The 57,671-nt window shown below is 40.0% G+C and carries 33 protein-coding genes (1 of these 33 running past the window's edge); 10 read left to right on the top strand and 23 right to left on the bottom strand.

Features of this window, described 5'->3' with window-relative positions; all coding sequences use genetic code 11:
- The 4 genes from N5O98_RS01555 to N5O98_RS01540 all read left to right on the top strand — a co-directional run.
- On the top strand, positions 1–212 hold the 3' portion of the coding sequence (locus tag N5O98_RS01555; protein WP_004308229.1) for a glycoside hydrolase family 88/105 protein. It extends 991 nt beyond the left edge of the window; 212 of the gene's 1,203 nt are visible here — the last part of the coding sequence; the start codon falls outside the window, past its left edge; the stop codon is at positions 210–212.
- A gap of 20 nt (positions 213–232) precedes the next feature.
- Positions 233–1,699, top strand: a complete 1,467-nt coding sequence (locus tag N5O98_RS01550; RefSeq protein WP_004308230.1) for a glycoside hydrolase family 140 protein — start codon at positions 233–235, stop codon at positions 1,697–1,699.
- A gap of 129 nt (positions 1,700–1,828) precedes the next feature.
- Positions 1,829–5,689, top strand: coding sequence for a family 78 glycoside hydrolase catalytic domain (locus N5O98_RS01545; RefSeq protein ID WP_004308231.1), 3,861 nt, complete (start codon positions 1,829–1,831; stop codon positions 5,687–5,689).
- A 113-nt stretch (positions 5,690–5,802) separates the two neighbouring features.
- The gene (locus tag N5O98_RS01540) at positions 5,803–6,690 is read left to right on the top strand and encodes an SDR family NAD(P)-dependent oxidoreductase (protein ID WP_004308232.1); all 888 of its coding nucleotides are present in this window, start codon (positions 5,803–5,805) and stop codon (positions 6,688–6,690) included.
- 26 nt (positions 6,691–6,716) lie between these two features.
- On the opposite strand, the gene N5O98_RS01535 is transcribed toward N5O98_RS01540, so the two are convergent.
- The 22 genes from N5O98_RS01535 to N5O98_RS01430 form a co-directional block, all read right to left on the bottom strand.
- The gene (locus N5O98_RS01535) at positions 6,717–7,508 is read right to left on the bottom strand and encodes a patatin-like phospholipase family protein (protein WP_004306221.1); all 792 of its coding nucleotides are present in this window, start codon (positions 7,506–7,508) and stop codon (positions 6,717–6,719) included.
- 201 nt (positions 7,509–7,709) lie between these two features.
- A complete protein-coding gene (locus N5O98_RS01530; RefSeq protein ID WP_032855793.1) occupies positions 7,710–9,674 on the bottom strand; it encodes a 6-O-methylesterase in 1,965 nt (654 codons plus the stop codon).
- Between the two features lie 96 nt (positions 9,675–9,770).
- Positions 9,771–11,123, bottom strand: a complete 1,353-nt coding sequence (locus tag N5O98_RS01525; protein WP_004306223.1) for a glycoside hydrolase family 28 protein — start codon at positions 11,121–11,123, stop codon at positions 9,771–9,773.
- 200 nt (positions 11,124–11,323) lie between these two features.
- Positions 11,324–14,158 (bottom strand): glycoside hydrolase family 78 protein, encoded by a 2,835-nt coding sequence (locus N5O98_RS01520; RefSeq protein WP_195664442.1) that lies wholly within the window; start codon positions 14,156–14,158, stop codon positions 11,324–11,326.
- Between the two features lie 291 nt (positions 14,159–14,449).
- On the bottom strand, positions 14,450–17,770 hold the full coding sequence (locus N5O98_RS01515; protein WP_118160968.1) for an MGH1-like glycoside hydrolase domain-containing protein: 3,321 nt from the start codon (positions 17,768–17,770) through the stop codon (positions 14,450–14,452).
- A 31-nt stretch (positions 17,771–17,801) separates the two neighbouring features.
- Positions 17,802–18,725 carry a glycoside hydrolase family 43 protein gene (locus N5O98_RS01510; RefSeq protein ID WP_004300482.1) on the bottom strand — a complete coding sequence of 308 codons (924 nt, stop codon included), beginning with the start codon at positions 18,723–18,725 and terminating at the stop codon, positions 17,802–17,804.
- A 205-nt stretch (positions 18,726–18,930) separates the two neighbouring features.
- Positions 18,931–19,599 carry a DUF3826 domain-containing protein gene (locus N5O98_RS01505; RefSeq protein ID WP_008640524.1) on the bottom strand — a complete coding sequence of 223 codons (669 nt, stop codon included), beginning with the start codon at positions 19,597–19,599 and terminating at the stop codon, positions 18,931–18,933.
- Between the two features lie 2 nt (positions 19,600–19,601).
- Positions 19,602–21,341: a thrombospondin type 3 repeat-containing protein gene (locus N5O98_RS01500; protein WP_008640526.1), complete on the bottom strand. Its 1,740-nt coding sequence runs from the start codon at positions 21,339–21,341 to the stop codon at positions 19,602–19,604.
- A gap of 326 nt (positions 21,342–21,667) precedes the next feature.
- Positions 21,668–22,522, bottom strand: coding sequence for a DUF6261 family protein (locus tag N5O98_RS01495; protein WP_004311799.1), 855 nt, complete (start codon positions 22,520–22,522; stop codon positions 21,668–21,670).
- Positions 22,523–22,969: 447 nt separating this feature from the next.
- Positions 22,970–25,162 (bottom strand): RagB/SusD family nutrient uptake outer membrane protein, encoded by a 2,193-nt coding sequence (locus N5O98_RS01490; RefSeq protein ID WP_008640534.1) that lies wholly within the window; start codon positions 25,160–25,162, stop codon positions 22,970–22,972.
- Positions 25,163–25,174: 12 nt separating this feature from the next.
- Positions 25,175–28,561, bottom strand: a complete 3,387-nt coding sequence (locus tag N5O98_RS01485) for a SusC/RagA family TonB-linked outer membrane protein (protein ID WP_004311797.1) — start codon at positions 28,559–28,561, stop codon at positions 25,175–25,177.
- 29 nt (positions 28,562–28,590) lie between these two features.
- Positions 28,591–30,027 carry a DUF4992 family lipoprotein gene (locus N5O98_RS01480; RefSeq protein ID WP_008640536.1) on the bottom strand — a complete coding sequence of 479 codons (1,437 nt, stop codon included), beginning with the start codon at positions 30,025–30,027 and terminating at the stop codon, positions 28,591–28,593.
- 171 nt (positions 30,028–30,198) lie between these two features.
- Positions 30,199–31,092, bottom strand: coding sequence for a sugar phosphate isomerase/epimerase family protein (locus N5O98_RS01475; protein ID WP_022199817.1), 894 nt, complete (start codon positions 31,090–31,092; stop codon positions 30,199–30,201).
- Between the two features lie 301 nt (positions 31,093–31,393).
- Complete coding sequence (locus N5O98_RS01470; RefSeq protein WP_004306231.1) at positions 31,394–33,667, bottom strand: GH92 family glycosyl hydrolase; 2,274 nt, start codon at positions 33,665–33,667, stop codon at positions 31,394–31,396.
- Positions 33,668–33,674: 7 nt separating this feature from the next.
- Entirely contained in the window at positions 33,675–34,643 is a 969-nt protein-coding gene (locus N5O98_RS01465; protein ID WP_004306232.1) for a 1,4-beta-mannosyl-N-acetylglucosamine phosphorylase, read from the bottom strand.
- Between the two features lie 16 nt (positions 34,644–34,659).
- Positions 34,660–35,988: an MFS transporter gene (locus N5O98_RS01460; RefSeq protein WP_004306233.1), complete on the bottom strand. Its 1,329-nt coding sequence runs from the start codon at positions 35,986–35,988 to the stop codon at positions 34,660–34,662.
- Positions 35,989–36,086: 98 nt separating this feature from the next.
- Entirely contained in the window at positions 36,087–38,288 is a 2,202-nt protein-coding gene (locus N5O98_RS01455; protein ID WP_022199818.1) for a DUF4838 domain-containing protein, read from the bottom strand.
- Positions 38,289–38,452: 164 nt separating this feature from the next.
- A complete protein-coding gene (locus N5O98_RS01450; protein ID WP_022199819.1) occupies positions 38,453–38,989 on the bottom strand; it encodes a discoidin domain-containing protein in 537 nt (178 codons plus the stop codon).
- Positions 38,990–39,039: 50 nt separating this feature from the next.
- A complete protein-coding gene (locus N5O98_RS01445) occupies positions 39,040–40,251 on the bottom strand; it encodes a DUF1735 and LamG domain-containing protein (protein WP_008640544.1) in 1,212 nt (403 codons plus the stop codon).
- A gap of 22 nt (positions 40,252–40,273) precedes the next feature.
- Positions 40,274–41,338 carry a glycoside hydrolase family 18 gene (locus N5O98_RS01440; protein ID WP_022199820.1) on the bottom strand — a complete coding sequence of 355 codons (1,065 nt, stop codon included), beginning with the start codon at positions 41,336–41,338 and terminating at the stop codon, positions 40,274–40,276.
- Between the two features lie 32 nt (positions 41,339–41,370).
- Complete coding sequence (locus tag N5O98_RS01435) at positions 41,371–42,948, bottom strand: SusD/RagB family nutrient-binding outer membrane lipoprotein (RefSeq protein WP_004310777.1); 1,578 nt, start codon at positions 42,946–42,948, stop codon at positions 41,371–41,373.
- An 18-nt stretch (positions 42,949–42,966) separates the two neighbouring features.
- Positions 42,967–46,293, bottom strand: coding sequence for a TonB-dependent receptor (locus N5O98_RS01430; RefSeq protein ID WP_022199822.1), 3,327 nt, complete (start codon positions 46,291–46,293; stop codon positions 42,967–42,969).
- 377 nt (positions 46,294–46,670) lie between these two features.
- On the opposite strand from N5O98_RS01430, the gene N5O98_RS01425 reads away from it, so the two are divergent.
- The 6 genes from N5O98_RS01425 (at position 46,671) to N5O98_RS01400 (ending at position 56,238) form a co-directional block, all read left to right on the top strand.
- Positions 46,671–47,906 (top strand): site-specific integrase, encoded by a 1,236-nt coding sequence (locus tag N5O98_RS01425; RefSeq protein WP_004310779.1) that lies wholly within the window; start codon positions 46,671–46,673, stop codon positions 47,904–47,906.
- Between the two features lie 625 nt (positions 47,907–48,531).
- Positions 48,532–51,336 carry a SusC/RagA family TonB-linked outer membrane protein gene (locus N5O98_RS01420; protein WP_118160969.1) on the top strand — a complete coding sequence of 935 codons (2,805 nt, stop codon included), beginning with the start codon at positions 48,532–48,534 and terminating at the stop codon, positions 51,334–51,336.
- A 17-nt stretch (positions 51,337–51,353) separates the two neighbouring features.
- Positions 51,354–52,904: a SusD/RagB family nutrient-binding outer membrane lipoprotein gene (locus tag N5O98_RS01415; protein ID WP_022199376.1), complete on the top strand. Its 1,551-nt coding sequence runs from the start codon at positions 51,354–51,356 to the stop codon at positions 52,902–52,904.
- A gap of 27 nt (positions 52,905–52,931) precedes the next feature.
- A complete protein-coding gene (locus N5O98_RS01410) occupies positions 52,932–54,065 on the top strand; it encodes a glycoside hydrolase family 18 (protein ID WP_004308163.1) in 1,134 nt (377 codons plus the stop codon).
- Between the two features lie 8 nt (positions 54,066–54,073).
- Positions 54,074–55,264, top strand: coding sequence for a DUF1735 and LamG domain-containing protein (locus tag N5O98_RS01405; protein WP_004308164.1), 1,191 nt, complete (start codon positions 54,074–54,076; stop codon positions 55,262–55,264).
- 23 nt (positions 55,265–55,287) lie between these two features.
- Entirely contained in the window at positions 55,288–56,238 is a 951-nt protein-coding gene (locus tag N5O98_RS01400; RefSeq protein WP_022199375.1) for a DUF4999 domain-containing protein, read from the top strand.
- A gap of 333 nt (positions 56,239–56,571) precedes the next feature.
- Here the strand turns inward: N5O98_RS01400 and N5O98_RS01395 are convergent, their stop codons facing one another.
- A complete protein-coding gene (locus N5O98_RS01395) occupies positions 56,572–57,564 on the bottom strand; it encodes a FecR family protein (RefSeq protein WP_004306246.1) in 993 nt (330 codons plus the stop codon).
- Positions 57,565–57,671: the final 107 nt, after the last annotated feature.

Genomic DNA, 57,671 nt, shown 5'->3' with positions numbered 1-57,671 from the left:
GAATGGTAAAGACATTTACCCGTTTGGAAGAAGATGGCAGCTATACAATTACCAATTGCTGTGCTGTTGCAGGATTGGGCGGAGATTCAAAAAGATATCGTGACGGCTCATTTGAGTATTATATCAGTGAACCGATCATAGAAAATGATCCGAAATCGGTAGGTTCATTCATCTTGGCTGCTATTGAGTATGAGAAAATGACTAAAAAATAAACTAAAAACGATAAAATACAATGAGAAAATTCAAGATTATTCCCCTTTTGTTGCTGCTATTGACAATGGCAACTTCGGCTGCAGCACAGAAGAAAACACAAAAGACGTATATCCCCTGGGACAACGGCAAACTCGTAGTTTCCGAAGAGGGACGTTACCTGAAACACGAAAACGGTGCTCCTTTCTTTTGGTTAGGAGAAACCGGTTGGCTATTGCCCGAACGCTTGAACCGGGATGAAGCCGAATATTACCTGGAACAATGCAAACGTCGCGGATACAACGTGATTCAGGTTCAAACGTTGAACAATGTTCCGTCTATGAATATCTACGGACAATATTCGATGATTGACGGATACAACTTCAAAAACATCAATCAAAAAGGCGTATACGGTTATTGGGATCACATGGATTACATCATCCGTACAGCAGCAAAGAAGGGACAATATATCGGCATGGTCTGCATTTGGGGAAGCCCGGTGAACCGGGGCGAGATGACTGTAGAACAGGCAAAAGCATACGGCAAGTTTTTGGCAGAGCGTTATAAGGACGAACCGAATATTATCTGGTTTATCGGTGGAGATATCCGTGGCGACGTGAAAACTGCTGAATGGGAAGCTTTGGCAACCTCTATCAAAGCTATCGACAAAAATCACCTGATGACATTCCATCCACGTGGAAGAACAACTTCCGCAACTTGGTTCAATAACGCTCCCTGGTTGGATTTCAACATGTTTCAAAGCGGACATCGTCGCTACGGGCAACGTTTCGGAGATGGTGACTACCCTATCGAAGAAAATACGGAAGAAGATAACTGGCGTTTTGTAGAACGCAGCCTGGCCATGAAACCCATGAAGCCTGTGATTGACGGTGAACCGATCTATGAAGAAATACCTCATGGTCTGCACGATGAAAACGAACTGTTGTGGAAGGATTATGACGTACGTCGTTATGCTTATTGGTCTGTATTTGCAGGTTCTTTCGGACATACTTACGGTCATAATTCCATCATGCAATTTATCAAACCGGGTGTAGGTGGTGCTTATGGTGCAAAGAAACCTTGGTATGATGCGTTGAATGATCCGGGCTACAATCAGATGAAGTATCTGAAAAACCTGATGTTGACTTTCCCGTTCTTCGAACGCATACCCGATCAGTCTATCATCACAGGACAGAATGGAGAACGTTATGACCGCGCTATCGCTACACGTGGAAATGATTATCTGATGGTATACAACTATACCGGACGTCCGATGGAAGTTGATTTCAGCAAGATTAGCGGCGCAAAAAAGAATGCCTGGTGGTACACCACGAAAGATGGTAAACTGGAATACATCGGAGAATTTGATAACGGAGTGCACAAATTCCAGCACGACAGTGGTTATTGCAGTGGAAACGATCATATTCTGATTGTAGTGGATAGTAGTAAGAACTATGTAGAGAAGGCCTGGACAGAATTACCAAATGCACAACAAAAATGGGCTAAATAATTTTGTATTATTAGGCACAGATTACACGGATTTCACGGCTTTCAGAATGACAGATAATTAAAACAACAGCGTTAATCCGTGCAATCCGTGCTTAAATTTATTATATAAACGAATTATGAAAACATACTTATGAATAAAAGAATAGTATCATTTTTCTTTCTTCTGCTCTTTACCGGGTCCATATACGCAGCCATAGGTATCACTGACCTGCGAACGGAGCAGTTGAAAAATCCGGCAGGTATCGATGTGCGCCAACCCCGATTGAGCTGGCGCATCGAATCGGATGAACAGAATGTGATACAAACTGCGTATCACATTCTTGTCGCATCTTCCCCGGAGCTATTGGAACAAGGAAAAGGAGATATTTGGGATTCAGGAAAGATTGAATCTGACGCTTCCCAATGGATCACTTATCAGGGAAAAACATTAAAATGTAATGCTCCCTACTATTGGAAAGTGAAAATAGACACCAACAAAGGTGCAACGAATTGGAGTGTTCCGGCTTTCTGGATCACCGGACTATTTAATGAAGCGGACTGGCAAGGACAATGGATCGGCTTGGACAGGGCCGCTCCCGGAGACAGCGAAACACGATGGAGCCGTTTGGCAGCCCGTTATCTCCGTAAAGAGTTTGCAGTAAAGAAAAGTGTGAAACGTGCCACAGTACATATCGCCGGAATGGGATTGTACGAGTTGTTTATCAACGGACAACGCATCGGCAATCAAGTACTGGCACCTGCTCCTACCGACTACCGGAAAACAATTCTGTACAACACATACGATGTTACTTCACTGCTTCAAACAGAAAATGCTATTGGAGTAACTCTCGGAAATGGTCGCTTCTATACGATGCGTCAGAACTATAAACCGTATAAGATACCGACTTTCGGTTATCCTAAACTCCGGTTGAATCTGATTGTGGAATATGCAGACGGCAGCAAAGAAACGATTGCTACAAACACTTCATGGAAATTGACTACTGAAGGTCCTATCCGTAGCAATAATGAATATGATGGCGAAGAATATGATGCCCGTAAAGAGCTAGGAGCCTGGACTCAAACCGGATATGATGACAAAAACTGGATGCCGGCCCAACGTGTCAGTATTCCTTCAGGAACATTGCGCGCACAAATGATGCCGGGCATGAAAGTTACAGAAACCCTGAAGCCCGTTTCTATTAAAAAGCTTGGTAACAAATATATCCTGGATATCGGTCAGAATATGGCGGGCTGGGTACGTTTCCGGATAAAAGGACAGGCTGGCGATAGCATCCGTCTCCGTTTTGCAGAAAGTCTGCAAGACAATGGCGAACTTTATACAAGAAACTTCAGGGATGCCCGTTCTACAGATGTATATGTTGTCAGCGGACGCGAAACAAAAGATGCTACCTGGGCACCTCGTTTTATTTATCATGGGTTCCGTTATGTAGAAGTCAGCGGTTATCCGAATGCGAAGGCAGAAGATTTCGTTGCCGAAGTAGTAGAAGATGAAATGGAGCATACTGGTACTTTCAACTGTTCTGACGAAACTCTGAATAAGATTATCCGTAATGCATTTTGGGGAATCCGGAGCAACTATAAAGGGATGCCGGTTGACTGTCCGCAACGGAATGAACGCCAACCATGGTTGGGTGACCGTACCATGGGCTGTTGGGGAGAAAGCATGCTTTTCGATAATTACGCCATGTATACCAAATGGACGCGTGACATCCGCGAAGCACAACGGGAAGACGGCTGTATTCCTGATGTAGCCCCGGCATACTGGAACTACTACTCGGACAATGTGACCTGGCCTGCCGCTTTACCAATGGCCTGCGACATGCTTTTCACAAACTTTGGAGATAAACGTCCGATCGAAGAGAATTATCCGGCTATCAAGAAGTGGGTATCTCATATCCGGGAATACTACATGACAGAAGATTTTATCATCACCAAAGATAAATATGGTGACTGGTGCGTTCCGCCCGAATCACTGGAGTTAATTCATAGTAAGGACCCTTCCCGCAAGACTGACGGAGCTTTGATCGCAACGGCTTATTATCTAAAGGTATTACAACTGATGCACCGCTTTGCAAGCCTGCAAGGGCTGAAAGCTGACGCAGAAGAATGGGAAGATTTGGAACATCGCATGAAAGACGCATTCAATGCCCGTTTTCTACACATAAAAGAAGGTACTTCTCCCGTACCGGGACATACCTTATATCCGGACAGTATTTTCTATGGTAACAACACAGTTACTGCCAATATCTTGCCACTTGCTTTTGGTCTAGTGCCAAAGAACTACATCAATGAAGTAGCTAAAAATGCCGTAACTTCCATTATTACAACCAACAAGGGACATATAAGTACCGGAGTAATCGGTGTACAATGGCTATTGCGTGAATTGAGCCGTCGCGGTCATGCCAATGTAGCTTATCTACTGGCTACCAATAAAACATATCCTTCCTGGGGATATATGGTTGAAAAAGGTGCTACCACTATTTGGGAGTTATGGAACGGTGATACGGCAAATCCTGAAATGAATAGCGGTAATCACGTGATGCTTTTAGGTGATTTATTGCCTTGGTGCTTCAATAACCTAGCAGGTATCCGTGCGGACCGCTGGAAGTCCGGTTACAAGCATATCGTCTTCCAGCCGGCTTTTGAAATTCAGGAGTTGAGTAACGTGGATGCATCGTACATGAGTATCTACGGAAAAATAACCAGCCGATGGACAAAGACTCCCACACATTTGGAATGGGATATCGAACTTCCCGCCAATACGACGGGGGAAGTACATCTTCCGGATGGACGGAAAGAAAAAATCGGTTCGGGAAAATATCATTTCAGTGTAGACATTCCCACCCGGAATACGGCTATTCTGACTGATGAATTTCTGTATGAAAACGCTTCTTTCCCCGAATGTCATGGAGCTACGATAGTAGAGCTGAAAAATGGTGATCTCGTAGCCTCTTTCTTCGGAGGAACCAAAGAGCGCAATCCGGATTGTTGCATCTGGGTATGTCGTAAACCTAAAGGCTCTAAAGAATGGACCGCCCCCAAACTTGCTGCCGACGGTGTGTTTTCACTCAAAGACCCACAAGCAGTATTGGCCGGAATCGATTCAACCTGTACCCCGGTGAAAGATGCAAAAGGAACACTTATTGCCCGCAGAAAAGCTTGCTGGAACCCGGTTCTTTTCCAGATTCCCGGAGGTGACCTGATTCTGTTTTATAAAATAGGTTTGAAAGTGAGCGACTGGACAGGATGGCTTGTCCGTTCACGCGACGGAGGAAAAACCTGGAGCAAACGCGAAGCGCTTCCGAAAGGTTTTCTTGGACCTATTAAGAATAAACCGGAATATATCAATGGGCGTATCATCTGCCCTTCCAGTACGGAAGGAAGTAACGGATGGCGTGTCCATTTCGAGATTTCCGATGATAAAGGCAAGACCTGGAAGATGGTCGGACCACTGGATGCCGAGTTATCTGTCCCCACCCAAAATCGTAAAAAGGGAGGTGTGAATGTGGATGACCAGGAAGGCGGAGAAGCGATCGAAGGAGAAGGAGCCAAACCTGTTTATGCAATACAACCCAGTATTTTGAAGCATAAGGATGGAAGATTACAGATACTCTGCCGTACACGTAACGCACAGGTAGCAACTGCGTGGAGCAGTGATAATGGTGACACATGGAGTAAAGTTACGTTGCTGGATGTCCCGAATAATAATTCCGGTACGGATGCCGTGACAATGAAAGACGGTAGACATATCCTTATCTACAATAATTTCTCTACATTGCCCGGAACTCCGAAAGGTCCGCGTACTCCGCTCTGTGTGGCCGTTTCAGAAGATGGTATCAATTGGCAGCCTGTTCTTACATTAGAAGATAGTCCGATCAGCCAATACTCTTACCCTAGCATTATTCAGGGGAAAGACGGGAAGCTGCATGCCATTTATACATGGCGTCGTCAACGAATTAAATATGCAGAGATAGATCCGACGAAGTTTTAAATATTGAACGATCATCTGAATGAAATCGACCGCTCCTTTGCCCGCAAAAGAGCGGTCGATTCTTGTATTTATCCATTTTATACTTTACATTTGCCAATAAATAAAAAATAACGATGGCAGATAATTACATAGAAAGACAACAGGAACAATACGAAGCCCGAAAAGCTGCTTGGAAACAAGCACAAAAATATGGTAAGAAGAAACTAACAGCAGTACGTCCGGCTGAATCGAAGTCTCACACTTCAACGGTTTCAAAACCGGAGGATTCAAAAAGAAGAGTATTTATAACAGGCGGAGCGGAAGGAATAGGCAAAGCAATAGTAGAAGCTTTTTGCCTAGCTGGAAATCAAGTTGCCTTTTGTGATATAAACGAAACATCGGGACAGGAGACTGCGAAGGCAACCGGGGCTATGTTCCATAAGGTCGACGTAAGTGATAAAAACGCACTTGAAAGTTGTATGCAAACCATTCTTGCCGAATGGAACGATATTGATATTATTGTCAACAACGTCGGTATCAGCAAATTTTCTTCTATCACAGAAACAAGTGTAGAGGATTTCGACAAAATTCTTTCTATTAACCTGCGTCCTGTATTCATCACTTCCCGGCTGCTTGCCATCCATCGTAAAAAGCAGCCCTCTCCCAACCCATACGGCCGAATTATAAATATCTGCTCTACACGTTATCTGATGAGTGAACCGGGAAGTGAAGGTTATGCAGCTTCGAAAGGTGGTATCTATTCTTTGACTCATGCATTGGCTTTGTCTTTATCCGAATGGAATATCACCGTAAATTCCATTGCTCCGGGATGGATACAGACCCATGATTATAATCAACTCCAACCGGAAGACCATTCACAGCATCCTTCACGCCGGGTAGGTAAACCGGAAGATATTGCCCGCATGTGTCTGTTTCTCTGCGAGGAAAACAATGATTTCATCAATGGAGAAAACATCACGATTGACGGGGGAATGACGAAAAAGATGATTTATATTGAATAAAAATCTATCACTTTAATGAATACTATTTATTGCATTAATATTCTTCGAGCAACTTCCACTCCAGTTTTCACTATCGAAGCAGCATGATGGAACTCCAACATATCATACGTATCGCCGGAAATTTGAATTAAGATATCCGGCTGACAACGTTCTATCTGATAACGGGTGATTTGCTGCATCATCATCCTGGAAGATTCTGTCAACAGATTATAAGGAGATACTTTCTTTTTCTTTCCGGTATCAATGGGGGCATTCACATCGACAGCTATCAGAATGTCTCCTTCAGTGCGTTGCACATGACTCAATGGAAGAGGATTCAGAATACCTCCATCAATCAATACCATACCGTCTTTTCTTAATGGGCGGAAAAGCATAGGGATAGAAATAGACGCACGAATAGCTTCATGTAAGCTCCCTCTGTCAAACCTGACTTCCTGATCGCGGACAATATCCGTAGCCATCGCTACATAAGGGACAGGCAGGTCTTCAATATTCATGTCCGGAATAATTTGTTTCAGTTCTTTAATAAAACGGTCACCTTTCACTAATCCATCCCGGCTTAAGGTAAGATCCGCCAATTCCCACATCTTGCGTTTGTCCCAACTATACAGCCATTCTTTACATTCTTCCATTTTTCCTGAAGCATACATTGCTCCCACCATTGCTCCCATGGAACTTCCTGCAATGGAAGTAATCTCAAAGTTGTGACGAAGTAATTCTTCAATTACTCCTATATGTGCTATTCCACGTGCTCCACCCATGGAAAGGACTAATGCTACTTTTTGCTTATCCATATCATATACATTTCTGTTAGCCATCTACAAAATAACACATTTTCTGCGAAAAAGATGTTTAGTAATCGTGAAGAAATAAATTATAGCAGTGTTTTAGGGGAACTAAAGCATAGCTTTAGATATGATAAAGCTATACTTTGTCAGTTGCAAAGCATAGCTCTATTATATTCTTCTATTATCCCGGAGATTTTCCGGTTATGTAGGAGGTTAAGGGTTTACCCTCATTTATTTCTTTCCTTGAGCCTTCTTTTCTGCGTTTCGCTTATTCACGTAATCTTTGAACATCTGCCGCCAGTTGCGACCATGCTCATTGAAATACTGTTCGCATTTGGTTTTATAAATTTCGAAGATAGCAGAAATCTGCTTCATATTCTTGTAGTCAATAGCCTGTTCGCGAGCCAGTTTCAACTGTTCCAGAACAAAAGTCGTTTCCTCCTCCGTCATATTGGGCACGATGGCCTGATAACCTTTCAAGGTAAAAGCAACTTTACCTACCGTGTATTTATCCAGGATTTGTTCAATCTGTTCTTCCGTCAATACTCTGTGTAAATCTTTCATTAGCCTTTCATGCACTTCTTTCGGCATAGCAGAATCTGCAATCATTTCACGGTCGAGCTTAGAAAGCGGTTTGCCTGTCAGGGGATTGATACCCTCGGGGATTGTTGTATAAGGGTGCTCATTGTGCCAGTCACGCACTTTACGAAGATGATTATAAATGGCAGTTACTGCAAAACCTGCTTTTTTATCATCGTTCAACTCTAAAGAAGCTACCCAGTCGATGGCTTTCTTTTCGAGAGAAGCATCTGATTTTAAATTAGCAAAAGCCTTCTTGTCAAAATAAGCAGCTACCTTGTCAAAAGAACGGATGGCGCCTTCAGGAAGCAAAGCTCCTTTTTCGCCAAAACTATACATAGCGGATTCCGGTTCAATGGTGACCTTGCTTTCATCCAACATCTTTTTATCCAATTTGAATACTTCTGCGAAGAAGTCATAAACAGCATTCCGCTTATTCGGGCCAAAGTCATGTTTCTCTTTGGGAAGATGTACATTCGTTACTTTATCTTTTGCCTGGTAGAATCCGTAGATTCGTTGCAGATAAGGAAATTCAAGAGTAGGAACACTGGCCGTCCAGTCGCCGCCATCCGATACGATCAGTTGTGGACGAGGAGCAAAAGTAGCGGCTAATTCCGCATTACAGGTTCCTCCTGCAGATAGTTGAATAGGCATTCCGCTTTCGCAGGGACAGCCACCGTCGAAGTGAGAAGCCAGGCTCACTACCGGAGCTGAAGCGGTGAAACGATCATCTAATACGCTCAACAATACAGTATGGGTACCTCCACCCGAACCGCCATTCGTACCGATACGGCTGGTATCAATGTCCTTACGGGAAGCAAGCATGTAGTCAAGAATCAGTAAGCCGTTCATTGCCTGAATAGTGTGCGCCGCGCTACTACGGTGTGCCGCACTGCCAACTTGCAAAGCCGACTCTCCCCATCCGAACAAATCATAGTCTACACAAACAGCTCCCATACGTGCTAAAGTTCCCATACGTTGTTGTTGGTCTTCCCGATAACGTCCGCCACCAAAATGTCCGTTAGGGCAGATTATCAACGCATGTTTTCCTTTCGATTGGGGCGTATAGATAGAACCGCAAATGTATAATCCGGGAAGTGTTTCAAGTGCGAAATTCTGCACGGTATAGCCATCAAACTTACGTATCTTTGAAAGAATAGGTTTGGTTTTGACACATTGAGCCAACAAAGTATCAATACCTAAACGCTGACGTACCTCTTTTTTCAGAGAATCGGCACGAAGTTGAAAGGACTGTTGGTCTGTATAGAGTGTATTCAGATAAGCCAGCATCTTCTCTCCGTCTGCATCTGTACGACGTGGATACTCGTATGCTTTCAGCTTATACATATTTCCTTTCTGCTTAACAAATTTATAATCGAAAGGTGCCAATACATTCGTCAAGGATTCTTCCACGGAATAAGGACGAATACGGAAATCGGCATAAGACAGCACTTTTCCCACCGTATCAATGTCATATTTCAAACGGACTCCGAAACGGTTCTGTATATCCGTCAGTACTTCATTCAAGGGACGGGCAAATTCCGTCTCGTATGTTTGCGTCTGGGCTTCGGCCGAAAGAGATGCGGCAAGAAGCATAGTAAAAAGGATTCGTTTCATTTATTTTTAATTTATGTAAGTTGTTTTTTCACCACAGATTACACAGATTTTCACAGATTTATTATTCTTATAATTTAGTCGAATTAAAAATCTGTGTTAATCTGTAGTATTTGTGGTGCTTTTAATTACTTCACCATTGACGATTACGTCATCCATCGTGATACGTTCACAATTTTCGAAGATACATTTCTGTTTCCCTTCTTGAATGTGAATATCACGCAAAACGATGTCAGATATCGGCGCTTCTTCCAAGCCCACTATTTTGATCGGAGTCTTTACGTTTGTCACAGTCATTCCGCTGATATGTACGTTACGGAATATCGGAGTGCGTTCACTCTTAGGTTCGACAGGCATTTTACTGTATTTCAAATTCAATACGACAGCTTCCTGTTTAATGTTGCTCATTACGACGTTGCTGACACGAATATCTTCAACGACTCCTCCCCTTCCACGGGTCGACTTAATACGGATTCCACGATCTGTTCCGTCAAACACGCAATTAGAAATAGTAACTTTACGCACACTCCCACTCATCTCGCTGCCGATAACAACGCCTCCGTGACCGGAAAGCATGGTGCAGTTGGTGATAGTGATATTCTCGCAAGGTACTCCCAAACGACGGGCCTGCGCATCTCTTCCCGACTTGATTGTGATGCAATCGTCTCCTACTGATATATGGCAGTCGCTGATATGTACGTTGCGGCAGGATTCCGGATTCACTCCGTCCGTATTTGGTGAGGGCGCATTATCTATGGTGATCCCCTTTATAGTTACATTGTCGCAAAACTCCGGATTGACCGTCCAGAAGGGAGAATTTATGATTTTCACTCCTTCAATCTTTACTTTCTTACAACGAACGGGCTGAATGAACGGAGGACGGAAAAAGCGACGTTGCAATGTATTTACATAATCCTTGTTCGTTTCAGCATAAATTGCTGTCGTATCATTTGCTGCATCCCACATGGACTGATATTTATTCACATCACGCATGCCATTGTCTTTCAAATCAATCATGACACGAAAGAACTCCATCCACCATTTCTTTCCTTGTCCGTCCAAAGTTCCTTCTCCTTTGATCGTAATATTCTCGGCATCTACCGCATAAATCAAAGGCTGGAAACTTTTCATCATCACTCCTTCATGACGAACCTCGACAAAAGGAAGATAGTCATCAAAGTTATCGGAAAAGAGCAAGGTAGCTCCGGCTTCCAACTCCAGTGTAATATTACTTTTCAGATGGATACTCCCCGTCAGGTAAGTTCCGGCAGGAAAGAAAAGAGTACCTCCGCCGCCACGGTTCAGACGGTCAATCGTTGAATTGATTAGCTTTGTATTAAGAGTCTTGCCATTTGCTTTTGCACCGGCCTTCAGCATATCTACACGCTCGGCACGAAGAACTGTGGTTGCACAGAAGCAAAGAAAGACAAAAAGAGTTGTTCGTAAATTCATAATCGATATTATTAAAGTATATTTCATCGTTTCCTTCTAAAAAATCATGCTAATAGAATCTTTTTTTCTTCCCAATGTTTGAAGACAATCATTGAGATGTTTTTTTCAAACATGCTACATGATTAAAATAAAGATGCTGCATGATTTTTTATACGAATACATTGTTTTTTAATTCTACAAATATATACAAAAAGGTTCTTTTATTTTGCACAAACCAATTGATATGTTCCGCTCTGTATTTCTTTCGGTTCTTTTCCGCCCGGGAGATAAACAACAGCGGTAGTATTCACCGGAACAGACACGTTTAAAGTGAAAGTCCCATTCTCACAAGTCCAGTCCACATTAATGGTACCGTATAAAGTTTCATACGACGCTTTGACATATTTCAAATCTCCCACAGGTTGGGGAGCGATGATGAACTTCTGATAACCTTGTTTTGGAGTGGTAGAAGGACGAATACCGACCAGTGAATTAAAGAACCATTCATCAATCTGTCCCATCATAAAGTGATTCCAGGAAGAACCTTGACGGGGGTCCCATTGCTCGGTCAAAGTTGTAGCGCCGAATTTTAACTGGAAACCATATCCGGGAGCTTCTTCATGATTGAACATTTTATAAATAAGTTCATGTTCCCCATTACGCGCCAATGTCTGAATCAGATAACGGTTTCCCACATCACCGGTAGTCAAACGGTTGCCATGTGCTTCCACATCTTTTATCAGATTCGCGAATACTTTCTCATTCAAATCTGCATCCGGTCGGTAGTTACCTTGTTCATCTTCATCCTGCGTCATTTGGAGGAACAGCGGAAGCGCATTACTACATTGGCTTCCTGTACCATATTGTGCCGTATCTTTATGAAGAAAACATTTATTAAATGCAACCATTATATCCTGTGCCAACGAAGTGTAATAATGAATGTCAAAGTCATTACCTACCATTTTCGCAGCTTGTACCAAATACATGACTGTCATGTAATAATGCGCAGTAGCCACCAAAGGAACGGGCGTATTCCGTGAGAATCCCGCACGAAAATCTCCGTAATCATACCAGTCTCCCAATCCGAAAGAAAGAATACCTTTATCTGCACGAGTCTTGAGATAATCCACGTAACGACGCATATTCGGATAATATTTCTTAATCAATGAATCGTCTCCATAAGTCTCATAGTACATAAAAGGGAAAATAACCAAAGAACCACCCCACTCCGGAGATTCGGCAAAAGCATCCATACCCGGACCTTCAAAAATCACGTATTCCGGAGCAGTTGTCGGCATGGCCCCGTTGGAATGTTGTGCATCTGCCATATTCTGCATAATCTGCGGAGCGTATGCTGTCAAATCATAGTTATACAACAAACCCGGACCATTCAGATGTACCTGTTCCAGCCACCCAAGTTTCTCACGATGCGGACAATCCGTAAACACAGACTGCATATTGCTGCGAACCGCTTTCTCGATCAATCGATGGGCAGCATTAAATATCCGGTTGGATGATTCGAAAGTGGAAACTTTCCTGGCTGAATTATAGACGAAACAGGATTGAATATTCTTTAATACAGGCAATTTCTGCGGATTCTTCTGTCCTTTTAAGACAGCCCCCTCTACCTGAATATATCTAAAACCATAATAAGAGAAACGAGGGTGCCAGGTTTCATCGCCTTCCCCTTTCAGAGTGTATTCGTAATAGTGTTGACGCCCTGTCTGACGCTGATTGCAAGCACCTTCCTCTGTCAATGCTTCGGCTACAATCAAAGTTACTTTCTGACCACGTTTGCCACGTACTGTTATTTCCGGAAAGCCAGCCAAATTCTGTCCCATATCCAACACAAAAGCAGAAAGATCGACTGTTCTCTTAGTTGATACAGAAGCTGATGCAACTTGGTCCGCATTTAGTTTGGTTACCTTTTGAATATCATACCGTTCCATGATTTTCACCGGAGCCGCCATCTGTGGACGAAGTATTCCTTTAGGAGCTTCCTGTATGACTACCGGACGCCAATGACTGTCATCAAAGCCAATCTGATTCCATCCTTTCTGTTCACGACGCGCATCATAATCTTCTCCTCCATATATGCAATTGAAGGTTACCGGACTAAAATCATATTTCCAATTATTATCGGAATGAACCGTCGTACATGTTCCATCTTCGTAGTTAATAACCAGCTCAAATAAAAGTGTGGGAGGACCAAAGCTGATCTGTAATTTGCGATAACGCCCCCCCTGCACATTATAGAATCCATTCCCCAATAAGATTCCTACGACATTTTCACCACGCCGCAATTGTTCCGTCACATCGTATGTGTTATAGTAAACAGTTTTATCATAATCACTCCACAATGGGGCAAACTCACTGTTACCCACCTTTTTGCCATTCAAAGAAAACTCATAGAATCCCAGACCACAAACGTATGCCGTTGCCTCCACTATTTTCTTGCCCGGTTTACGGTTTGCACCCCCTTCTTTCGCATCTCCTACCTGGAATGTTCTTCTCAAACAAATACTTTTCTTTGCCAAAGTGTCCACTGCTTCCCAAGCAGCTTTCACTTCCGGTTTCTTCAGCTCTCCACCGTGGAACTTACGCCCTTCCGGTAAATGAGCATTTTGTCGGGTAATAGCTCCAATCCACTGCCCCGAAGATAATCTTTCGGGTACTGCCCGGAATTTCGCTTCACTGCTCCACTCGGAAGGTGTATCTGTTTCATCCCAAACACGAACGCGCCAACTATAATTAAATGAGTTATCAGGACGTATATCTGCCCCCTTTGTAGAAACTAACTGGCTCTGCGAAGAATAAACCTTCCCACTATTCCAAACGGAACGCCCTGTAAAAGCTTCCCGAATATCAATCTCATAGGCAGATTGTCGTGTCCCATTTTCCGGCGATTCCATCACCCAGCCCAAACGGGGTGAACCTTCGACCACTACCAGTCCCTCCTGCATCTCACAGGTAAGACGACTGATGGTTATATTCTTCGCCTGTACAAAACAAGACAAACAAATTAGCAATGAAAGAAGAATCTTTTTGAATTTCATTTTTCAAGTATCTTTTATTTGTTCGATAAATGAGAATTTATCGGTTAAATGGGAATTTTGCAGTTAGGCTGAAAGCCTTACAATTATATATTTATTGGGGTGCCCTGAAAGGGCTTAATTATATAGCGTAGGGCAACACCCTACGAAAAAAACACACCAGCCACAAGCCCTGAAAGGGCGGAACCATATACAATTATGCCCTTTCAGGGCGCAAATTCAGATTGTCGCTTTTACGTAGGGCGTTGCCCTACGCTATATAATTAAACCCTTTCAGGGCACTCCGCAAAATTATCATTTAAGTGCATTTTCACAAACGATTTTTGTCAATGTATTCGCCTGCCCTACTTCCTTACCATCTACAAAAATGCGCAATCCTTTTCCGCAATGATAGCGATCACCATTCTTATCCCAAAGAATCGTCAGATTATGACCATGATATAATACATTATCCAGGCAGAACCAATCCCACTTGTCGGCAGGAATTAAGGGGTTCACTTCAATCGTATTATCCAAACGTGGACGAAGTCCGATCAATCCTGTAATTATCAGGTCGTTGAAAGTGGAATGATTATAATAACGGCTACGTTCCTGATCTCCTTTCAGCCAATAACCGGTCACCTCATCCAAATATTCACCAATATAGGGACGACCACGATGATACTGTGATTCCACATACAATTCCATCTGACGGAAATATACACTGTCAGACAATACAGTCTGCGGATAATTATTCATAAAGTTAGCCATTGCTGTCAATGTCTGTGCGGAAGCAAACGGCCAGATAGCACCGTCCCACTCACACTTGCCTACTCCACGTGTACGGAATTCCGGATGACGACGTTCTGCAGTTGTCAGTCCATAAGGAGCAGAAAAGCCTTTTTCATCCATAATTTCTTTCCAGGCAATTTCATACTTTTGGGTGGTATCCGGCAGGTTGAAATACCAAGGAATATATCCGATTGCTTCACGCACATTCGCGGAAGAGTCCGTACGCATCGTCTCAAAAAACTGATGACGTGTATTCCACAATTCATTTTCTACCAGATTTTTCAAAGTATCTGCTCTCATGCCATATTTCATAGCCATCCCCTCATCACCGGAAAGAATTCCTATACATGAAAGTGCTTTAGCATTGCCATACATATAACTATTGATTGTCGGCCGGGCATATTTCTTCCTCCGTCCGCCACTGATTGATTCTTCCATACCATCCTGTACGTCACCCTGCCAATACAATCCGTTCTTCAAACGGTTCGTACGTTCCCAACGCTGGTATTCGGTTTCCAGATCTTTCTTCATATCCAGCAGATAGTCCTTATCACCATCTACCATGTAACGAGCCAAAACAGCATCTGCGTTCCATGAGCTGAACTTATCCATTTTCTTCATCGGACCGCCATCATTGCCACGATACCATGTATGAATAATCTGATCCAAATATTTCGGATCACGCAACCAACGGCTTTCATAAATGTGATGTCCAATTGCACAGGCAATCAAATTATATTTATCTGAATAAGAACGCTGAACGAGAAACTCGGTCATGCCATAGCCAACAGGAGTCTCTTTGATATGCTTACGCAATGACCACCAACGATAATAATACATTTCTTCAAAGTTATGTTGCGGACACTCGAACAAAGGAATATTTTCCTCCATCCATTCCGAAGCCTTTGCATTGGGAATTGCCTGAACAATATTTTCGTCTTCCATACCGTTGAAATAGTCTGCATAATGACTGAAGTCAGCATACTTTAAAAAAGCAGAAGACGCATCTTTATCTGTAGAAGATGTTTTTACATTGGCAATGCCATATTCAGCCAATGGATCTTGCGCACCTGCATTCGGCAGATCATAAGTCTGGTCGGCAGGAGTATCTACAGTCGGGAATGTACGAGGTACGCCAGTACGGAATACGATTCGCTCCACAGCAGCCACGGGCGCATAGAACATACGCAACCCTACTCTCTTGCCATCTACATACACTTGAATATTACGATCAACAGTAGAAAGGACTGCTTCTACATGATAAATCTTTCCTGCTTCATATTTCATCATATTTGCAAACCGGGAGCCGCCTTTCAATCGAAAAATGCCATCATCAGTAAGTTCTATACGGGAACAGGCTATTCCATTCTCATCCAGAAATTCAATCTGGAGTGTGCCTTTATTATTCTGGCCGGCTTTCAAATCAAATGATACTTTCAATTCTTTAGAAGCCGGAATTTTACGTTCCACTTTGGCATAATCAAACGGATCTTTATCCTGCAACTTCAACCATTGATCCTCCAAAGAAACAGGAGCCCAAACCGGAGAATAAATATTCCAGTCAGTCAGTTCCGCAATTGATTTATTTTTAGAGAAATCATCATCCGCATGTGCTGAAGCATTTATTTCCACCGGGACAGGAATACGGGAAATCCACATATCTTCCTTGTTCACACTGTAAGAAACCCACAAATCACCATCGGCAGGTACCCCATTGCCTTCCTGAATACCACGTGGATATTGAGGACCGTATGATTTATAATTTCCTCCATAACGCATGGGAGTGATTTCACCATGCACCAGATTCAATGTTGTATATTCCAATCCATCTTTACTCAAAGATATAGCCAGCGGCCAACGAAATTCCGACGGATTATATACAGTAGCGTATGTACCATCACTTAAACGCTGTCCCCAAATTTTCGCGTTGCTATTAACGAAACCTTTTGCACGAAGCACAGGCTCTGCCCAAGTATGTCCGCCATCCTCACTGATAGAGGTAAGCGCATGTTTCCAAAGACTGGCAATACGTCCATCCGGCAATGTATAACAATTGAATGCTTTGTATCCTTTCTTCAGCGGGAGAATAGGATCTTCACGGTCGGCTTCTTCCACCCACTGCATCATATACAGCGGATTGTCAAGAATTTCCTGGCAAGCCTTCACAAACTCACGATCCTTGCTTTTCTTAAAATACGGATAATCAGTATTCTTTTCATTAAATCCATGATTATAATAAATGAAATAGATCGGTCCGTAAGAACCGTCTTTCTTTATTTCACGAACCACCCGGCCAATACCGTTTCCATCATTGGGATCATCTTTTTTATCCAAAGCAACTCCATAATTTCCCATTGTAATCAGCTTGCCGGATTTAGAAACATAGAATCCGACACGCTGGTGCATAATGGCAATCAGATCTTTGGCCTGCACACCCGGACGAGACTCTTTGGTGTATCCATCGGGAACTTGATAAGGAGGAAACACAATTTCCGGATTTGTCCAGCGATATCCATCCTTCGATGTCATCAGAAAAGTCTGTGAAGGCGGTACGTGTTCGTCAGAAGGATCTGCCAGGTATTGATAGAAAAACTGTCCATTCCAATAAGCCAGCATCGGCTGATGATTATACGTCCATCCATTGCCGTTCGAAGCATCGGGATGTTCACGATTGGCACGTACCAACTGAATGTTATGTACTCCGACTACCGGAGACAGTTGTCCGTCGTGACAAGCAGGATTCGATAATTCTTTTCCTGTATAATGAATTCTATCTTGTGCAAAGGCTGTAGTAGTCAACCAACCGGCAGCCAGTACAACAAGAATTTTAGCAGAGTTGTTCATGATTTATTCTGATTTAAAATTGTTTCCGGGTTTATTTCTTTTCTTCCAGCAATGCTTTTACGACTGATTCCGGAGCCGTAAATATGGTTCCATGCTTATGCCCCACAGGGATGCTTACCTCTTCTGTTACATCTGTAAAGTTCCGGAAATCCTTCGTACGCATAGCGCCATATATTTTTTTCTTATATACATCAAAATAGATTAGATAATCGTCTCCCACTTTCTCTACAGACGGTCCTTCTACAAAGGATTCAGTGAAAGGCTGGGATGCGGGCGAATAAGGACCGGTCATAGAATCGGAAAAAGCGATTTTCAGATTACGTTCTGGACGGGTGTTATCTTTGAGTACCATTACATAGTCATTCTTTGCCCGTTTCACGATAACGGCATCAATGGTACTGAATCCCGGATCATACAAAAGTTTTGCTTTCGAAACGGTTTTAAAATCTTTTGTAGTGATATAGTATAAACGATGATTATTATTCTCTTCTTCTATCCCCTTTTCGAAACGCCCGGGGACACAGGAAGCCCATACTACCATAAACTGATCGTTCTCGTCGTCATAGAAAATTTCCGGAGCCCATACATTAATAGTAGTCGGTTCGTCTGCCATTACAGGAATCATCTGTTGTTCCGACCAATGGATCAGATCTTTGGAATGTGCGTAGCCAAATCCTAAATCACCTTTCCAACTTGTAGTCCAGACCAAATGGTAGGTTCCATCCGGAGTACGTACCATCGAGGGATCCCGCATGAGCTGGTGCTGTCCCAGTTCCGGCTTTAGCCAAACTCCCGGAATACTGTCCCAGTGAATTCCGTCCTCACTATATAAGTATCTCAACCCCTCATCAGCCGGTTCATGAAACGAAGTGAACATGTAGTAGTCTTTGTTCCCCCCACAAGAAGCCAGAAACAGAAGACTTATTGCGGCTAATGTATTTCTTAACTTTTTCATTTCTATATTCTATATTTGTATCTTTTATACAGAGGAGACGATGGAAAGCGCCGTTTGTACTCAAATATACTAGAAGAATCAATAGATTCAAAATTTATATACGATAAAAGGGCGACTCTCCGAGCCACCCTTTCCACCATCAAACAAACTAACCATTTACAATGGGAAAGAATTTCACTTCTTTTTATAGTATCTTATTTTTTAATTATATAGAACCTCCACGGGCTTTTATACGTTTATACCATTCCTCTCGTTCTTTCTTCAGGTCATATCCACGTTTAGCCAGATAGTTGTTGATACGTCCTTTGTATTTTCCGAAAGCAGCGTGTTTCTTATTCGAATTTTCTGCATCCAACGCAAATTCACGTGCCTCTATCAACCAAGCATAGATTTGAGCTTTTTCTTCTTCTTTCAAAGTAGGAATCATGTCCAGATGTGAGTCATAAGTCACTTTTACTACTCCATAAGTCATGCCATCTTTAACAGTTTCTATTTGCTTTTCATCAAGAAAGAGAGATAAATTGGCAGGAAAAGCGAAATGTGAACGATATAGCGCCGCATCTTTTTCATTTTCCGCAGCTTTCAAAGCTTCATTTTTAGCCTCACCAGTCAACCCGGATTCTTTTACTTTCTTGACTTTCGCATCCCGTACCTCATAAATATCATTTAATTCGAAGTAACGATTGGCTATGACATTGCGAACATCTTCGGCTATTTTCGCATCTGTAAGTCCGAGTTTATCAACGATCTTTTGTGATCGGCCGACAATAGACTTTACATATTCAGGATCACGGTTCTCTTTATTTAAGTCGACTGCTTGCGCAGACATCCAACCGGAAATAAAAAGCAATGATAGTATCAGTATCTTTTTCATAATTACATTAATTTTCCTTTTTCAGCCAATGTATCGTAGTTGTTCTTCATATCTCTCCAATCTACTTTATGCTTTGTGCTGATACCGTTGATATATTTTTCAATATTCGTATATCCGTCACCAGTACAGTCTTTATTGGCATCACTCGGATCGTTCGGATTTAATCCGTTAGCAATTTCCCATTCGTCCGGCATACCATCTTTGTCTGTATCAACATAAGGAGTACCTTTGTATTCAGGATAACCACCCATCTGGCGAACATCAGTAATAATACCCTGCTTATAAGAATCTTTCGGCAAACGACGATACTTGAACTGTCCGTCTTCCCCCATTGACTTAGGAGACAAACCTGTCAAGTCACCATAAGCGTCTTTAGGAAGTTTCTTTTCATAATAAGGAATACCTGTTCTTACTTCTTCAATCACGCGTTCGTCAACAATATCACGACAAGGAATATTCGCACCTACATGTTTCAATACATAGTCATAAGCATCTTTAGCCCCCATGATATTGATATACGGCATCTCGAACGGCTTATAGCTACGCATGTATTCAGTATATCCGTCAGTGTTCGGTTGAGTTTCAATCTGAATACCGCCATTCCAGTTGTCTTTAGTTATTTCAGGATAGCCTTCCATTATATTTCCGTCGGCATATACTCGCCCATATTCTTTATGATCCAGCTTACTACGTCCTGCTTCCGGTTTCAAGATACGATGTCCTACATTGGAATCCTTAGGAGTAGCAGGTCCCGGTTTGTAGTAGTTGTTAATCATATTGAACATTGCGGTATAATCACCACCATCGGAAGAACGGTGCACCCAATTGAATACTACATTATTAACGAAATTGAATATGCCATTCCAGCCGATAGAAGGATTACGTCCGGAGTTACTAGCCCAAAGGTTACGGGCAAATGCACAGTTCTCACCACCTAACGTACTACCAAATGCATGATTGTATGTATCTAACGCTTTTGCCGAGATAGTATTTTGAATAGTTACGTTTACAGTAGGAAGTTTCAAGTCTTTGCTTTCATATTGTCCTTCACTCGGGTCGTACATGTGGCGATAGAAAGAAATGTTTTCATCCAATCCCCACGTACAAGAGCAGTGGTCGATCATTATATTACCAACAGGGTTACCTCCGAAAGAGTCATCACGATGCCATACTTTCGTTTCTCCACGACGGAAACGCATGTGACGTACCACCACATCATGTGTATCTACCCAAAATGATTCTCCAGCAATACAAACACCGTCTCCCGGAGCTGTTTGTCCGGCAATAGTTACGTAAGGAGCACGGACGATAATCGGAGATTCCAGACGGATGATACCAGCAACATTGAATACAATAATACGTGCACCACCAGTTTCACATGCTTCACGGAAAGAACCCGGTCCACGATCATTCAGATTTGTGACAGTTATCACTTTACCTCCACGACCCCCAAAACTGTACATACCACCACCTTCAGCACCTGGGAATGAAGGGATATCAGCCTGCGGCAAATCGTACGGACGACCAGCCCAAGGAATATATGGACGTCCTTCTCTAGCTTCTTTTTGTACTATCGGCAACGCTTTTGCCCATGCTTCATCAGAGCGTTTCCGCTCTTCAGTCATCATTTTTGTATAATTTTCTTTGGCTTCGCCAGATATTTGTGGGTATTGCGCCCATGCAACGGTCGGAGTCAACATTGTTGCAGCAAAAACTGCTAAAAGTACCTGTTTCTTCTTCATTTTTATTTGGTTTTGTGAAGTTGTTAATTCAAAAATACAATAATAAGACGAAAGAAGAAAAGATTTGTAATCAGTGATGATGATCTTTTATCAAATGCGGGGGAGAGAAACGACTTTCCAGTCTCCAATGGTCCGTGTAGTACTATCGAGAATCACTTTGCTGAAAAGTGTCTTTTTCTGCCGGTCATTTCTCTATCGGAAGAAAAAACGACGAAGGAAGGAATGTGTCACACACGAAATCCGAATAACCGGAATAGCTTGGTGTAAAAGAAAAGAGGGAATCTTAAGATTCCCTCTTTTCACATTTTCTCTTCTATTAGCTGCCGTCAGAGAGCCGGATCGGGAGCTTCGCCACTGTCGCTGCCACCGGAAGGAGGAGTTACTCCACCGCCTTCATCAGGATCGGGAGCTTCACCTTCACCAGGCGTTATCGTTCCGTTGCCTCCGGAAGGCTTTGAGGGAGCCGTAATACCTTTACGACGATTATAAGCAGCTTTTGTTTCGGCTATGACTTGGTTGAGAGCAGTAAGAAACGCTGAAGCTTCCGTTATGGAGGGAGTCAGTATATTGACAGCGGTTATGTGCATCACCAAGTCATCGTAGAGTGAATCAAGCTGCGCACGCACAGTCTTTGAGTCCGCAACCGATTCTGCTGTACGAGTAACGGAACGGGCGTCTGTCAGTGCCGAATAGTTTTTATTGGCGGTTTCGAGTGCCGTTAATATGGCATCCAAATTGAGTGCCGTAACGGCGGTTTTCACGGCTTCCTTGCGGAAATCAAGCAGTAGTCCGCTGATGGCTGCCGTTTCCTCCATATTGCGCATGCGTGCCAGTCCGGTATAAGGGCGCACCGTGATTTCCAAGGTATTATATGCATCTCGTTGCGCTGCCAACGGTGAGTTTTTGGCCGCACGGACAGTAGCCAACAAATAACTGACATACGAATCGCGTTCGGCATCCAGTTTCAGTAAATCCTTTGTTTCGGCGTTGGCCGTGGAACGGTTCACCAGGTCTTCCATTTGTACCAACTTCGGCTTGATGCTGTTCACGATGTTTGTTACTGTCAGTTTGGAAATACTTCCTGCGGTGAGGAGTGTCAGCACACGATTCATGAAATTGGTGTACTCAGTGTTGTTCAGTTGTGACAGTGTGATACCGTCTGCTTTTTGATAACTTCCCATAATTTTTTCTTTCGGGATTCATACTTGTTCTATCTATCTCTGAAAAATTCGAAGTCCGGACAAGCCCGCGAAATGGTTGCTGTAAATTCGCGGACGTTTTGCATACCTGTGAAAGCATTTTTTAAAATTTGCAGGCGTTTTTCAAGCTTGCAAAAGCGATTTAAAAAGTTTTCCGGCATTTTACAAGCTTGGGAAAGCGTTTCTGGAAGTTTGCAGGCATTCAGCAGGCTTGGGGAAGCGTTTTGAGAAGTTTGCGAAGGCAAAGATAACTAAAATCAGCTGATTTAACGAACAAAAATTCACCAATTCCTGCCGTCTTCTCAAAGAAAAGAGGGAGGAACCGGTGAATTTCTATGGTTTTCGATGCCGAAGCATCCTGTGATTCATCTCCGATGTAATTATCCCTGCACCGAAATGCAGGGTTCTTATCGAAGGAAGTTGAGTTTTTTATTCAGCCAGCGGGTCAAAAGTACCGTTTGCGCCACCGTTGTTGTAATCTCCCCAGCCGATGGTTTGCAGCAATGTACTATTATTACCCTGGATACCTTGATGGAAACCAAGGATATAATACCTTGGAAGGAACGCGATATACAATGGAGAATGGCTATCATCATAAGAATCGCCTTTCTTTGTCTTACGGGTCAAATAATTTGAATAAAATCCTTTCAGCCTATCCTGTTCGCTGGCAAGATCCTTTCTCAAATCCATTGCAGCCGGACGGGTAATTCCAGCTTTTACTAACGGATCGTCGTCAACATTTGTTCCACCAATGCCACCGTTTACAGTTGTACGGAATTCAAGATTCTCGCGACGTTGTCCGTTGAGTGGCTTAAAACCAAGATATGTACATGTGTTTCCACCCCAGCCAGTCAGTTTCCAAGTAGCAGGCGCACCTTCAGGAAGTTCTATGCCGCCATCAAACAACATCCAGCGACGCATATCATCGAAACGTTTTCCTTCGTATGCCAATTCAATTTGACGTTCATACATGATAGCTGCCATACATTTAGCTTGGTCACCATCCAAACCTGCTTCCAATCCATAATTATTTTCAGCTTTATAACCAACACGAGCACGGATTTTTTGTAATTGATCAACGGCAACTCCCATCTCACCCGCATTACATGCTGCTTCTGCATAATTAAGTAATACTTCCGCATATCTAATCTCCATATACGGCGCGGCAGAACGTGTGAATCCCCCGGACTTTTCATCATAGACATAACGGGCAATAGCATTCACATCTCTGTCATCAGAGCGTTTACGTACATAAAAACCTTTTACATCATTAAGGAGACCATCAGCGCCATAGGTCACACTGCTATTGGCTTCAATATCATCTACATAAGCTGCATCCGTATACCAGGTATAGTTCCAAAGTTCATAATCAGGACCATTGTGCGGGTATCGGTTCCCTTGTGTCGTAGGATTACCGACAAACGACCAACGAACTCCCGGGAAAGCGAATGTACGATAGAAGCGCGGATCACGATCGACGAAAGGAAATTCGCGATAATAAGGTATATCTGATTTAGTTAACGTATTGTATGTTTCACAAGTTGCAGGTATCTTGCCGTCAGACATAGGAAACATATCTACCAACATGGCGGAAGGTGTTTTGCCACCTCCTCCTCTAGCATTGTACGGCCGGATGCCATTTTCCCATGTATTATTCTTACGATAATCAGGAACTCCTTCCGTCAGCGTGTTGTGTAGCGTTACAAATACAGCTTCTTGACTCGGCACTTCAGTAAAAAGATTAGCCCAACCGGAAGCGTTCACACCGGGATTACTTTCATTAGCCAAGCCATATCCGGCAGCTGTCAGCACGTCAATAGATCTTTTTATATCATTGTAAGCCTGTGTCCAACGAGACAAATCATTGGAGCGATTAAATAACGGACTGGCATATAGTACACGTACTCGACCCAACAAAGCCACTGCTGTACCGGAAGTAACACGACCGTAATTATCACCAGACATCCATTGTCCGGCTCCCGTAAAAGGTGCTAACAATGTTTCAGCTCTCTCCAAATCGTCACAAATAAATTTGAAACAATCCTTTGCGGAAGAACGGGGAACAACAGAACTTTCAACAGGTTCCTGTACTTCCGTAATGATGGGCACACCACCATACCATTTCACCAAATTATAATAGCACCATGCACGAAAGAAGTAAACCTGCCCTAACAACTCATTCTTTTCTTCCTGCGAAAGCGTGCTTCCTTCAATGCCTGCAATGACATCATTAATATTACGAATACGTCCATAAGCGGAAGTTATAGGATCACCTTTCGTTCCTTCAAAGTAATCAGGTACAGGATTATTTCCGGTTTGATAAGTCAACGGCTTGAGTGGATCGACAAAAGCACTGAATCCACTATATTCTTCAGTCGACTTAGATTGGTCGTCTGCTAAACCGGTACTGTTATACATTGAACTGGGAGTAGCCTTAGGATCTGGCAGACATACTCTATAAACATCTGCTACACGTCCCAGTGCACCACTCCAATAATTATAAGCATCGGCAGTAGTGCTGTCAAAGTTCTGCTTGTCTTGCATGAACTGGTCGCTACAAGAAGTAAACGCAGTCATCGCCCAAAAAGCTACGCTGATACGGAATATATTTTTTCTTTTCATTTTACTGTTCTTTTAGAATGTTAAATTAACACCAATCGTGAATTTACGCAGGGTAGGATAATTCCCATAAGTAGTCATCGGATCAATAAAATTATCCGGATAAGGATTATAGAAACTTAATAGATTCTGTCCTGTAATGTTAAAACGGCAACTTTCGATACCTATCATTTTTGTATATTTTGACGGTATACGGTAAGCTAATGTAACGCGATTCAGTTTGACACGTGTTCCGCTTACTCTCCAGAAAGAAGAAGTTACTGCATTCACGCTGCCCCATCTCAAGTTCGGATATTTTCCATTGCGATTGGCTTTCACCACTACATTACCTGCTGCATCTACTACGTCGTTATACACAAACATATTGTCTGTAGTCCAGAACGAAGGCATATTTGCATATTCCAAATCATTATACTTATTAGCCGATGTTCCTTGGTTTCCTAAAGAAATTGCATCATCAGGCAAGAAACTATAACCACCCCAGCTCGCATTAAACTGAGCTGTCAAAGAAAGCCCCTTCCATTCTGCGTTCAGGTTCATTGTCATGCTGTAAGGATTGCTTCGATTAGATAACCGTACTTGGTCATCTTCAGAGCTAACCACACCATCCGGTCCGGCGTATGTACCATCATCTTGTCTGGCTCCACGCACGTCTTTATAAATCAACATACCCGGTTTTACATCTTCTTTAACGTTACCCATATAGGAAGTAATATTGTACTTGGCAAAATACTCGTCAATATCCTGATAGCTGCGGAACATACCGATACACTGCATACCCCAGATGCCTTGATCCAAACGATCACCCTTCTTATAGCTCTTATAAGTAGGCTTCTGATCCCAGTCTCTTACCAAAATCTCATTATCACTATACCCGGTGTTCAACTGAATTTTATACTTAAAATCCTTACCTATCTTGTCTCTCCATGTAGCAGACAGTTCGACACCATAAGTATTCAATTCTCCATAATTCACTTTCGCAGAATTAGCTCCCACTGTAGATGGAACAGAGGCATTATAACTAAGCAACATCTCACGGTTCCATTCATAGTAAGCGTCAATATTGAATGATAAACGATTATCGAGAACATTGAAATCAAGCCCCAAATTACCTTTATAAGATTTATCCCAATGAGCATCCCGATTGATTGCTGCATTGTTTTTATTCATTGTGAGGTGACTACCGGCATTGGCCTCTGTACTAGTGCCAAATACTGGCCCTTTATCCTTATCTGTTCCGTAAGTCTGCAACCATTGCCATGCTGTTGTATTATCACGACCGGTCAAACCAAAAGATGCACGCAACTTTAAGTAATCAATCCATGTAACGTTCTTAGTAAACCATTCTTCTTGTGAAACCACCCAACCAGCAGATACTGACGGGAAAAATCCCCAATAATTTTCAGGAGCAAACTTGGTGGAAGAATCCGAACGAAGCAGGAACTCCAGTAAATATTTGTTATCATAAGAATAATTCAAACGACCGATATAAGATAAATTACCCGACTCAAAACGAGTGAATTCTGTACTAGGAGTACTATTCCAGTCTACCGAATTAGATTGTCCTGTCGTAAATTCGTATGGGTTAGTAACCATACCGTACAAATATTCTGTTTCTGATTCAGACTTTTCAATGGAGAATAAACCTCCTACAGAATGTAGTCCGAAATCCCTATTATATGCTGCAGTAAAGTTCATCTGATAGTTATCCGAACGAGTCATGGAACGAGACAAATATCCAGTAATATCACTTGTACTGGAGTTAACCACCGGTTTTCCACTATTTGCCAAATAAAAACTAGTATTTTCAAATGCACTGTTATCCGCTCCTTCAATTGGAGTATACAAATGTTCTCCACTACCAGAACGAGTCTCCAAATAATAAAGATTATAAGAAGTACCATAATCATTTGTCTTATTCGTATTGACACTCTTCGAATAAGTAAACTTCAATTTCAGTCCTTTCAACCATTTATTCCATCCGAAATCGTATTCCAACCCGGCATTAATATTCATGTTTGATGTCATGTTTCGTTTATAGTCGCCATTATTCTGAAGTACATTGAAATTGTAATTCTGAATATTACTTACCGATGAATTAGTAGGACCGTAAGCAGCTACCGCATATTCACCCACATATTCGGGAATATAATAAGGATGTGTCAACAGCGTATTGTAATCTTTCTCTGCAGACGAACCTCCGACCTGATTCAGAGGAGTATTTTTCTTTCCATAATCACCGGAGACCTGTACATTCGCTTTTATCCACTTGCTGATTTTCACATCTACACCAGCACGGTAATTCCAACGATTGTAATCCAGCTTACCTAAGTTACCATCCTGATCAAAATAAGAAATTCCGGCAAAATAACTGGCTTTTTCAGTAGCACCGCTCAGGTTTACACTATGCTGCTGCGTCAATGCGGATTCCCAATATTTATCCAGTAAATCATAGTGCAAACTTTTCATGGCATTCAACTCATCCTGCTGAAAAATAGCTCTTAACGGATCAATACTTGTCTCCGTCGGGTCAGCCATACGTACTGCATTCCATAACTTGCCATACTCATACGCATTCAACATCTTAGGACGAGATACTTCATCTGTAATACCAAATGTTCCATTATATGAAATTTTAGGCGCACCTAACTTTCCCTTTTTTGTGGTTACCAGAATAACACCATTTGCTGCACGAGCACCGTAAACTGCTGCAGAAGCATCCTTCAAGATAGAAATACTTTCCACAACTGATGGATCTAAGTTGTTAAACGCTTCCGCACCCAAATTAGTATAAGTACTTCCCACTTTTACTTCCGTAGGATAAATGTAACCATCAATAACATACAATGGCTGCAGGTTGGTACCTCCCATTTCTTCCAACTCACCATTCTGACGAATAGTAATCGTAGCGTTTTGTCCCGGACGAGTATCACCTCCGTTTACAGAGATACCATTTGCCAAACCGCTCAATGTACTGGCCAAACTTCCACTTGAAATATCCTGAATATCATCAACGGGAACAGTGGCGATAGCACCAGTCAAATGCGCTTTCTTCTGCGTACCATAACCCACAACTACAACTTCATCCAATTGCTGCGTATCTTCCTTCAAGATGATCTTTGTCAATTTGAATGGAGCAGAAAAACGTTGTGGTACATATCCTATATAAGAGATTTCCACTTCCTTACCATCAGGAACATTCAATGTGAAATTTCCATCTAAATCCGTTATTGTTCCCACTGTTGTTCCTACAACCTTTATGGCAGCTCCAATAATAGGTTGCTCGGTCTCATCCAGCACAACTCCTTTGAATGTTTTAGTATTCTGTGCTATTGTCGGCAAAGCCATCACAAAAGCTAGAAGCAGGCTGATACTGATTCTATATATATTCTTATGTTTCATCTTTATCGTATTCTAGATTTATTATCTTTTTAATTTAACCAACGCGGGTCGCCACTACCATGAGCAAATACTTCGGGAGCACTCGGAGTAAAATCACCGTTTGCAGCATCAGCGAATCCCGGATCCACGCCATAAGCAGAATTGCTCTTATCACCATCCGCACGATTTGAAGTCTCATCCAGTGGCAATGCGCCATTGTACCAATAACAGTTATTTTCAAAAGTTGCAGCTACCTTTGTACCCTGCATTCTTATACGACGATTGAAATTTCCCGAAAATGAGTCAATAAACAAATTGTTCTTTGAAATTACCTCATTATGTGTCTGTGACCAACCATTGCCATTAAAACTCTGTCCGGAATAGGAGAGATTATAGAATGTATTGCTTATAAATGTCATCGATCCTCTTGACCAACCATCATAACTGGTTGTTTGTCCACCTCCATAACGTAAAAAACGAGAACCGTTTTGGTTATGACTATAAATCGTAGAGTTACTTATTTCGAAGTCTTTCACAATCGAACTGCTAGAGTTAAAGTTTATCAGGTCAGCAGCTTGATAGCAATCTATTACACAATTTCTGATTGCAAAATTTTGAATACCATACTTCTTTCCGTTAATGTGAACTAAGTATTTTCTAACAGCCTTGATATTGCAAGATTGAATAACCATAGGATTAGTTACTTTTCCATGATCGGTTCTCTTTGTATCCAATATCTCTTCCGGAACATCACCAAACTTTAAAAAAGCCCCATCTGTCACTACATCACAATCAAAGTTGATAAACTTCAAGGCTAATCCTCCACCACAAGTAATAATAGAAGCCGGAGCAGTGAATTTCACATTCGCATTCCCGCGTGTTTTATTTCCGCGCAACTGTACATTATTTACGCCAAAGTTCAAATCTCCTGAAATATAATATGTCCCTCCTGCTTCCAGTTCGAAAGCAACTTCTGTATCTTTTCCCGTAGTCACCGGATGTTCAGCAAAATATGTAGTCAAGTCTGTACCATTAGGAACAAGCGTTGCGGCAACAAGTGTAGACCAACTGATTTCAGTGGCGGAAACGGAAGCTGTATTATTCAACTTTTCATTCCCCAATGCTGCAATCTCAACCTTATAGTTCGTATCTTCTACCCAAGGACATACTACAGCCGTCCCGTCTACAATACTGTCCTTCACTACAGCTACAGGATGATCAGGGTCATCTACAATGTACATAGAAAATTTATAACCACCTGCCCCCATAACAACAGACCAAGTAACTTTTACATTATTTTCAGTTGTAGCCAGTTTTTCAAAAGCCACATCCGATGCTTTCGGCGAATCCAATTGCGTATTCGTCACGCCACCGGAGAAGGTTTCTTCATCAAAACCATCTCCAGCGCAAGAGCCCATAAATAAAATCATCGATAAACAAGCTATGCTCCCGACAACTTTCATTTTAATCTTCATCTTACTCTTCATAGATTAAATTTTAATTTAAACAAAAATAATACATTATATCTTCAAAATCTAAAAGTTCTTTTAAGGAAAGACGTACAATCAAAAAATATGTAATCACTTAAAAGAATAAAAAAAATAGATTTTGCATTTTTTTCTCTCTCTTTGTAATATTAACTATATCATAATATCCTCCTATCTCTGTTGAAACACCTCTTTCAAATACTTAATATTCGTACTATAATTCTTTTTCACGTTCCGCACGTCATCCTTATCGCGCGAACGTTCTACTACCAGCCATCCAATCCATCCCATCTTATCCAGCGTCTTTTTCACCTTATTCATGTCCAATCGTTCATTATAAGGTAAAGTCACTTCATCTGTGTCCGTACAGTGAATCTGGCAAATCCTCTTTTTCCCCAGAATCTTCAACTCCTTGCACAAATCCCTTCCATTCTCCAATGCATTTTGAAATTTAAAATAGATCTTGATTCCGGGAGAATTAATTTCTTTCAGTAGTTTCACATCTCCTTTTGCATCCAATTGAGTTTCAATACCAATCACCACCCCTTCAGAAGCTGCCATATCTCCTACCTCCTTCAAGCGTTTTACAACTTCTGTCCGTAGTGCCGGAATCTTTTCCCATCCGGCTTTGATTCCTCCCAAAGGAAGAAAGGCAACTTTGGCATTCATCACTTTCATGGCATGAAGGCAATCCTGAACTAAATCTTTATAGTTAGCTCGTTCCAGAAAAGACTGTCCATAGAAACCGGACATAGCAATAGAAGAAACTTCTAATTGATATTTTTGAGCAGTTTCACGAAATAACTGCTGGAAATGGGGCTCGCGCAATTTATTATCAAACATTTCCCTCTTGCCAAGACCACCCATATCCAATTCTACACCGTCACCATTCAATTCGTGTACCAATTGGAATGAACCGATTTTCTGACGTTTCAGAATCATCCAGTCACATACGGCTATTTTATAACGTTGTTCCTTTTGCTGCGATCCGGCAATTGCCAATAGAGGAAAACACTCTGCAAGTATCAATATCCAAAGGATATGTTTAAATAAATTTCTTCTCATTTTTTATTTTATTGCATACGATTTACATAGTAGACGTATGGAATAGATTTTTGTAATCACCTATAAAACAGAGAATAACTAAAAATACTACGGAGTATAATTTAATAAAAGTAAGATAGTGACGGTATCCAAGACAAATAGTGACGCTATCTTAGTCCGATACCGTCACTATCCCGGGCATATACCGTCACTATTTTCGAAGAAGTAATAACAGAAGTAAATGTAAAAAAATGGGCTGCCGGACTATAAGAAGTCCGACAGCCCTGTCAACCCAAAAACGATACCTATGAAACACTGTGTGTTATTTCAAATCAAACTTTAAATATTTGCCGTGAACAAGTTCATCATGTGTGATATGATATTTATTGAACTTCTTGCCATTCAATAGTACCTTATCAATATATAAAGCTCCTGGTTGAGTACGATTGGTTTCAATCACCAATTCGTTCTCTTTATACCATTTCGGATCTAACCGGATCGTTACCTTATTAAAGACCGGAGTCGTCAATGTATATTCGGGCAGTCCGGGACAATCCGGATAAAAACCGATCATATTGAAAATAGCCCAGGAAGACATCGTTCCCGTATCATCATTTCCTGGAATACCATCAGGTTTTGTTGTAAAGTACTTATCTAATAAACGCTGCGTCTCTTTCTGCGTACGCCATTCTTCACCTTTAAAGTATGAGAATAAATGAGCATAAGCAATATCCGGTTCATTTGCCGGGTCGTAAAGTCCTTCGTCAAAAACCATTTGTAGTTTATCGATAAAAGGTTTCTTTCCCCCCATTAATTTCGCCAAGCCATATACATCATGTGGTACATAGAACGTATAATTCCAGGAACTACCTTCATGGAAACCGGGATTCGGTTCAAAGTTCTCTCCTTGTCTCGGATTAAACGGGCTATAAAACGTTCCATCGGGGAGAATCGGACGGAAAGTACCAAATTCTTTACTATAATAATGTTTGTATCCTAAAGAACGTTTATAGAACATCTCTGCATCTTTCTTTTTACCTAAAGCAGCTGCAAAACGAGACAATGCAAAATCGGCAATATAATATTCCAATGCATGAGAGACGGAATTGTCATACTGTTCACGAAGGGGTACATATCCTTTAGACATATAATCATCATTATCAGGACGCATCAAGTTTTCCGCCCCCGGTAACGTAGCAGATTTGTACATTGCCTCATAAGCCAAATCAACATCAAAGTCACGCAAACCTTTCATCCAGGTATCTACAATTACCGGAATACTCGGATCACCTTCCATTGTCAATGTTTCTCTGCCATATAATTCCCACTTAGGCAACCATCCATGTTCACGATACATATCAAGCATTGTGCGCACCATTTCCATCTGACGTTCCGGATAAACCAAGGTCAGCAATTGATGAACATTGCGGTAGGTATCCCAAAGAGAAAATACGGTATAGCGATCACCTTTGGTTGTCAGGATCTTATCACTTTCCATTGCCGGATATTCTCCGTTTACATCCTGCAAAATATTAGGATGAATCAGCAAATGATAAAGCGCTGTATAAAACACAGTCTTTTGGGCATCTGTACCACCTTCCACTGTTATGCGTGACAAGTCATGATTCCATTTGGAACGTGCTTCCGCATGAATCTTCTCAAAATCCTTTCCAGCCTGTTCACGATCCAGATTCAAACGGGCATTTTCTATGCTTACAAAAGAAACTCCCATTTGTACTTCTACTTGTTCACCTTCTTCTGTATCGAAGGAGAAATAAGTACCAATGTCATCTCCTGCTATTTCTTTTCCGTAGCGAGTATAAAGTTTATACTTTCCCTGATCCTTATCCCATTCAGCCTCAACCCCCATCATCGGACGTTGTTTCTTCCAATACCCTGTTGCAGAAGGATTCTTCTTAACCCGCAATACAAAGTAAATGGGGAATACAGCTTGAGGATTATAACAAAATGTGCCAAGTAGTTTGACTCCTTCCACTTCGCTATCGCTTACACGACGAAGCATAGCGCCACTCTCATTCGTTAACCCCTCACCCAAATTCAGCAGGATGTGGCTTTTCCCTTTTGGGAAAGTAAACCGGGCAATACCGCTACGCGGAGTAGCCGAAACTTCTGTTTTTACATTATATTTAGTCAGATAATTAGAATAATAGCCCGGTGAGGCCTGTTCATCCTTATACTTACTACCATATTCTTTATAATCCACATTCAGTTCTCCGGTAGTAGGCATCAATAATAAAGAACCTAATTCCGGACAACCGACTCCACTCAAATTCACATGAGCATATCCGGTAAAGAAACAATTTGTATATTCATAAGGCGTAGACCACCATCGGGCATCTTTATCGTATGTGTTTTCGGAAGATCCCATCACATTGAAAGGAACCACAGACATCATACCATTGGGGCAAATCGCTCCCGGATTGGTCGTTCCGAAATTTGTAGTTCCGATAAAAGGATCCACATAATCTATCAAAAGACTTTTATCCGTATTTTTAAGGGGAGGGCTCCCCCCTTCCCCCGCATAGGCGGAAAGAAGGGAAAAAGCAAGTGTGTAAGTTAATATAATACGTTTCATATCTTTATTAAATGATACTCGTTCGTTTCGTAAAATCAATAATCTCTTTTATATATCCGAAGGCCATACCTACCACAGTATCTGCCGCACCATAATAAACAGCAACACGTTCACCATCTTGCAAAGCAGCACAGGGGAATACGACATTAGGAACGTCACCTTGAAGTTCGTAAGGAGCAGCCGGACCAAGCAGATATTCACGTGTACGGTAAAGAACTTTTTCCGGATGATCTTTATCCAATATGGCAGCTCCCATAGCGTAACGGAAACCATTACAAGTAGTGATTACACCATGATAGAACAGCAACCAGCCTTCATCTGTAAGGAAAGGAACTGAACCTGCACCAATCTTCGTACACTGCCAAGCGCTTTCCGGGAAAGGAGTCACTTTCATTACACAACGGTGTTCACCCCAATATTTCATATCCGGACTATAGCTGATGTATATATCGCCAAACGGAGTATGTCCATTATCACTGGGACGACTCAACATCGCATACTTGCCATCGATCTTCTGCGGGAAAAGTACACCATTACGATTGAAAGGCAAGAAAGCATTTTCGCACTGGAAAAACTCCTTAAAGTCAAAAGTATAGGCAATACCAATCGTAGGGCCATGATAGCCATTACACCAAGTCACCCAATAACGGTCTTCAATCCATGTAACACGAGGGTCGTATTTATATTCCGACTCAATCATTTCCGTGTTACCTGCTTTAAACTGAATAGGTTCATGATTGATATCCCAATGAATTCCGTCCTTACTAAAACCTGCAAAGATATTCATCTGTACAGCTTTGTTATCACAACGGAATACGCCTGCAAAACCATCCTCAAAAGGAACAACAGCACTATTGAAAATACTATTAGATGAAGGAATATGATAACGTCCGATAACTGGATTTTGTGAGTAACGCCACATAACGTCCGTACATCCGACAGGACGATCTTCCCAAGGAATTTGAATTTTATTCATAATCGTTGATTTTATATTATTTATTTTTTGAGTCATCATACGTGAAAGGTATGAAATAAGTAATCAGAAAAGCTGGAATAGTTGCAATTAACACATAGATAAAGAAATTACGATATCCTAATAAGTCACTAAGATAACCACTAACCATTCCCGGAAGCATCACTCCCAGATTCATGATTCCTGAAGCAAATGCGTAATGTGACATTTGATGTTTGCCTGGAGCAATCTGTTGCATCATAAACAACGTCAGTCCGACAAAACCAAAGCCATAACCAAAATATTCCATTGTTATACAAGTTCCGATCAGATATACATTAGTAGGCTGTGCAACTGCCAAAAAAGTATAGGCTACAAACGGAAGATTAAAAATACAGCAGAGAGTAAATAGTGTCTTTTTCAATCCGAACTTAGAAACATAAATACCTGCCAACAATGAGCCTAAAACGAAAGCAGCGGAACCAAAGATACCATTTAGCGTGCCGATCTCTGTTAACGACAGTCCTAAGCCGCCTACATCCCTTGAAGCACGTAAAAACAGCGGAGCTATTTTCATGATAAAGCCTTCTGCCAAACGATATAAAATAATAAAACAGATGTAATAAAGAATATGCTTTTTAGTAAAGAAGTTAGCAATGACTGCTACCAATTCGTGCCCAACCTCCGATGCAGTTTTCTTTGTTGTTGACGGAACCTGTGTAGAAGGTAACATTTTTATATGATAAATACCGATCAGTACCATTATTGCCGCAATTACGCCGAAAATAATCATCCATGCAGATGAATATGCTCCTTTGTTAGCATCTATCGAAGCACCTTCTATTGCTCCGAAGTGCTCTGCCAATGCTCCTGCCATAGCAACTAATCCTCCATTAGCAACCAATTTGGCTACATTATAAAAAGCACCCTGCACTCCGATATATTTTGCCTGATCTTCTTTGTTCAATTCAGCCATATATACACCATCACAAGCAATATCGTGCGTTGCTCCACTAAAAGCAATCACTGCCATCGTAGAGATACTTATGGCGAAAAAGTAATCGAAAAACAAAGAAAAGGCTACTACTCCAAACAATACACCACTCAATAATTCTGTAATCAATACGAAGAATTTTTTCGTCCGATACATTTCAAGAAAAGGGCTCCACAAAAATTTCAGTGTCCAAGGCATCATAATCAGAGAAGTCCAGAATGCAATTTGCGTATCCGAAATTCCAAGATCCTTAAACATGAAAACAGAAACCAGATTAATAGCAATAAAGGGAAGTCCCATTGCAAAATAAGCAGTAGGTACCCAGCAAGCCGGGTTAATAGTTTTTCGTTGAGAAGCAGTTTTATTCTGTTGCATAAATCATAGTATATAGATGAAAAAAAACATTTTTCTGACTCATCTATATATAATACAACTAAAAGGGGGAAACTACTAACGTCTCCCCCCTACTTTTTTTATTTTATTATCACTTCGTCTATAAAGAACCACGAAGGATGGCCTACACCATAATGCCAAGTCGGACATTCTTTCGTTCCGGTGACTTCTACTTTCACATAACGAGTTTTTATCGGTTCGGCTGATTCAGCCTTGACTCCACGGAATTTTACCTCACCGGTACGTTCTTCCGGTAAATCAATCGTTTTCCAATGTGTATAATGCTCACCGTCTTCAGCATATGAATAAACCACCTTTAGAGGAAAAAGAATCCAGGCCCCTATTTGATGAAGAAAATCTGTTTCCACACTTTGTATCTCTTTTGTTTCGCCCAAATCTATAACAAATGCACCATCGGTTCCTTCCCAACCAATCCAGCTATCAACAAAGGTTGCTCCACCAAACAAACCGTCAACCAATGCGTTCTTTCCTAATGCCGCATATTTTCCGGTAGGAGGAATTAGATAAGTAACTTTTGCACCCAAAGCTAAACTTCTTTCTTTCTGCGGCATGTAACGTTCGCGATACAATTTGCAATAGTCTACCGGTGAATTGGAACGCTCATTCAATGTAGGAACTTGAAACTCTTTCACGCGTTCCTCAAAAAGGTCTAACTTCTTATTAATATCTACCAAATCTTTTTCTGTCTCTGTTCGTGCAATCTCCAGTTCTGAATACTGAATTGGCAGACGTGCCCGTTGAACTCGTTTTAAGAAATCGGGTTCTGCTGCAACAGCCTTTTCAGCCAAATCAAATAAATGATTATAACGACGCATCAAAGCAGGCTTTAACATGCCATATTTATGTGATACAGGTGAATCATATATCCACAACCTCTGTCCACTACCAATTAATGCGCCTTCCATTATCTTTATGTACTGATAAAGATATGGCGCTGCTTCCCCATAATATCCATGCAGAAAATATTGCATCAATGAGTCTACATTAACTTCTGGATTCCACATTAACTTTGACACTAAATAAGCGCGAAGTTCTGCAAAATCTCCTCCCCTGCTCCCTGCTATTTGAGAGAAATGCATGGTGGCATGATTCTTTTTGAAAAGACGGATATTGTCCTGTAAAATATGGAAATTAGGAAATGGAGCCAGATAATTATCAAAGTTAATACCGTAATCCCACACGAAAATATTATTGGTAATCTTAGACCATCCTTCCATGGCTTTCACAAACTTTTTTCCCGAAGCATTCTCCGTCAAAGTTACTTCACGGTCACAGTCAATATCACATAACATAATATTCACATTCGGCAAAGGTTTCACATGTTTCGGAGGATTCATCGTATATAGATAAGCCAATGTGGAAAATTCTTTATCCGGAAAACGGGCAGCCAACTTATTCAGAAAAGTGATGATACTTCCTGATAATGCTCCTTCATAATCATCAATTGCCTTACAAGCATCACACGTACAATTTGTATAATTACCATCATTCTGACTTACAGACATGATATGTTTATCTGGATTTGCTTTGAAAATAGAATCAACACGTTGAGCAACAATCTCAAAAACCTCCGGATTACTCAAACACCACTGACTGGCCTTTCCCGGGTGGCGTTTTCCTTTGAAGTAAGAATAATATTCCGGATGTTCTTTCCCATAAATGGATGAAGGCAGAAGCTTATCAAAAGTATGCACCCAATGACCGGCAGCAAACACTTCATTCGGTTCCTCTAAACGATTCCACCACTTATAAATAGAGTCTGTATGGATAGCATAACATTGTGTCTGACGATAACGAAAGCCCGGGTTTTCGACTTTATTAATGAAGGGTAAGTTCACCGTTTTTGAAGGGGTAAGAGAATATTCATTCTCTCCCCAATAATCGATACCCAAATATTGCTCCAATAAAGTAACAACCCCATATACAACACCGTTTTCTTTACCAGATATTTTTAGAATACCATCTTGAGTAGAAATAGAGAATCCATCCTCTGTTACTTCCGCTGGAGATTGACCACCAATGAGAATATCTCCTTTTCGAGGAGTTTGACTTATAACAACAGGCAGCTTACAACTGGTTACTTTTTGAATAAATGTTTGTAACAAATTTGCAGCTGTCCACGATATTTGATTATTCTCTTTCAAAATGATCCTAGAACTTGTATTCCCATTAGTTACTAACATAGTTTGAGAGAGAGACGGAAACGCCATACTAATTCCCATAAACCATAAACAGAACCGTAGAATAATAGATAATTTCATGTTTTTCTTGCTATTAAAAGTTATTATATAATAGTAATACAATCAATATGATACTATTAAACAATCAATCTTTTTCTTTTTTTATTTATTAACTTATATAATAAGTCCCACTTTATCCGAAAATACGAAAAAGTGGGACTTAAAAATTTTCAATAACCTATTAATTATTTCGCATATAGGTCAAATTCCGTAAGGCTGACCGTATTGGGACCTTGTTTCACATAATACTTTAAATAACGCGTTTCAATAGCTTTCGAAAACTTAATATATTGTGTGCCACTTCTTGAAATAGTTACAGTTCCGATAGATTTCCATTTTATTCCATCACCTGAAGTAAATACTTCTACTGCAGTCGGTGAATAACTACTAGCATAACACTTATTTCTTATTCCTGTTAATGTCTGCACCTTACCTATATCCACAGTTAGCCAATATTCTGCTCCTCCATCACGAGCTACATCAGAATTTGTTCCATCAATTAGATTTTTAGCATCTCCACGAGTCGTCGGGGCAACTTTTACAGTCCAGCCAGAACGATCGGCAATCAAAGTACCTTCAGCCGGTTGCCCGGACTCTACATTGACATGAATATTTTGAATTTTCACATAAACTACTCCTCTGTTAGAGCTAAGTGCATCTAAGTTATTACCTTCTATAGAAGATATGGTAACTGGCAACAAATATCCCCCTTCTGTAGTCAACGATCCTACATTTAATAGCTCTATTTTTATAACATCATTTGAATATTATATTATTTACCATCTGATCTAATGCCATCTACCCATCTGACAACTCCATTAGGCGCCGTGGCTTTATTTCCATGACCAGTTGCGTCTTTAAACTCGGTTCCTGCCCCTTCATTCAATTTCCAATAAGCCTCCAAGCCATCCGTACCCGGATTTATCGCAAACATATTATTCTGAATCTGCGACTGTGAAATAGCAGTAGTCCAAAAACGTACTTCGCTAACTATAGCATCTGTAACCATCCAATCACCATTGCATATACCAAAACTATTCTTAACAAGACGCAAAGGTTTTCTTGGAAGATCTAATGTTGCATCAATATTTCCATTTACATAAATAGTCAATTTCACTCCATCACAAACAAATGCTAAATGATACCATTGATTATTTTTAAACTTAGTAGCAGCATTTACTTGAGTACCTTGTGTTTTTATCTGCAAAATATTACCAGGAATCGGGCCATCACCAAAACGGATATAAATTTCACCATCTTCTGCGATACCATTACCTGGACCTGCAGAAAATATTGCTTGATTCTGATAGCTAGGAGGACCAGGATAACCAACTCCAGGAGTCACCCCATCCCCAAGTTCGCTCATATTAATACGCATTTCAAGTGACCATTGAGTTACTGTATAATCCTGACGCATTTCCATAGTAATTGGTTTTGTACCCGTCAACACTGGTGCAGAGGTTATAATAACCTGATCCATGATATAAATCATCACATCTGCACCTTCCAAAGTTTGTTGCCCACCTGATACAGCAGTAATAGCAACCGGTAGTGCAAATTTATCACCAGAATCAAGCATTTCCTTTGTCAACGGATCAATTGTTACTTTAACAGTAGGAGCCACTAATTCTCCTTTTTTTATAACCACTGTCTTTTGATCAAAAGAATATGAACCTTCCGGCATAGATTTATAGTTCGTACCACTTTTTGTATTATATACTTCCAACGATTTCGGACTTAGTCCCAAAGTAACTTCTATATCTTCTGTTGCAATTTGTCCCGACCGCGGAGTCACAGTGACAACACTACCCTCTTCGGCTACTGTTACCTTTTTGGACTCATAAGACAAACTACTGGATTCAGCTAAATAAATTCTACTGCCGATAGTATCATACTTTGCATCTTCACAACTTGCTATAATTGCACAAAGCAATATGGCAAAGGCGAACATTATTGTATTTTTATTTTTTACCAGATATCTCATAATTATTATATCTTTAAATTTATTATTTTACCGGTGGATTCATAATGCGGATAGCATTACGCAAATAAGGATAAGATTCTTCTGTACCATCAATTGTATATTCATACTCCATATGATAAGTTCCAACCCCTCCTTTTACACATTTTTTCCCGTTAATAATAGGTGTCCAACGTGCCATACCTTCCAATGACTTCATTTTATTTCCATATCGATCAGTGAAATCAGCCCCACCAGACAAAGCCCATTTTTCAAAGTTTTCAGTTACAATATATTTCTTAGCAACTTCTTCTGCAGTCAAATGCCCATCGAAGTTTCTTATTGTAGAGTTTAAACGGCTATCCAAATTGTCACGTCCAGTATTATCTCCTGGAGAATCATAAGCCTGCACTATAAAATAATTAAAATAAGGACCTGACTCCGATACAATACTTTGTGGCTCACCGTCAATTACTAATAGCCTGTCTGTACCCGATTTTGGTCCGATTCTTTCTCCCAAGGTCTGAATGAACAACAACATATTCTCATCACTTCCACTCATGTTACCTCGATGACCAAAATTAGGCTCATAGTCAATATCAAAGCCATCATATCCATATTTATCAATACTATCACATATTGCATGGGCATATTTCTTTATAGCTTCTTCCTTATTCTCATTCCATCCCCAGAATTCCAGATAATTATCTTTATATTCCTCGGGAGTCAATTGGTCACCGATATTTTGAACAATAAAACACATCAAAGCTTTAGTCCCTTTTACATTTTGTACATAACGCAAATCTTTTGTTTGCGCTTCTGTCAAATTTCTCCAGTTACCCCAAATAGAAACAAAATCCACACTATCAGGAAGTCCGGCTAAACATTTTTCTAAAGTAGCTCCATTTCCGGTCCAATTACCAAACCATCCGAAAGCAACCGGATGATCTGTTTTCTTATAAGCGCGAAGCTGGGCATAGTATTCTTCCGGAAGTGACGACTGAGTCATATCTTCCTGGAATTTTGGTTCCATGTCTGTCCAATCATCACACGCTGTATTCGCAACCGTTATGCCAAATAACAACATTATAAAATAGAATATCTTTCTCATACTATTTATATTAATATAGATTATACTATTATTCACTTATCCCTACGCTGCCACCAAACCTTAGTCTGATAATTATCAGCGCCACCCAATTTACTTACAGCAGCATTTACATTAGCAGCATTACGAATATATTCCGATGGTGGGAACGGAATACGATTAGCGGAAGGAAGATTGGTTACATTTCCATTCAATAACGGGAAAAAACGCGGATACCCAGTACGACGATACTCGCTCCATGCTTCTTGTCCCAAAGGCCACATTGCAATCCATTTTTGGGTTATTAATCTTTCCAGTTTTTCTTCCTCACCAGCATCATCTTTCCATTTGATAGTTATAGAACTAATAGCACTTTCATTCCCCTTATTCTCATTAGGATCTACATAATCAGCCTGAGTACTTGATTCATCATTCAGGTATTGGTCAATACCATCCGATACTCCCCATTGTGCAAAGGAAAGTCTGATAGCTGATTCATACAAATCTTTCACCGTTTCTCCTTTTACATCCCATCCTAACATTGCCGCTTCAGCTTTATTAAAAGCTGTTTCAGCTGCACTCATCCATAAAGTACGATCCATCTCTCCAACATTTATTCTAGAGAAAGTCGGTCCGGTAATATCATTACCATAAGACAAACCTGCGCGCATACCCACATAATCATCATCTCCTTTATCGCTCGTTTTCTTTTTAAAATATTTCGACATACGTGGATCGTTGTATCCTTTCATATAAGATGTAATATCGGCAGAGACACATTGGTCAGGCCATTGCACTAATACCGTATACAATTGATTTTTAGTGCCTAAAGAAGTTGCGTTATCTTCATTGGAAGTAATTACCCCTATAGAATGGTTAATAGCTTCCTCCGCCATCTGTCTGGCATATTCACGATCTGCAAAACGAATACGAATGGCCATACGTAGTTTCAGTGAATTTGCAAATTTCACCCATTTCTCAAAATCACCGTCATAAACTTTATCATACTTAGCCATCGTTCTGTTGTTTGGATTTTCGGTCACATAAACAGTCATTACATTAATTGCATCAGTCAGATCAGTAAACATTGCATGATATGCTTCCTCCATTGTATCGTAAGGAGTCGAAAGTTTATCACTTGAAATTTGGGAATAAGGAAGTGCCCCATACATATCAAGCATACGATGCATTGTCGCAATTCTTAGGATCTGTGCCCATGCAAAGTTAACCCCTGTCCCTTGGGTTACATTCTTTATTTTATTCCATGCACCATACGTCAATACCATTACATTATCATCTGCAAACTGCCAGTTTAACCAGTTCTCGGGTGCATTATATGTAGCAAAATTTGCCCCTTTAAACTTATCTGTTGCCATTACCTGATAACGTCCATAGCAGTCACCAATCAAGGATTCATTGGTATTATAAATGTTTTCAGTAGCTATGGGATATGCATAATCACATAAAGTCAAGAAGAAAGCATTGGCAGCAAATCCATCTCGTCCAAGTTCTTCTTCCGAAACTTTTCCCAACGGATCATTCAAGCTATTATCCATGCATCCTTGTAACATTGGAGTTCCAACAAGCATACAACCTGCAATAGAAATCTGCGTTATGAATTTATATATTTTCATTTGGTTATTCTTTTATCGTTAAAACTGTATTTTTACATTAAATCCCCAACTTCTCAAACTTGGTTGCATAAAGTAATCAACACCTTGATAATAAGTACCAGTAGAAGCGGTAGCTTCCGGATCAAATGGTGCTTTATTATAAATCATCCACAAGTTGTGACCTGTTATTGACAAACTAAGATTACATTTGTTATTAAACCATTTGGCTGGAAGTGAATAGCCCACCGATAACTCTTGTAAACGAACATTAGTAGCACTATATACATAGTTAGACATCAATCCACTTATTCCACCCACTTCTGTATAATAAGTCTGGGGATCCACTTTTCCATTATTTACAGGAACACCTTCATTATCACGTGCTAAAGCTGTGACCTTAGATACTCCGAACTGATCCATCACAGCTTGTGTCGGTGAAATAACAATACCTCCAAAGCGGGCAGCAAGCATAAATCCCAGGCTAATACCTTTATAAGAGAAGTCATTTCTAAAGCCTAAATTGCTTTTAGGCAATACAGAGCCAATATGAATAAACTCATCCGAATTCTTTATATCTTCTTTCTTTACATTCTGGCTCGCTTTATCAATATATACATTTCCTTCGTTATCACGTTTCAAACGATTAGTGACATACATGTCTCCCATGCTTCCTCCTTTACGAAGAATAACTTTAGCCGATCCAATACCACCTTTATCTATCTCATTCAAACTATAGTGATTACCTTCATCATCCACTGCATCATCCAAGAGTTCTACAATCTTATTTTTATTAAAACTAAAAGTCAAATTGGAATTCCATGAGAAATCTCCCCATGATTTATTATACCCTAAAGAAAATTCCATACCTTTATTCTCAATATTACCAGACTGTGCATACATAGTCGCATATACAGCGGTTCCTGACAAAGGAACCTGGAATGTTTGTTTGCGAGTATTAGCCTTATACCAGGTAACTTCCAAACTTAAACTATTATTAAAGAATTTGGCATTCAAACCAGCCTCCCAAGAATTTGTACGTTCAGGATAAAGTTTAGGCAAAGGACGGTAAGTTTGTAATTTCCATTGACTAGTCGCAGGGTCCCACTCATACGTTTTGTTAGAAGAAAGATTCTTAGGAATAGGAGCACCTACTGAAGCAAATGAACCGCGTACTTTCAAATAAGTAATAGCTTTGGGTAATTTCACCATTTCGGAAATAACTCCTGAAAGTCCTATTGATGGATAAAAGAAAGATGATTGTTCTGTATTAATCAATGCTGAATCCCAATCATTACGCCCGGTTAAAGTCATATATAACATACTCTTCCAGCCAATTTCCACACTAGCAAAAATAGAGTTGGTACGTTGTTTATATCCACTTTCTATAGGATAAGTATCTTTATCCAAGGTAGTAGTCATATTATATAGACTAAAAACATTAGACATATCTTTCAAACCACCTTGGAATCCTCTTTCGTCATAATAAGTTTGAGTAAAACTACCGCCAATATTAGCACTTAAACTTAAGTCACCAAAGCGTTTATTAATATTAGCCATCACGTCTGCATAAGCCTGTCTATCGTCAGCTTTATAGTACTTATAGAATCCATAAATAGAACTATTAGTAAAGTAAAGATCAGTAGAAGCATTTCTTTTATCTGAATAATCATTGGTTGCATTATCAATGCGAACGCGCCCTGTCACATCAAGCCAATCCAAAATTTCATATTTTAAACTAGCATTAGCCATGTAACGTTGTTTTTTCATGCCATGGTTCATCTCATTAGCCACCCAATATGGATTATTTTTCATACTGTATCCAGGATCACCCCATCCCCAGTTCTGTACATCTATCTTACGAGTTGTGTCATACGTTTTATACATCCTCACAGCTTCAAAGTTTTCGCCACGCGGGAACAGATATACGGCTGGTAGTGGATTGAAATATTCACCTTGTGCCATTAGATTAAGATCTTCTTGAATAATATAGCTAAAACCCACATCTAATGTCATTTTATCCTTCAGGAATTTTGTTGTATTTCTGAAGGTAAAATTGTAACGGTCATATTTGCTATTTTGAATGATACCAGTTGCATTAGTAGTACCTACAGACAGATAAGTTTGATTCTTTTCATTACCAACAGATAAAGAAACGTTATTCTGGATATTAGTACCAGTATTGAAAAAATCTTTTGGCTCATAAGTTCCGAAAAGAGAAGACGCTTTATCTCCCCATGAAGCAAAGGAACCTGCGCGGTTTATATAAGAATTTTGGAATTCAGGCATTATAAAAGGATTGGAAAAAGTAGAATTATTAGAAATAATAATTCGTGCCTTACCTTCTTTTCCCTTCTTTGTAGTAATTAAAATTACACCAGACGCTGCATTAGAGCCATACAAGGCCGCAGCAGCAGGTCCACTTAATACAGACATGCTTTCAATATCTTCCGGATTGATATCAGATATGCCCTCTCCTCTCGGTTGGGCTGAATATTGTCCGTTAGTGTCACCTTTATTTGTATTAAAAATAGGAACACCATCAATTACATATAAAGCATTATTGTCTGAAGATATAGATTTGGTACCACGCATAACTACACGTGTAGCCCCTCCAACACCGGATGAAGATGCATTGATATTAACACCAGCCACCTTTCCAGCCAGTGAGTTCATAAAATTGGCACTTTTTACAGTTGTCAATTCATCACCTTTTACTTCTTGCACATTATAGCTTAATGCTTTAGTTGCGCGCTTAATACCTAATGCAGTAACGACTACTTCGTCCAACACCTGCGTATCTTCTCCTAAAGTAACCTTCAAGGGTTGTGCACTAGTAAGCGTGATTGCTTGGGAGGCATAACCGATATAGGATACTTCAAGTACATCACCTTTAGCTGCTTGTATTTTGAAATTTCCATCCATATCAGTGATAGTACCATTTGAAGTTCCTTTTACCAAAATACTAACTCCAATCAATGGTTCTCCTTTTGAATCAGTAACAGTACCACTTGCAGTAATTGGTGTTTTTTTCTGCTGCTCTTCTTTATTACTCTTCGCAGAAAGTACAATATGATTATCTACTATTGAAAAACTGACATTTACTCCTCTGAATAACTGATTCATTACATTATTCAAAGATTCTTTTGTTACCTTGATAGATATGACACGATTTATATCGACATCATTTGTGTTATAGACTACTGACATTGAAGTTTGTTTCTCAATTTCTTTCAAAGCAGTGTTCAAGGGTACTTTCGATAGATTAAGAGTGATCGTTCGTTCTTGCCCATAAGCTGAAGCAAAACACGAAACCAACAAAAGGAAGAATAACAAGTATGAAAACTTGTGTTTTATAATTTCTTTCATCTTATTCTTTTTAATTAGAAATAGTTTTTAGAGAATTTGTAATTAGAGGCGGTAAATGAGATTACCGTTTTCACACAAAGGTTTCATGTATCTCTGTTTCTCATAATTAATAAATTTAAAGGTTATACTTAAAATAAATTCCATAAGCGCTTATTCAATAGTAATACATTTTATGTTGTAACCTTACTAAACGAAGATAAGATTTTTTTCGAAAAAAATAGAATAGAAAGATTCCTAATTGAAAAATAAATACTCAAATATTTGATAAATAGAATCTTATGTACTTATTAAAATCAGGCTGATTTATTACATTTGCATACATTTTGCATACAATATATGTATGCTTTACCTATTGTATAGATATAAATATTCATTTTATGTTCAAATATTCAAAAGATGGAATTTCGGTTTTAACCATATTAGATACCAGAAGAGCAAAAAAGAGTGGACAGTTTCCTGTTAAAGTTCAAGTGGTATATAGAAGAAAGCAAAAATATTACTCAACTGGGAAGGAAGTGTCAAAAGAAGATTGGGCAAGGTTATTAAAAGTAAAAAGCCGGTTATTGGCAGAAATTCGATCAGATATAGAGAGTAGTTTTTCAACTATTAAGCAACAAGTTAATGAACTGATAACAAAAGGGGAATTTAGTATTGAAACATTAAGCGTCAGGTTAGGAAGGCAGATGAATGATATGACTTTACGCAGTGCTTTTCGCTTAAAAATGAAAGAACTGGAAGCCTATGAACAAGCAAACACTTACCTAAATTATCAAAGTGCTTTAAAAAGTTTAGAAGATTTCGGAGGTTCCACTATACCTTTGGAAAACATTACAATTGATTGGCTTAAACGTTGTGAAAAATTTTGGATATCAGAAGGTAAAAGCTATTCAAGCATAAGTATTTATTTCCGAGCTTTAAAGTGTGTCTTAAATCGTGCTGTACATGATGGTATTATAAAAGAATCATCTTTTCCTTTTGGAAAGAATAAATATGAAATTCCTGAAGGGTGTGGACGTAAATTAGCACTTACTCTTTCTGAAATAAAAAAAGTAATGTCCTATCAATGTGAAACAAAAGATATAGAAGAATTTAGGGACCTCTGGGTGTTTTCTTATTTATGTAATGGCATTAATTTTATGGATTTATTATTTCTTCAGTATTCAAATATTATGGATGGAGAAATATGCTTTGTACGCTCTAAGACATCTCGAACTACCAAACATAACAAAGAGATACATGCAATCATTACTCCTGAAATGTGGAATATTATTCAAAAATGGGGTAATCCAAGATTAAGCCCGCAAACGTATATTTTTAAATATGCTAGAGGAACTGAAGATGCCTTTGAAAAGATTAGATTGGTACGGCGTATTATAACCAAATGTAACAGAAGACTTAAAAAAATAGCCCAAGACATTGGAATTTTTCAGTTGACGACTTACACGGCAAGGCATTCTTTTGCTACAGTATTAAAACGTGGAGGTGCGAAAACCTCATATATTTCTGAAAGCTTGGGACACTCTAACTTATCTGTAACCGAGCACTATTTAGCATACTTTGAAAAAGAGGAAAGAATAAGGAATGCTCAATTATTGACTAACTTTAATCTCTAGATTAATACATTTGCATGCAAATTGTATGTACAATGAAAAATGGACCAATAATTGATATAGGATAAAAGTGAGTATAATATTAAAAAACGCATATTCAGATTACCTATAATTTAGAATATGCATCTTGTTATCAGGAGTGTTTCGAAAACCGCAGGGATTTCCACTTTAGCCAAACGTAATTCAAATAAAAAAAGGATGATATTATTGCAATTTATTCTTTTTATCGCCCGCGTAGTGATAGAATAATATCTAATATTGATAATATTAATCAAATGAAAAGATTCCGTTCTTTGTATTATCTGCACTAACTAGAAGAAAACAACTACTATAAAGCAAGTTATTATTATTCTTTAAATGATTTGTTAGGTTCCATTTAAAGAATCAAAATGTTCCACACCGAGAAACGAAGTGATTCTCGGTGTGGAACATTCCTGAAAAAACGTCTTTTATCGAATATTCATACCGCATATATGAATAAAAACAATTTAATTACTGCATATTCATGTGCAATCATACTAACTTTTTCTTTCATTCATTGATTTTGCTCAATTGTATTTAGCCTGATATCTTAAAAATAGAACATTTAATCTATTTATCTAACAAGCATTGGATCTAGAGAAAGTATATGAAACTGATTTTCTCCCAAACAATCACGCTTGCCAATGCCCAACCTCTTAAAATAACCTTAGGAGAAGATACACAAGTATTGGATGAAGTTGTTGTTACTGCATTAGGTATCAAGCGTGCAACCAAGGCGTTAAGTTATAATGTACAAGAGGTAAAAGGTGATGAATTGACAGCTGTTAAGGACGCCAATTTTATGAATTCATTATCAGGAAAGGTTGCCGGTGTTCAAATTAATAGTGGTGCAACCGGTGCTGGTGGTGCCACACGTGTTGTTATGCGTGGTATGAAATCTCTGACTAAAGATAACAATGCATTGTATGTAATTGATGGTGTACCTATTTTTAATACAGGAAAAAGCGGTGGCGAAGGATTATTTGGAGAAATGGGAGGATCAGATGCTGTTGCTGACTTAAATCCTGATGATATTGCTAGTATTAGTATGATGACCGGTCCTTCTGCGGCAGCATTATATGGTTCTGCTGCGGCAAACGGTGTTGTTTTAATTACTACTAAAAAAGGCCAAACAGAGAAAACGACCATAACAGTATCCAACAGTACTACTTTCTCTAAAGCATATATTATGCCGGATATGCAGAACCGTTATGGTACAAGTTCCGGATTATTCAGCTGGGGAGAATTGGCAAACCGTCGATATAACCCATCTGACTTCTTTGAAACAGGATCCAATGTTATCAATTCGGTAGCATTATCTACAGGAAATACCAAAAACCAGACCTATCTTTCTGCTTCTACAACTAACTCCGGTGGAATTCTTCCGAATAACTCCTATAACCGTTATAATTTTACGGCACGTAATACCACCCATTTCCTGAATGATAAACTTACTCTGGATATCGGTGCACAATATATCGTTCAGAACAACAAAAACATGGTTTCTCAAGGACAGTATTATAACCCTCTCCCATCACTGTATCTATTCCCTCGTGGAGACAACTTTGACGAAATTCGTTTGTATGAACGTTATAATACTAACTACGGCTATATGGAACAATATTGGCCTTATGGTGATGCAAGTTTGTCATTACAAAATCCATATTGGATACAAAATCGCATCAACCGTACTTCCAACAAGAAACGTTATATGATGAACGCTTCTTTGAAATGGCAGGCTGCAGATTGGCTCAATGTTGTCGGTCGTGTCAATCTGGACAACTCCGACTACCGGAATAAAAACGAAAAATCTGCTTCTACATTAACAACATTCTGTGGTGTAAGCGGTGGTTTTGAAGATGCCATGCGTCAGGAACGTTCTTTATATGCCGATTTCCTGGCTAATATAGATAAAACATTTGGTGATTTTCATTTAACAGCCAATGTTGGTGCTTCCATATATCATACTTCAATGGATCAGTTATATATTGCAGGTGACCTGGTTATTCCTAACTTCTTCCAGATCAACAATATTAATTTCTCCGCCAACTATAAACCGGACCCTACCGGATATGAAGATGAAATTCAAAGTATTTTTGCCAGTGCTGAATTAAGTTGGAAAAATCAACTGTATCTAACCGTAACCGGACGTAATGACTGGGATTCAAAACTTGCATTCTCCAAACAGAAATCTTTCTTTTATCCGTCAGTCGGTTTATCGGCTTTATTATCAGAAATGGTTAAACTGCCCGAGGTGATCTCTTATGCTAAAATACGCGGTTCATATACAGTGGTAGCCTCTTCTTTCGATCGTTTCCTTACTAATCCGGGTTACGAATACAACAGCCAGACACATAACTGGGCGAATCCGACCGTTTACCCGATGGACAACATGAAACCTGAAAAGACTAAGTCCTGGGAAATCGGTTTGAACTTGAAATTCTGGGGAAACCGTTTCAATTTAGACGCAACTTACTATCGTTCTAACACACTGAACCAAACATTTAAGGTAGATATTCCCTCTTCTTCCGGATATAAACAAGCGATTGTACAAGCTGGTAACGTGCAAAACCAAGGTCTTGAATTGGCTTTAGGGTTCAACGATAAATGGGCAGGATTCGGATGGTCTTCTAATGCAACCTTCACTCTAAACCGTAACAAGGTGAAACGACTGGCAAGCGGCAGCGTGAATCCCGTGACAGGAGAAGCTATCCAAATGGATGAAATGAATGTGGGTTGGTTAGGTAAAGAGAATGTAGCTCCTCGCGTCATCCTGACAGAAGGAGGCTCCATGACTGATATCTATGTATACAACCAACTGACAAAAGACAATAACGGTAATATAAAAGTCGATCAGAATGGTAATCTGGGTATCACTTCATCAAACACTCCGGTAAAAGTAGGTAATCTGGATGCTGATTTCAACCTCGGATGGACCAATCATTTCACTTATAAAGGAATTGATTTAGGAGTTGTATTATCAGCCCGTGTAGGCGGATTAGCTTATTCGGCTACTCAAGGTATTTTAGATTATTATGGAGTATCCGAAACATCTGCAACAGCTCGTGATAATGGTGGTATACCTATTAATAACGGCAAAGTTAACGCCCAAAAGTATTACCAGACTATTGGTACGGGTGAAGGTGGCTACGGTCGTTATTATCTATATAGTGCAACCAATGTACGTTTGCAGGAATTGAGTCTAAACTATACACTTCCTAAAAGATGGTTTAAAAATGTGGCGAATGTTACTTTGGGTATTGTAGGACGTAATTTATGGATGATTTATTGTAAAGCCCCATTTGACCCGGAATTGTCTGCCTCTACCTCCAGTAACTATTATATGAATGTAGACTACTTTATGCAACCCAGCTTGCGTAACTTCGGTTTTAATGTGAAAGTTCAATTCTAAAAGAAAAAGCTAATGTTATGAGAAAATATTTAAGAAATATCACAGTCGGTGCCGCTCTGTTGTTACTGGCAGGAAGTTGTACCGATAAATTTGAGGAGTATAATACGAATCAATATCAAATTCATGATGCAGACCCTGCGACTTTGATGAAATCTATGATTGAAACAATTGTGAATATTCAACAGAATGACTCTCAAATGCAAGATCAGATGGTGGGACAGTTAGGTGGCTATCTATGCTGTTCTAACACATGGAGTGGTACAAACTTCAGCACATTCAATCAGAGTGATGCCTGGAATGCTACCCCCTGGAACACTCCGTTTGAAAAAATATATGGAAACTTTTTCCAAATACAGGAAGCAACTAATTCTACGGGACATTATTATGCTTTTGCGTGTATGATACGTGCAATAACGATGCTTCGTGTAGCAGACTGTTATGGACCGATGCCTTATAGTCAAGTAAAGAAAGGTAATTTTTATGTTTCTTATGATACTCAGGAACAAGTTTATGCAAATATATTAAGTGATTTAGCTAATGCTGCTGACGTTCTTTATAATTATTATGTAGAGACTAATGGTAACGCACCATTAGGTGCCAATGACCCGGTTTTCGATGGAAATTATTCAGGTTGGGCTAAGCTAGCCAATTCAATGCGTTTACGTGTTGCAATGCGAATCAGCGGAACATGGCCTGGCATTGCTCAAGAGGCAGCTGAAGCAGCAGTAACACATAAAGCAGGATTGATTGAAAGTAATTCGGATAATGCTATGCTTTCTTGTGGCACGCAGAGTAATCCCTATCAACTGGCAGCTGTAAGTTGGGGTGATCTGCGTGTGAATGCAAATATTGTAGATTATATGAATGCATATGGCGATCCACGTATGCCGAAGTTCTTTAATAAGTCTACCCTTGCCGGGAAAACAGATAAATATGTAGGTATGCGTACTGGAGATGCTGATTTTAAAAAGGCAGATGCAGCAGGATTCTCTATTCCTGCATATACGGCAACTTCTAAATTAATGGTTTTCTGTGCTGCAGAGACAGCGTTTTTACGTGCAGAAGGAAAATTGCGTGGTTGGAATGTCGGTTCTAAAACAGCAAAAGCCTATTACGAAGATGGTATTAATTTATCAATGGAACAATATCAGGTTTCAGCCACTGAATACATGAAGATTGACGAGGCTCCTGTCGTATCACATGAAAGTGATGTTGTGCAAAATGCTACTGCTACAATTACCAATACTGTGAGTGTAATGTGGGATGACAGCGAGTCTGACAACGTAAATGGAAAGAATTTCCAACGTGTCATTACTCAAAAATGGATCGCCAATTATCCATTAGGATTGGAAGCATGGGCTGAATATCGCCGTACAGGTTATCCGGAACTTTATCCTTGTATCGACAATCTATCAGATTGTGGTGTGAGCAGCCAACGCGGTATGCGTCGTTTAAGCTTCCCTTATACAGAGGCACAAAACAATAAAGCCAATTATGATCTGGGAGTAGCAGAACTCGGTGGTGCTGATAATGAAGCTACTGACTTAAAGTGGGCTAAAAAGAACTAATTTATATAATGCATAAAAAGGACTTTTATGAAGAAAATTTATTTATTATACATTGTACTCATATCACTGGCAACGACCTCATTGATCGGTTGCAGTGACTGGACGGAGTCGGAAGCAAAAACTTTTCCCGAATCGATCGTATCGGATGAATATTATGCGGCCTTGCGTGCCTATAAGCAGACAGATCACCAAGTTGCCTTTGGCTGGTTTGGTGGCTGGAGTGGTGAAGGTGCTTTTATGAAAAGCTCTCTAGCTGGTATTCCGGATAGCGTAGATATTGTTTCTATTTGGGATAATGGAACGAATCTTTCTGAAGCTCAACGTAAGGATATGGCTTTTTGCCAGAACATGAAAGGTACAAAAATTATATACTGTTCAATTATCGGTGGTGTAGGAGACAAACTGACTCCACAGAATATACTGGATAATTGGGAAGAAATGGGATACAATAGTAAACAGGAAGCTATTAATGATTTTTGGGGATACCCGTCAGACGAAAGTAATATAGAAGCAGTAGAAACTTCAATCCGCAAATATGCAAAAGCGATTGTAGATACTTTAAATCTATATGGTTATGATGGATTTGATATAGATTACGAACCTGTGGCCGGACCCTACACCGGAAATATAGTCAATTCAGATGAACATTTGTTTTTCTTTATTGACGAATTAGGCAAGTATCTGGGACCGAAATCCGGAACAGGAAGACTATTGGTCATTGATGGTGAACCTCAAAGAATTACTACCAAGCCTGAAATTGGAACTTACTTTGATTATTTCATTATCCAAGCCTACAAACCGGGAAGTGATTCAAATTTAGACAAACGACTTATTGATGGTAAGGTTTGGGGACCAGGGTTGGTAGAAACTTTTGGCGGAGTAATGACCGAAGAGGTAATTACGAGAAGAACTATAATGACTGAAAACTTCGAAGCGACCGATGCTGCGATGGATGGCGGTTATCCCTATACCGACCGTTATGGGAATAGTATGAAATCTTTGGAAGGCATGGCACGTTGGCAGCCTAGAAATGGTTTCCGTAAAGGTGGGGTAGGAACTTATCACATGGAAGCAGAATTTGGTACTTCACCGGAATATAAGAATATACGTCGTGCCATCCAGATTATGAATCCATCATCACATTCATTACTTAAAAATTAATGTAAACTATGAAACGTATGAATTATATAAGAACTTTATACTTCTCTGCAATTATAGCAGGCTTAGGAAGTATGGTAAGTTGCGGAGATGCGAAATATGATGCTTTAGACACACATGCTTATATTGAAGAAGCACTTTCAAGTACAAGCCAAAAAGTAACTGTACAAGCCTCTGGCGAAAGTTTTACTACTCTAAATGTGCATCTTAGCAATCTTTCTTCTACAGACAACCATTATAAGTTGGTCACGGACCAATCTGTATTGGATGCCTATAACCACATTAATGGAACCGGATATATAATGTTGCCCGAAGGATATTATACACTACCGGAAACTATTACAGTGAAAGCCGGACAGTATGCCACTGATGCCCTCTCTATTGCCTTGAAAGCTTTTAGTCAGGAAATGATGAAGTCAGGAGAATCATATGCGCTGCCTGTAAAACTTGTATTGCAGGATGGAAGCATTTCACCAATGGCAAATACCGGAACTTTTGTTATTTTAGCTGAAAGTATTATTGAGTTTTCAGCCCCGATGTTTACCGGTTCTGCTAATTTAACTTCTAATAAATATGCAGAATCATCTGAAACGTATGCACAATATACGATAGAGGTTCGTTTTCAAGTAAGTAATATGAATAATCGAAATCGTGCTATTTTTAGTAATGGTAACGGTGATGCCCTGAATAATATCTTGTTGCGTTTTGAAGACCCGCAGTCTGATAATGAAAATTTCAAGGCTCATTCATTAGTACAAGTTGTGGGCCGTAATAGTCTTTATTTGAATCCAAGCAATTCTTTTAAGCCTAATGAATGGCAACATCTAGCTCTAGTATGCGACGGTTCATCTTACCGTCTTTATATTAACGGAATAGATTCAGGTGTCTTGAGTATTCCATCGGGACCCACTATTTTTTCCAGTATAAGTTGGTTTTCTGCCGATACATGGTGGAGTGGTTGTAAGATTTTGATGAGCGAAGCACGTATTTGGTCTGTAGTTCGTTCCGCTTCTCAAATTCAAAATAACATGACTCAAGTTAGCCCAAAATCTGTGGGTTTGGAAGCCTATTGGCGATTCAATGAAGGACAAGGCAATGTATTCGAAGATGCAACCGGCAAAGGTCATACTTTGACTACTTCTGCTACTCCTACCTGGATTGACGGTATTTTATCTACAGATAAATCTACCGAATGGAAATAGTAATAATTTAATCGTATGTACATATGAAAAATATATTTCAATCACTATCAATAGCAACTCTACTCGGCTTGTTTGTCCCGTTCATTTCCTCCTGTAGCGATGATGAAGAAGTTTTTAACGAGTGGAATGCTACGTATGTGTCTCTACAGAGAAATGACTATTTATCGGGGAATGTAAAAAAGTTCAATCTGACTCATGATGCGAATGGAATCGGAGGAGATGAAATTAAGATGGCTTTTACTGTAAAAACACAGAAAGCAGTCTCTACAGATATGGTTATCGTATTAAGTGCAAAAAGTGAAACAGAAGGGCTTGATGCAAGCCAGATCGTTTTAAGTTCCTCACAGGTTACTCTCAAAGAAGGACAGATGACTTCTGAAGAAATCACTGCAACGGTCGATCCAACGATATTTGCCAGTATCATGGAAAAAACAAGTTTCTCTTTCAGTGTCTCAATCAGTAATGTAACTACCAATGATAAGAACACTGTTATTAGCAGTAGTTTAAGTACATTGCCTGTCATTATTAATAAAGCTGCCTATTGTAATCTAAAAAGCGGTATTCCTAGTAATAGCCAACTTATCAGTAATCGTGCCGGCTGGATTATTAATGTAGAAGAAGGAGTAGAAGGCGCACCCAATAATTTAATCGATGGCAAGACTGGAACTGACGTTGCTCTAAATAATAAAGGATTCTGGTTTACTGTTGATTTAGGAGAAGCTAAGGTTTTAACAGGTATCAAAACGAATCATTGGGTCAATGCATATGCTCCTAGAGAAGTGGAAATATTACAATCTGAAAATGGTACGACATGGAAATCATTGAGTTCATTAGCAATCTCCGGTGGTACACAGAATATTACGTTCATTTCTCCTATTACTACGCGATATCTGAAATATCAGATTATTACTATCTCTACAAACGGTCGTACGGATGTTACAGAATTTAATGTTTACGAACCCAAAAGTGAGTAAGTATTTATGAATAGATAACTATAAAAATATAGAATAGAGGCTATCAAACAGGCCTTAAGTTCATAAAATCACCCTCATTACAATGAACTGCACCCCAAAAGTTGAACACAAAACTTAAGGAGTGCAGTTCAGTCATGTAGTGAGGGTGATTTCTCGTTTTAAAGACTATCTAATCAAATCCCATTCCAATCAGTTTGCCACTACATATATGTGAAATGCCCCCAGAAAGTTATGTATCTAACTTTTGGGAGCACTTCACATCTTTATATAACGAACAAACCTTAATCTGTCAAGATCTAATTAGACAGCCTTTTAGAAACACTAACCTATCTCTTATTTCTTCATCACTCGGACAATCCGTCCGTCTTTCTTATAAGAGAAATGATTGGTATGCATTAATACATTCAGTATCTCATCAGCAGTGCTATCAGTAGAGAATTCACCGGTAAACCGTTCTGATTTCAATGCTTCATCCTTATAGATAAATTTGATGTCGTACAACTTCTCCATAATATTGGTTATTTCCAATAAAGACTGTTGCTTAAATTCCAACTTGCCATTAATCCAGAGAAGCACATCTGTAGGTTGGTTATATTCAATTAACTCTGCTTGATAAGTATCCGTATTTACATTCAATGTCTGTCCCGGTTTCAACAAATAACCATTCTCTTCCGTTCGCGGAGAATCTACCCGTACCAGTCCTTGAAGCAAGGTAGTCACTACCCTATTCTCATCTTGGCGTGCACGCACATTAAATTTCGTACCAAGCACACAAGTCTTGATTTGCTTACTATTTACTATAAATGGAGCATGTTTATCATGAGACACTTCAAAATAGGCTTCACCCGACAAATCGATTTGACGATCCGAACTCCATAAAGAATTATGATAAACTATTTTTGAAGATGCATTCAGCCATACCTTACTACCATCCGGCAACACAGTCTGCGCTCTCTGTCCGGCAGCAGTTATCACCTCATAATCCGAAAGCTTATTAGAAAGTAATCCCCAGGCAATTCCACCGGCAAAAACGAGTCCGGTAAGAAAAGCAGCCGCCACAGTAGCATAACGTCCCCAACGGATTGAAATACTTTTCCGCTTAGCCTTTTTCTCCTTTTCTCTGATAGCTGATTTAAATTGATCCAATGACGCCTCTGTATCTACAGTATTCATCACCGCTATACGCTCACCTACAAAGAGAGTGTAATAAAGTTGCTCCAAAGTTTTCCGGTTTTCCGGCCCTTCCTCGCACCAAGCTTCCACCCGAGCAGCTTCTTCATCATTACATTCACCTTGCAGGTAATTCACCAAGATAGTTTCATCCATGCTCTTTTATCTTTTTACAAAAAAAACTATAATACCTTTGTAGTAATACAGTTGTGAGCACAAATATACTAAAGAGAAAAAGAAAAAAATATTTTTTCTCGCATTTT

It is taken from the genome of Bacteroides sp. LFL-34, assembly GCF_027257075.1.
Classification (GTDB): Bacteria; Bacteroidota; Bacteroidia; order Bacteroidales; family Bacteroidaceae; genus Bacteroides; species Bacteroides ovatus.
The sequence above is the reverse complement of the archived record's forward strand: the minus strand, read 5'-3'. Positions and strand labels throughout refer to the sequence as shown.

Excerpts from the sequence above, each read along its gene's own strand:
- N5O98_RS01485 (WP_004311797.1), bottom strand. The coding sequence starts at position 28,561 with ATGAAACATAAGAATATATATAGAATCAGTATCAGCCTGCTTCTAGCT.
- N5O98_RS01550 (WP_004308230.1), top strand. The coding sequence starts at position 233 with ATGAGAAAATTCAAGATTATTCCCCTTTTGTTGCTGCTATTGACAATG.
- N5O98_RS01400 (WP_022199375.1), top strand. The coding sequence starts at position 55,288 with ATGAAAAATATATTTCAATCACTATCAATAGCAACTCTACTCGGCTTG.
- N5O98_RS01440 (WP_022199820.1), bottom strand. The coding sequence starts at position 41,338 with ATGAGAAAGATATTCTATTTTATAATGTTGTTATTTGGCATAACGGTT.
- N5O98_RS01480 (WP_008640536.1), bottom strand. The coding sequence starts at position 30,027 with ATGAAGAGTAAGATGAAGATTAAAATGAAAGTTGTCGGGAGCATAGCT.
- N5O98_RS01455 (WP_022199818.1), bottom strand. The coding sequence starts at position 38,288 with ATGAAATTATCTATTATTCTACGGTTCTGTTTATGGTTTATGGGAATT.
- N5O98_RS01410 (WP_004308163.1), top strand. The coding sequence starts at position 52,932 with ATGAAGAAAATTTATTTATTATACATTGTACTCATATCACTGGCAACG.
- N5O98_RS01420 (WP_118160969.1), top strand. The coding sequence starts at position 48,532 with ATGAAACTGATTTTCTCCCAAACAATCACGCTTGCCAATGCCCAACCT.
- N5O98_RS01505 (WP_008640524.1), bottom strand. The coding sequence starts at position 19,599 with ATGAAAAAGATACTGATACTATCATTGCTTTTTATTTCCGGTTGGATG.
- N5O98_RS01475 (WP_022199817.1), bottom strand. The coding sequence starts at position 31,092 with ATGAGAAGAAATTTATTTAAACATATCCTTTGGATATTGATACTTGCA.
- N5O98_RS01405 (WP_004308164.1), top strand. The coding sequence starts at position 54,074 with ATGAAACGTATGAATTATATAAGAACTTTATACTTCTCTGCAATTATA.
- N5O98_RS01525 (WP_004306223.1), bottom strand. The coding sequence starts at position 11,123 with ATGAATTTACGAACAACTCTTTTTGTCTTTCTTTGCTTCTGTGCAACC.
- N5O98_RS01425 (WP_004310779.1), top strand. The coding sequence starts at position 46,671 with ATGTTCAAATATTCAAAAGATGGAATTTCGGTTTTAACCATATTAGAT.
- N5O98_RS01515 (WP_118160968.1), bottom strand. The coding sequence starts at position 17,770 with ATGAACAACTCTGCTAAAATTCTTGTTGTACTGGCTGCCGGTTGGTTG.
- N5O98_RS01495 (WP_004311799.1), bottom strand. The coding sequence starts at position 22,522 with ATGGGAAGTTATCAAAAAGCAGACGGTATCACACTGTCACAACTGAAC.
- N5O98_RS01540 (WP_004308232.1), top strand. The coding sequence starts at position 5,803 with ATGGCAGATAATTACATAGAAAGACAACAGGAACAATACGAAGCCCGA.
- N5O98_RS01510 (WP_004300482.1), bottom strand. The coding sequence starts at position 18,725 with ATGAAAAAGTTAAGAAATACATTAGCCGCAATAAGTCTTCTGTTTCTG.
- N5O98_RS01395 (WP_004306246.1), bottom strand. The coding sequence starts at position 57,564 with ATGGATGAAACTATCTTGGTGAATTACCTGCAAGGTGAATGTAATGAT.
- N5O98_RS01470 (WP_004306231.1), bottom strand. The coding sequence starts at position 33,667 with ATGAAACGTATTATATTAACTTACACACTTGCTTTTTCCCTTCTTTCC.
- N5O98_RS01460 (WP_004306233.1), bottom strand. The coding sequence starts at position 35,988 with ATGCAACAGAATAAAACTGCTTCTCAACGAAAAACTATTAACCCGGCT.
- N5O98_RS01430 (WP_022199822.1), bottom strand. The coding sequence starts at position 46,293 with ATGAAAGAAATTATAAAACACAAGTTTTCATACTTGTTATTCTTCCTT.
- N5O98_RS01445 (WP_008640544.1), bottom strand. The coding sequence starts at position 40,251 with ATGAGATATCTGGTAAAAAATAAAAATACAATAATGTTCGCCTTTGCC.
- N5O98_RS01520 (WP_195664442.1), bottom strand. The coding sequence starts at position 14,158 with ATGAAATTCAAAAAGATTCTTCTTTCATTGCTAATTTGTTTGTCTTGT.
- N5O98_RS01530 (WP_032855793.1), bottom strand. The coding sequence starts at position 9,674 with ATGAAACGAATCCTTTTTACTATGCTTCTTGCCGCATCTCTTTCGGCC.
- N5O98_RS01415 (WP_022199376.1), top strand. The coding sequence starts at position 51,354 with ATGAGAAAATATTTAAGAAATATCACAGTCGGTGCCGCTCTGTTGTTA.
- N5O98_RS01535 (WP_004306221.1), bottom strand. The coding sequence starts at position 7,508 with ATGGCTAACAGAAATGTATATGATATGGATAAGCAAAAAGTAGCATTA.
- N5O98_RS01500 (WP_008640526.1), bottom strand. The coding sequence starts at position 21,341 with ATGAAGAAGAAACAGGTACTTTTAGCAGTTTTTGCTGCAACAATGTTG.
- N5O98_RS01545 (WP_004308231.1), top strand. The coding sequence starts at position 1,829 with ATGAATAAAAGAATAGTATCATTTTTCTTTCTTCTGCTCTTTACCGGG.
- N5O98_RS01490 (WP_008640534.1), bottom strand. The coding sequence starts at position 25,162 with ATGAAAAGAAAAAATATATTCCGTATCAGCGTAGCTTTTTGGGCGATG.
- N5O98_RS01465 (WP_004306232.1), bottom strand. The coding sequence starts at position 34,643 with ATGAATAAAATTCAAATTCCTTGGGAAGATCGTCCTGTCGGATGTACG.
- N5O98_RS01435 (WP_004310777.1), bottom strand. The coding sequence starts at position 42,948 with ATGAAAATATATAAATTCATAACGCAGATTTCTATTGCAGGTTGTATG.